The organism is Sporosarcina sp. Y838 (assembly GCF_056786515.1).
This window is the reverse complement of the sequence record NZ_JBXCJD010000004.1, coordinates 1-57,671: the sequence shown is the minus strand read 5'-3', so window position 1 is coordinate 57,671 and position 57,671 is coordinate 1. Positions and strand designations below refer to the sequence as shown.

The window sequence follows — 57,671 nt, the reverse complement described above, 5'->3', positions numbered from 1 at the left end:
ATATCGTTCTGTCATCATTTTAAGATATATCGAAGAATTACCGCTGCAAGAAATTGGTGACATTTTAGGGCTACCTTTAGGGACCGTAAAGACCCGTGTTCATAGAGGGCGGGAAGTACTTCGGAAACAGATGGGTACCATGTAGGAGGGAATAATATGAATACGTGTCCGGAACAAATCGTTCACTTTATGCACGCGTATTTAGATGGCGACATTAGCCGCGATGAAGAGCGGCAGTTGAAAGAACATTTAGATAGCTGCTCAGAATGTAGAGAAATTATGAATGGGTTAACCGAGTCCATTGCTTTTATAGGAAGTGCTGCTCAAATAAAAGCACCAGATAAATTTGTTGACGCTGTCATGGCGCGTCTTCCAAAAGAAAAGTCCCAAGCAGGTGCTCAGCGCTGGTTGCGAAAACATCCACTATTTGCGGCTGCTGCCCTATTTTTCGTCTTGATGAGCGCAACGCTTTTTTCAAGTTATGGGAATGAACAGCAATTTTCAGTGACAAAACAACCGAATCTAATCGTTGAGGGACAAACGGTACTCGTTCCTGCTGGGGAAACCATTGAAGGGGATATTGTTGTTAAAAACGGTACGCTCCGAATTGATGGAAAAGTAGATGGTGATGTAACCGTTATTAGGGGTTCTAAATATATGGCCTCTACGGCGGTTGTAACAGGCAAGAATGAGGAGATTGATAAAGTCTTTGATTGGCTATGGTACAAAATGAAAGAAACAGCCAAGGCAATCATCCCAGCGTCAACTGAAAAGAACCAAGACGGGGAGTAAACAGAGCGACCGATGCTACTGCCGCGAGCAGGGACGGTCGCTCTTTGTGTGTTGTGAGGAAAGACAGTCGAGTACTGTTATGCTATACTGTACGCATAAGAAACTGTTTGTGAAGGTAGGCGGAGCACATGCCCAAATGGCAAGAATTAATTGATTTCAGTCCAGTAGCGGCACTTATTAATATCATAGATGTGCTTCTAGTCTGGTTTGTTTTTTATAAACTGATTACGATTATAAAAGGAACGAAAGCCGTTCAACTTTTAAAAGGGATATTTGTGATTATCATCGTTCGATTTCTGACAGACATTTTCGGTCTTGATACGCTCAGATTTTTAATGGATCAAGTACTCCCGTTCGGATTTTTGGCAATCATCATCATCTTCCAACCTGAGCTCAGGCGTGGACTTGAACAACTGGGACGAGGACGACTATTCGCTCGGACAAATATACAGGAAGAGGAAGAGCGGGAACGTCTCGTTGAAGCAATCATGAAATCGGTTAGCTATATGGCTAAACGTAGAATTGGTGCACTCATTTCCATTGAAAGGGAAACGGGGTTAAGTGAATATATTGAAACCGGTACTCGTATGGATTCCGCGATTAGCTCGGAACTTCTTATCAACCTTTTCATCCCGAATACGCCACTCCATGATGGTGCAGTGATTATACAGCGTAACCGAATTGCGGCGGCAGGCTGTTACTTACCATTGTCAGAGAGCCCGTTCATTTCAAAAGAGCTCGGGACTCGACATAGAGCGGCAATCGGAATTAGTGAAGTAACGGATGCCGTGACAATTATCGTGTCGGAAGAAACGGGCGCGATCAGTTTAACTGCGAATGGAGATATTGATCGGAATCTTGGAATGGAGGAGTTTGAAGAACGACTGAAAAGAGTGTGGTTCGGTTCAACTCCTGAACTGAAAGAATCTTCTATCTGGAAGTGGAGGAGGAGAACTAATGGATAAGTTTATGGATAGACCATGGTTTCTTCGCTCCACAGCCTTAATCCTTGCACTCATCTTTTTCTTCTTCGTGCAAGCGGAAGAGAACTCCAATGGCAAAGCGGTTGGGGATGCGAGAGACAGCATTCGTGACGTGAATGTAGAAGTATATTATGACAACGAAAACCTTGTTGTCACCGGAGTACCGGAAACGGTCAATATGACAATTGAAGGTCCGGCAAATATTGTACAATCAACGAAGTTAGTAAAAGACTTTACACTACGGGTTGACTTGTCGAGTTTGCCAATGGGTAAACATACTGTCAAGATTCAACATGAAAACATTTCCGAAAAGCTGGACGTACAGATTGATCCTGCGGAAATCGACGTTGTTATTGAAGAAAAGATAACACAGTCATTCCGCGTTGACCCTGAAATGAATGAGCGTTTGCTTGCAGAAAACTTCCATGTTGTAAAAATAGATGTTGATCCAGCAACAATCGAAGTGACAGGTGCCAAGAGCGTGATTGAATCCATCAGTTTTGTAAAAGCCTCGATTACGGGGGACAAAGAAATTAACAAGACATTCGAGCAGGAAACCAGGGTCCGTGTGTTGGACAAGGATTTGACGAAGCTGAATGTGACAATTGTACCTGAACAAGTAAATGTCAAAGTCGAGATTGCAGAATACAGTAAAGAAGTGCCAATCGTACTTAAGTTGCAAGGGACTCCCGCTGAAGGTGTAACTGTCGATTCTATTGCGACTGATAACAAATCAATTAGCTTATTCGGGTCACGTAAAGTGCTGGATCAAATCAAAGAATTCGTCGTAGATGTGGATGTATCTAAAGTGAAGAAATCTGAAACGTTGGATCTTGAGTTGAAAAAACCTAAAGGCGTTTCAGGGATGTCGTTGGATAAAATCAAAGTAAAAGTAGCGGCTAATGAAACGAATCCGGATTCAGAATCAGATTTAGAAGAGACCAATCCGGATGACTTGGAAGAAACAGATGATGCCGCTAGCACACCGAAGCCGGACGAGGATGTGAAAGTCTCATCGAAAGATTTACGCGATATTCGCGTTGCGGTACAGGGATTGGACGAGAAATTCACCAGTTCATTTATTAAGCCGGCAGACGGGTTAGTCGTACTGACTGTCACTGCAGAACAAAATGTAATCGATGCATTAAAGAGTTCAGATTTCACTATCTATGTCGACGCGTCGGGAGCGACGGATGAAGGGGAACAGATTCTGCCTATAGTAGTAGAAGGCCCTTCAGATGTACGATGGGAAATTTCCGATAAAGAAGTAACGATGCAAATTGAACTTGCCTGACATTCAGTTGAATGGATAGGATTGAAAAGGAGAATGAAAATGACAAAGTATTTCGGAACCGATGGTGTTCGTGGGATTGCAAATAAAGAATTGACGCCGGAGCTTGCTTTTAGGCTAGGAAGATTTGGAGGGCATGTGTTAACGAAAGAATTCCAAGGGAAGTCACAGGTACTTGTTGGAAGGGACACTCGTATCTCTGGTCACATGCTTGAAAATGCGCTAATTGCGGGTCTTTTATCAACGGGTGTTGAAGTGATGACTCTAGGGGTTATCAGTACACCGGGGGTCGCTTATTTGACACGTGTCATGAACGCCCAGGCCGGAGTTATGATCTCAGCTTCACATAATCCAGTCGAAGACAATGGCATTAAATTCTTTGGTGCTGACGGCTACAAACTGACGGATGAACAAGAAGAAGAAATTGAAAAATTGTTAAATGAACAGGAAGATACATTGCCACGTCCGACGGGAGCAGCAGTTGGTTCGATTACGGAATACTTTGAAGGCGGCCATAAATACATTCAGTATTTGAAACAGACAGTCGATGAAGAATTCGCAGGAATTCACGTTGTACTCGATTGTGCACACGGCGCTACGTCGACACTGGCGACGCATGTGTTTGCTGACCTTGATGCAGACCTCACAACGATGGGCGCTTCGCCGAATGGTTTAAATATTAATGACGGTGTCGGTTCAACACATCCAGAAGTATTGGCAAAACTCGTTGTTGAAAAAGGTGCTAATATCGGCTTGGCGTTTGATGGGGACGGGGATCGCCTTATTGCAGTAGATGAGTACGGAGAGGTTGTTGATGGTGATCAGATCATGTTCATCATTGCCCGCCATCTGAACTCGGAAGGCCGTTTGAAACAAGGCACGATTGTATCGACTATCATGAGCAATCTAGGCTTTTATAAAGCACTTTCAGATCACGGCATGAAAAGTGTGCAAACCGCAGTTGGAGATCGATATGTTGTCGAAGAAATGAGAAAAGGGAATTATAATTTGGGCGGAGAACAATCCGGTCATATTATATTCCATGACTATAATACGACTGGCGATGGTCTCCTCACAGGACTTCAACTTGTGAACATTATGAAGATTACTGGACGGAAGCTATCTGAACTAGCGGCTGAAATGAAAATATATCCACAGAAACTCGTGAACGTACGCGTACTGGATAAGCATGCAGTAACCGACAATGTACGTGTTGCAGGAGTAATAGCGGATGTGGAGAAAGAGCTTGCTGGAAACGGTCGCGTACTTGTACGGCCATCTGGTACTGAGCCACTCGTCCGGGTCATGGTGGAAGCACCTAACGAAGAAGAGTGTGTTCGCCTTGTCGACAGGATTGTTGATGTAGTGCGTGAAGAAATGGGAACGGAATAATTAACGGAAAAATTGATTGGAAACACCTAAATCTAGGGTGTTTCCTTTTTTATTTAAGTATACCGAAAGGGAAGACTAGAAATATCACATCCTATGCGCCGCCTCCTGATGGAGTGCCAAGTAGTCGAGTTATTTAGACTCTATGATTTTGATATCAATTGTTGCGGGCGATTTAATAGACTATAATATTCATAACTGGGTAATATAGATTCAATATTCTACAGGGGGGTACAAAAAAACAATGAGTCAAGAGAGTTCTCGCCAGATGCTTCTCGAATGGATTGAGATGACTTTAGCGAAATGGGGCAAACTGGGTTTTATTGCAGAAGGTCAACTTTATGACTTTTTATACATACTAAAAGGGACAACAGACACACTGGGATTGAAAGCAATCTCTGACTTTTGTGCTTCTCAACTTGAAACTTTATCATATGGAAATGACAGTAAAATTCCTGTACCATCGCTCGGGAATTTTAGTAACAGGATTAAGAGCTTTTTGGATGGTACAGGAGAAGAAGACAACTTCAATTTCCCAGAGGTATACCGTAACCGTTTCGACGAAGAAACATTTGTACTGATTATCGATAGTGAATTGGAGTTCATTGCCTTTGTGAAAGAGCTTCTTGAGACGATGGGCGCACAGGTAATCATTGCTATGAATGGTAAGAGGGGCATAGAGCAGTTTTATTCAATGCGTCCCAATTTTGTACTCATTGACCTAAAGCTGCCGGATATGAGTGGATTTGAAATTCTTGATCAAATAAAAGACACCGCCAATGCGCGGCAAGTGACGATGATGATTACGAGCGTCGATCGATCGCGGAAAAACAAGATGCGGTCATTTGAAAGAGGTGCAATGGACTTTATTGCCAAGCCGATTGACAGCGAGGTCTTCATCCCTTACTTGTTTAACCGGGATGAAATCAGGAAGTCGATTGGAAAGTCGGTTTACACGGATGGACTCACAGGGGTAGGGAATCGCAGGCATTTTGACAACAGAATTCATTTTTTTACGGAAAGGTATAACCAATCGGCTATTCCTTTCTCATGTGTCATGATGGATCTTGACCATTTCAAACAAGTGAATGACATGTATGGTCACTTGACCGGAGATGAAGTACTCCGAAAGTTAGGAGAAGTGTTAAAGGCAGAAAAAAAGGAAACGGATGATGTGTTCAGGTATGGGGGAGAGGAATTCATTATACTATTGTCTGGTGTGGAATCCGTTGACGCCGCTAAATTTGTGGAAAGACTTCGGACAACATTTAATGAAATTGTCTTTCAGGAAGCAGGCAAATCTTTTTCTGTTACATTTTCTGCGGGAGTTGCGACATACGATAATGATGTAGAGAAACTCATATCTTCCGCAGACCAAGCGCTTTACGAAGCAAAACGCACGGGTCGTAACCAAACCGTTATTTTTGATGAAAGAAAGTCTCATGTGAATCGGAAATTACATATAATTATTGTAGACGATGACACGTTAATCCGAATAATGCTTCAAGAGAAGCTAATGGAATGGACGATTCCTGACATAGATATTTCTGTACAAGTTTTCTCGGACGGGCTTACTTTTCTTGAAGCCGATTGGTATAGTCCGGAAGCACATTATATTGTACTTCTAGATGGCGTTATGCCAGGAATGGACGGGCTTGAGGTCCTGAGTCGATTAAAACGTGAAAAGGTTGAAAAAAACATCCTGGTTTCCATGATGACTGCGCGTACAGGCGACTCTGATATTAAGGCGGCCTTGTGGCTAGGGGCCGACGATTACATCATGAAACCATTCAAACCCGCAGATGTACTGTCCCGTATACAGCAATTGACAAACAGGCTATTCAATTAGAAAGCGAATGAAAAAGGTCAACTGTACATTAGTGTAGTAGTCACTAATGTACAGTTGACCTTTTCTATTTTCCCTGCATTATCGGGGGATGCCCTCTTGAAACACCACTTAAATCTCAAACAAAAACAGTGGGGATGAGCCCCACTGATTGCGTATCACTTTATGATTAACCAAATCTACCGTTAATGTAGTCATCCGTACGCTCGTCAGTGGGCGTGCTGAATAGGGTAGAAGTGCGGTCGCATTCTACGATTTCACCGTTTAAGAAAAAGGCAGTACGGTCAGAAATACGCGATGCTTGTTGCATGTTATGTGTGACGATTGTAATGGTCACATCGTTTTTGATATTGCGAATCAATTCTTCTACCTTGTGTGTGGATACTGGATCTAATGCTGACGTCGGTTCATCCATTAAAATAACTTCCGGGTCAATTGCGAGGCAGCGAGCAATACAGAGTCGCTGTTGCTGACCGCCGGAAAGACTGTATGCACTTTTGTTAAGACGGTCTTTTACTTCATCCCACAAAGCCGCTTTACGCAAGCTGTCTTCTACGATAATGTCTAGCATGGCTTTGTTTCGAATACCGTGAATTTTAGGTCCATACGCAACGTTTTCATAGATTGATTTTGGAAAAGGATTTGGCTTTTGGAATACCATACCAACCTTAGAACGGAGCAGTTCAACAGGCATTGATTTACCCAGGATATTATTGCCCATAAATGTAACGTTACCGGAAATCGTAACGTCACCTACATTTTCTACCATCCGATTTAATGTTTTTAAATAAGTTGATTTACCGCAACCAGATGGCCCGATGATTGCTGTTACTTCTTTTTCATTGATGGACAAGTCGACATTTTTAAGTGCGTGCGCCGTACCATACCAAAGATTTAAACCGTTTGTTTCATAAACCGCTTTTGTCCAATTTTCATTCTTCATGACTCGTAACTTGGCATCTGTATTCGTTCGGATGAGTGTTTTTGTCATCATAATCCTCCTATCAATTTTGAAGCTTTTTTTGTGATCTGTTTCTAAAGTAGATGGCAATTCCGTTCATGGTAATAAGCAAGATCATCAGGACGATAATACCTGCTGAAGCGGTATCCGCAAATTCGGGTTGGGGACGTTTTGCCCAATCGTAAATTTGCATGGGTAATGCTGCAAATGTACTGAGTGGACCGGTTGGTAAGAATTGAACAATAACCGGAATCCCAAGAACAATAAGCGGTGCTGTTTCACCGATAGCGCGTGAGAAGGATAAGATACTGCCTGTCAAAATAGAACCGATTGCTGATGGGATAATCACATGGACGATTGTCTGCCATTTCGTTGCACCCATACCGTAGGAAGCTTCTCGAAGTGTATCCGGAACTGACTTTAAAGCCTCCTGAGTAGCAACAATGATAATGGGTAAGATAAGCAGACTCATCGTCAATCCAGCAGCTAAGATGCTATTACCAAGGGATAATGTACGAACAAAAACAGTTAATCCGAGAAGTCCGAAGACGACAGAAGGAACTCCGGCAAGGTTACTGATATTCATTTCAATAAAAGATGTCCATTTATTTTTTTTAGCATACTCTTCAAGGTAAATAGCCGAACACAGACCTAAGAACATGGAGACCGGAATAACAACGGCCATGAGAGCCAGTGTACCGACAAGTGCTGCTTTAATGCCCGCTTTTTCAGGGAAGCGGGAACCGAAATTCGCAAAGAATGAAAGATTTAATCGATCGACACCATCTGCACCAATACCGTAAAATAAGAAGAATGTAATACCTAGCACTGCAGCAGCAATTGCACCAAACAACCATTTCATCGCCGAGTCTTTGGATAGACGGCGATTTGTTTTTGATAGGAGAACGCGGTCCATATTAGTATTCCTCCCTGAATTTCGTCTTGATGTATAAAGCAGTCCGATTCATAATGAACGTGAACAGGAACAGCATGAAACCGACAGCGTAAATGGAATAATAGATTGTAGTACCATAACCTGCGTCGCCAGTTGCGACTTGAACGATATAGGAAGTCATTGTTTGAATGGAACCCGTAAAGTCCATATTAAATACCGGTGTGGAACCGGCAGCAAGAGAAACAATCATTGTTTCGCCGACAGCACGTGAAGCTGCAAGGATAATGGATGCCGCAATCCCAGAAATAGCTGCTGGAAAGACGACTTTGATAGCTGTTTCAAATTTAGTAGATCCAAGTGCATAAGATCCTTCACGGAATGAATTAGGAACAGCAGAAAGTGCATCTTCCGAAAGTGAGATAATCATTGGTAAAATCATAATACCGACAACAATACCGGCGCTTAGTGCGTTAAATAACTTTAATTGTGGAATGAATGACTGAAGCCACGGTGTCACGACTGCTAATGCGAAGAATCCGTAAACAATCGTTGGAATACCAGCCAGTAATTCAATAATTGGTTTGGTAAATTTTTTGACTTTGGGTGATGCATATTCACTGAGGAAAATCGCACATGCAAGACCGAAAGGGACCCCGATGAGAAGTGCGACGGCTGCAATTTTTAATGTACCGAGTACTAAGGGAAGTACCCCGAATGCCTGATCAGCATTGGAGAAAGGTGCCCATTCTGTGCCGAAAAGGAAGTCAGTTATCTTTATTTCTTGAAAGAAGATGAATGTTTCTTTCAGCAGTGTGTAAATGATTCCAAATGTCGCAAGTACAGCAACAGAGGTAACAGCGAGTAAGAGATGGGGAATGATTTTTCCGAAATGCTCTTTCTTCTTGGCAGCAGCAATGACATCGCGTGTCCGCATCTTTTCTGTCGGTTTAAATGAAGTCAATCGATGGACCTCCTACTTGAAAGTGTGATGGCTGCCCCTAGAATGCGGGGCAGCCGAGAATGTTTATAGGTTGAATAGAGTTAGGTTATTATTTAATAGCATCTAATGTTTTACGTGCTTCTTCGTAGTCTGCATCAGGAAGTTGTACATAACCGACGGCTTCTGCCATTGCTGCTGAGTTGTCTATAACGAATTCCATGAAGTTACGAACTTCTTCTTTTTCTTTTACTGCTTCGTTACTAACATAAACGAATAGTGGACGTGAGAACGGTGTGTATTCGCCGGACTCGATTGTTTCAGCGTTCGGTTCAACACCATCGATCAATACTGCATTCAAAGCATCTTTGTTTGATTCATAATACGCATATCCGAAAAATCCGATTGCATTTTTGTCGCCTTTAATGCCTGTTACAAGGACATTGTCGTCTTCAGAAAGTGTTGCGGATTTTACAAGGTCAGTATCTTCTAAGACAACTTCATTGAAGTAGTCATATGTACCAGAATCTGTACCTGGTGAATAGAAGACGATTTCTTCGTCAGGCCAGCTAGGATTGATGTCAGACCATTTTTTTGCTGTTCCATCTTCTGCCCACATTTTCTTAAGGTCTTCAACAGTTAGTGAATCGACCCAAGTGTTTTCTTTATTAACAACGATTGTCAAACCATCGTTTGCAATTTTAAGTTCAGTGTAGTCAACGCCTGCTTCTTCAAGCTTAGTTTTCTCTTCATCTTTAATTGGACGAGATGCATTTGAAAAGTCTGTTGAACCAGCGATGAATTTCTCAAATCCGCCACCAGTACCAGAAACACCTACGGAAACTTTAACGTCTTTTTCAGCTTGTGCATATTCTTCAACAATCGCTTCCATGATTGGTGCAACTGTTGACGATCCGTCACCTGCTACACTACCGCTTAGTGCAGGAGTATCTTTATCGGAAGAACTGCTTCCGTCCGTATCTGTATTTCCTGAATCTGTACCACCACAAGCTGCTAGGAAAATCGAGCTTGCAAGTCCAAGTGTTGCTAGAAATTTAAAGTTCTTCATCTGTTATTGTCCCCCTAAAGTGTGTTTTAACTACAACTCATATGATAGAGGTGAAATGTTGAGGATGTGTGAAGGCATTGTAAAGGTTTTGTAAATGGGGCGTGGGTCTATATGATTGGCGCGCAAGGATATATGATCGGTCTTTTGACATGTATGGTTGGTGTAGAAATCATTCAAAAGAATGTGTATGTAAGTAGATATCCACATCACACAGTCATCCCTGGATGAATCTAGGGACTTCTGAGGATCAGAATTTCTGCCCTGATGAGTGATCCAACAATAGCTAGTTGACGTATACGTTACCGAAAACTGCGGTTTCATGGTCGCATTTTCTTCCTTACAGGTATAGTGTGCCATTGCCAATTATTTATCCACTGTTCGAATGATAAATCATTTTCTTCAAGATGAAATAACTTTTTCGAGCCGAACGTGGCCGTATAATTTCTTGGAGAATAGTCATCTTAATTGTCGAATTATATATTCAGATACCCATTACCCTAGCAGGTTAAACACCATTTCTATTGAATAACTAGATCGGTAATTTGGAATGTCTTCATATGTCTATTTAAAATGGTAACTTCTGTAAACCTTCTTAAACGCAAAAAAAGGCAAGCCCTTGAGAGGGGCAGCCCGTATGAAGGTATAGGTTCATTCGAAAATATAATGCAATGCTTTTACAGCCTGATCGACCGTTTCGACGGTGGCGTTTGCTTTGCGGGATAATTCCTTCAGTGCGTGATGATGTGTTTCATTGCGAATAAGGATAAGTGGTTTGCCAAACGCGACAGCGGCACTCGCGTCCGTGGCGGTGTTCCACTGCTTATATTTCTCCCCGAATAAAGCGATGACAAGATCGGCTTGCTTCATCAATAGCTCAGTGCGCAAATTGTTAAAGCTCGATGCCGCTGCATCTTTGGAAATTGCATCTTGCTGCTTGCCTAGAATATCTTCCCCGATGTTATCAGAACGGTCGTGATCTTCCATGGGACCGACGAAATCGATTGGCAAATTAAGTGCCGCAACTTTCATCTTCACTTCCTCGCGCCATGAACTATGAATTTCCCCTGCCAGGTAAACAGTTAATCTCAACTAAATCCCTCCTAATCATTAGTCTTAATTGTAACATTGATATTCAAAATGTTGCTCACTAATGACCGAAAGTTTAGACTATACCTATAGAGATAGGGGGAATTTGGATGAAAACACTTTGGTATAACGGCACAATGTATACAATGGAACAAGAAGGCGGCCAAGTTGAGGCGCTGCTCACAGAAAACGGTAAGATTAGCGCAGTTGGTGCGTATGAGGATTTAAAAGTACTAGCAGATACTGCAATAGATTTACAAGGTACCGTTCTATATCCAGGATTCGTCGATAGTCATATGCATATGATTGGTCACGGCGAAAAGTTACTAAGTCTGGATCTATCGAAGGCATCATCCGCTGATGAAATGATGGACAGGTTGATGAACGCGTATCCGGATTTGAAATCAAACGAATGGTTTGTCGGTGAAGGTTGGAACGAAAACAACTTCTTAGATAAAAAGATATTTACACGGTATGAATTGGACAAGGTGACGGATTCCCCTATGATTTTAAAGCGGACGTGCCGGCACGCGGCGCTCGCCAATTCGAAAGCGCTTGAGCTAGCAGGTATTTCAAAAGATACAGTAGATCCCGAAGACGGTGTCATTATGCGCGATGAAAGCGGGGAACCAACAGGCTACTTGAAAGAAGGAGCGCAGGAGATTGTACTCGGCCTAATTCCGGAGCCGACGGAAGAATCATTGACACGTGCCTTACAAAAGTCAGTCGATGATTTGCTGTCACTTGGGCTGACAGGGGGCGTGACAGATGACCTTGGGTATTATGGTGACTACAAAAACCCGCTGCAAGCGTTCAAGAACGTCATCGGTGAACAAAAGAAATTCCGTGCACATCTATTGCGGCGGTCAACTGTTTTCGAGCAATTGGTGAAAGAACGAGCCACTTATAATGAACCTTGGATAGATCCTGGCGAGATGAAGTTTTTCATAGATGGGGCGCTTGGTGGTAAAACAGCATTGTTAAGCAAACCGTATGCGGATACGCCGGAAACGTCCGGTATGACAGTCGTGACAGATGAGGAAATCGATGCGTTGGTGGCGCTCGCACGAGAAAATGGGGAAGCAATCGCTACCCATGTCATCGGGGATGCTGCCGTTGAAAAAGCACTCGATGCGATCGAGAAGTACCCAGTACCTACTGGCAAACGCGATCGGCTTATCCACGTCAACGTATTGCGTGAAGATCTTGTCGAACGGATGGAAAAGCTGCCGATTATCTTAGATATTCAACCGGTGTTTGTATCGTCTGATTTTCCTTGGGTCATGGACCGTTTAGGGGAAAATCGTCTTAACTGGGCCTATGCGTGGAAAAAGCTACTCGACCGCGGATTCATTTGCGGAGGTGGTTCGGATGCACCGATTGAAGAGGTTGATCCATTACTTGGCATTTATGCAGCGGTGACGCGGAGGAAACCTGGGGAAACCCACGAAGGCTATTTGCCTGATGAAAAACTAAGCCGCTATGAGGCAGTTGGTCTGTTTACGACTGGGAGTGCGGGCACAATTGGCAAAGCGGATGTCCGCGGTAAGCTTGTGCCTGGATTTGATGCTGATTTCACTGTGCTGGACAGGGATTTATTCCAAGTGGAAGCGGAAAAGATGTTAGAGGCGAACGTTGTGATGACCGTTGTTGCGGGTGAAGTGATGTATATAGGCCCGTCAGCGGCAATCAATCATGATGCTCCCTTAAACCTAGCGAACAATGTGGTAAGCTAGAAGCAACCTAATAAAAGGGGTCTGACGAATGACGAACAGTTGGAACGATCGGTTTTCAGCAAATGAATACATCTTCGGTAAAGAACCGAATGGATTTCTTGTGGAGATGGCACAGCAATTGCCAAAAGGAAAAGTCCTGTGTATCGCAGAAGGTGAAGGGCGCAACTCGGTTTACCTGGCATCACTCGGCTTCAATGTGACGGCTTGGGATTATGCACCGGCAGGACTGGAGAAGACAAAACAGTTGGCGGATGAAAAAGGTGTCGTTGTAAAAACGGAACTGCAAGACTTGGCGGATGTACTGTGGGAAGACGAACAGTGGGATGCCATCGTCCACATTTTTGGTCATTTTCCGAAAATCGTTATGGAGCGCACCTTGGCAGGGATAAAAAAAGCGTTGAAACCAGGCGGCTACTATATAAGTGAATTGTATACGATAGAACAGCTAAGTTACGGAACAGGCGGCCCGCGCAATGTAGAAATGCTTTCTGATCCTGTAAAAATGCTCGAGCACTTCGACGGTTACTTCGTCAAACACTTTCATATTGGAGAAGTCAATCGTGTGGAAGGTCAGCTACATTCTGGAACCGCACACGTCGTACAAAGTATGTTTCAAAAAAGAGAGGAAGAATAATTTATGAATGGACAAAATCGTGCAGATGTAACACCAGGCTTAAAAGTGGCAGTCATATTGAAAAAAGATCAACGGTCGGGCACAAAGACAGAGGGTGTCGTGAAAGATTTACTGACGAACTCAAGCTTTCACCCGCATGGCATTAAAGTACGCTTGGAAGACGGACAAGTCGGACGGGTTTGTGAGATTTTGTCATAAGAAAGGTCAAAAAGGATAACCATGCGCAGTCTATTAATGCGCGTAGTTATCCTTTTTAGGTGAATATTCAGGTTGGGACGAACCATCAAGAGTGGTACAAAACAAACCAATTACGAACGAGTCATACGCTATCACTGCCGACAGTGATAATTTGCATCTTGACGCATTCATTAAACGTCACGATAGTAATAGTTTGTAAGTATACGTAAAGAGAAATTTAACAATTCCTTAAAAGGAGAGGATTCAATTGAAATCGGGAAGTGTAGTTAGAAGAGTCATACTCATAACTGCTGTTGCGTTTCTACTAGCTTTACCATCAGCTTTTATAGCACTAATATTTTTACTTGCGGGCATGAATGTGGCAATTCCTTTTATCATTGCTACGTATGTAGTTGTATTGGTTCTAATCACGTTTAAAACATTCGGTTGGATGAAGCATGCTGCCGGAAAGAAAAAGTTTTACTTAGTGATGGTAATTATCGCAATTGTTACGTTATCCAAGGTAATTCCAGATATGTATAAACAGACACTGGATAGTGTGGACAATGTGGAAGTGGATTTACATGCGTATACGCCTTTTGTAATTGGAACGAATGCGGTGAAATTGGATGTGCCGGCGACTTTGAGGCTAGAAGGTGACTTACCCGTTATGGATGGTGCGACCGCACTCTATCCGATGTATGCGGCATTCGCACAAGCAGTCTATCCTGAAAAAGAATACGACTTATATAGCAGTGAAGTAATGTCGAACATGACTAACGTGGCATACGAAAAATTGATCGACGGAAGCGCGGATATCATTTTTGTAGCAGGTCCTTCTGCCAAACAAATGGAAAATGCGAAACAAGCAGGCAAAGAACTGAAATTGACACCAATCGGTAAAGAAGCTTTTGTCTTTTTTGTCAACGCCAAAAACCCTGTGAAAAGCTTGACGTTGGATGAAGTAAAAGGGATTTATGCCGGAGAAATAACAAGTTGGAAAGAAGTAGGTGGAAGAAGACGAGCAATTCGTGCTTTCCAGCGACCCGAAGATAGTGGTAGTCAGACTGCACTTCAAAACTTGATGGGTGATGTGACAATTATGGATTCTCCTAAGGAAAATACGATAGACCTGATGGGCGGTATCATTGACCAAGTGTCAGCTTATACAAACTACAGCAACGCAATCGGCTTCACATTCCGTTATTATTCTACAGAAATGATCCAAAACGATAAAATTCGTTTGCTACAGGTAGAGGGAATTGAACCGATTGCGGAGACAATCCAATCGGGGGAGTATCCAATTACAGCCGAACTTTATGCAGTGACCGCAGGAAGTGACAACCCGCATCTCGATGAATTCATTCAATGGATTTTGTCTGATCAAGGTCAGGAAATTATTGAGAAGACGGGGTATGTACCGATTCTGTGATGAAAAGAGAAAGCAGCTATAAGTTGAACTAATAATTAAGGTGTCTACTGGGGTAGCCGGTTTACCGTAAGAGGTATCCCCTATCGCCAAGCGTTATTGGTAGGATTCTTTATTTCAACATCTGCCACAGCCTGTGAGGTTGTGGTTTTCATTTGGATATAGCGATAGGACGGACGATGGTCCAATCCGATAAGTTGAATATTACTAGTATAATGAATTTAAACACATTATTAATTCCTCACAAAGAGGGCTTATACTGAACTTAATTAATCTATTTTCAAGTTTTTTAAAACTTAGTATTATCAACTAATATTTTAGGAGGAATCATAGTGAAAAAAATTGTACTCATTACATTTGCCTTCATGTTTGTTCTTACTAACAAAGCTTTGGCACATACAGAGTTAGACACGTCTTCTCCAGAAAATGGAGGGATTGTTACAGAGGAATTGCGTGAAATCGTCTTAACCTTCGAAGGGAAAATAGAGCAGGGCGGTACGTTAGAAGTAAGTGATTCAAATGGTCAGTCTATCCCTGTTGAAGATATATTCATTAAAGAAACGCAAATGACAGGTAGCCTTCCAAACGCCTTAGTAAATGGAGACTATACTGCAGTTTGGAACATTATTGGTGCAGACGGTCATCCGATTCAAGGAGAGTTTTCTTTTAGCGTAATTGTTCCAGGATCTGAAATGCCGGCTGAAAGTGAAGATGATTCACAGGATGCAAGCCAAGATGGAGCACCTCTGGAAGATGTCGAAGATACTAAAACAAATGAACAAAGCCAATTACCTTCGTACCTCGTTCCTGTAATCGTTATTGGACTAGTTGCAATCATTGTAGGGATTTTTGTAGGGTTACGGAGAAAAAATAGTAAATGATAATGGTAGTTGTTAGTGAAACTCTTTTATATCTTTGTGTGTCGCTTCTTTTAGGTAGTTTCCTGATAGCCCTTGTACCGAGTTCTCACAGGCCAGAGGTAAACATACCGAGAGTAGTACAAATCATCGCTACAATCGGCATCGCGGTTTTCTCATTCGCGCCTGTTTTAGTGTTAATCATGTATTTGTATGAGCATATGGGCTTTTCTGGAGCGTTCCAAAGAGTTCTTCTTACGTTTGAAGTGGGCAAGGCGTGGATTTTTATTTTTCTCGTTGTCAATATACTGTTCATATTTATCGTTTGGTTTGATGATCGTCAGAAACCTGTGTACTCATATATAGGAATCGTTTTTGTTGTCATGTTAATTATGGGGATTGGTTGGGCAAGTCACGCTAGCTCCCTAGACCAAGTCAAAGGATTCTTAACGCATATAAGCCATTTTACAGCAGTGAGTATTTGGGTAGGAATTCTGCTGGTGGTTAGCTGGTTTTCAAAAAATCATTCAAACTGGTTGAATTTCTTAAAATGGTTTTCACCTGTTGCTATTAGTTGCTTTCTTATCATTACTGCATCAGGGATCATATTAATGACATTCGGAGTAGGGCTTACTGAATACACAAATGTATGGATGCTGCCGTATGGTCAATTATTATTACTAAAACACCTAACTATTATTCCGTTACTGGTATATGCAGGGATCAACAGCATACTCATTAGAAATAAGTTACTTAAAGATCAGGACTTCAATCCAATCCCGTGGACAAGGATGGAAAGTGCACTCATCCTAGTCATTTTTTCGATAACGGCTGCATTAGGCCAACAATCACCGCCTAGCGGAAACACATTGAAAAGTGAAGGACCTTCAAAATTATTCAGATTCTTTTATCAAGGACAGTTTCAGCAGGGAATGAATGTCGAACTTGTAGCAAATGCCACAGGTCTTTCTCTTCTATTGTTAGCAATTCTTTTCGTCTCTTTAACTGTGTACTCATTTCTCATGAAAGCCCCGCTGATCGTAACATTCATCTTGAGCATTCTTTTCGTCTTTTCAAGTTACTTAGCATTAATTCTAAGTATTCAATAAAAAAGCACGAGGTAGCTGACATAGCTGCCTTTTTTTCGTTAGAATATAGGATATTAGTGGTACTTTCGTTGAAGTAGAAGGACTGGAGGTAAGTCGAATGAATATAACGGAAATGTTAGGAATCAAACACCCGATTATCCAGGCGCCCATGGCGGGAGTAACGACGCCGGAGTTTGTATCAGCGTCAGCGGAGGCGGGGATACTTGGATCGATCGCTGCTGGATATCTGTCTGCGGAGGAGACGCGGAAGTTCATTCGCAAAGTGAAAAGTCTTACCGGGAAGCCATATGCTGTGAATTTGTTTGTTCCGGAAAAGGTGGAGCCTAGTGAAGAGCAATTGCGGCAAGCGTATGAGGCACTCAAACCGATTGGAATTGAACTCGGGTTGTCTTCTTGGAATACACCGTTTTCAAGAACGGAATTTGAAGCACAAGTTCAGGTATTAATAGAAGAAGGTGTGAAGATTTTTTCATTCACTTTCGGTCTACCGAATGAAAAAACTTTGCGATTATTAAAGAAAAACAATATCTTCTTAATCGGGACAGCGACAACAGTGGAAGAAGCAAAACTGTCGGATCAGTTCGGAATGGATGCGGTTGTTGCGCAGGGAAGTGAGGCGGGCGGTCATCGCGGGTCTTTTTTCGGTGAATTTAGAATGACAAAACTAGATGAATTGATTCCCAACGCAGTTAAATCCGTCAAAATTCCAGTCATTGCGGCAGGTGGTGTAGCAAATAAAAAAATGATGGATGATATGCTTTCTGCCGGAGCGCAAGCTGTCCAAATTGGAACTGCCCTCCTTGCCACTGATGAAAGCGGCGCACATCCGCTGTATAAACAGGCCGTTTTAGAAACTCAAGAAGGCAGTACAATTTTAACAAAGGCATTCTCTGGTAAAACAGCACGTGGAATCAGCAACCGGTTTATAATCGAGATGGCAGAAAGCGCGATTGCACCGTACCCATTTCAACATGAGTTGACAAAAGAAATTCGAAAAGTAGCCGCGTTGCAAGGAAAACCTGAATTCATGTCGCTATGGGCAGGTGAAAATGTACATCTCAGCAACGCTGGAAAAATAAATGCAATTATTGAACAATTTCGCTAGCAACTTCGTCCTTTAGCCACTCAGATTTGGTACACTATGTATAAAAGCGGCGGTGGATTACATGCGGAAATATATTGGAGAAATAGGACTTATCATAACAGCAATCATTTGGGGCAGCGGGTTTGTGGCAAGTGCCGTCGCATTGGAACACTACACGCCGTATCAAATTCTGGCGGGACGATTTTTAATAGGTGTACTCATTTTAGCAATCGTCTTTCATAAACGGCTGAGGTCGATAAAAAAAAGCACACTCATAAAAGGATCAATCTTAGGCATTTTCCTATATATCGCTTTCGTTCTTCAAACGGTGGGCCTTCAATTTACCACACCATCGAAAAATGCATTTTTAACCGCAGTCAATGTGGTAATCGTCCCTTTCATAGGGTTTGTCATCTATAAGAAGAAAATAGACATCTTTGAACTCAGCGGAGCAATTTTGGCAATCATTGGAGTTGCGGTATTGTCACTTAAATTTTCTTCTGAAATCAACATTGGGGATATGTTGACGTTATGTTGCGCTGTGGCGTTTGCATTCCATATTTTTTACACTTCGAAGTTTGTAAAAGAGGAGGATCCTGTCCAGCTGACAATTATTCAAATGATGGCAGCGGCAATTATTGGATGCACTGTAATCATTTCTAAAGGAGAAACGACCTTTTCTGTGGAAACGGAGGGGTTACTGCCGCTTCTTTACTTGGCGGTATTCTCCACGACAATTGCATTTTTGTTGCAGACAATGGCTCAGCAATTCATAACAGAAACGAAGGCTGCAATTATCCTATCCACCGAATCATTTTGGGGTATGGCATTTTCTGTAGCCATTTTAAGTGAAGTGATGACTGGTAAAATGATCATCGGTGCAATTCTTATCCTTGCTGCAATTATCATCTCGGAAACAAAGTTCCGTTTTCTGAAAAAGAAGAAGTTGATTGAAGAAAATTAGATAGTTCACTGATTCTACTAACTATGAAACTCCCTCGACTGAAATCACGGGTGTTCTTGGCTTAAACATAAAAGGAGGTTTCATAAATGGAAACAAAGCAAAATGTAGGCGGGCTTAATTTTAAGTGGGATCTTGATAGTGGACGGTTCATGTTTGAGGAGGAGGATTCCATTATTTTTTGGATTTCTTCGGCCATGGAATCATTTTTCGACACGATCGAAGAAATTTCAGGTGAAGAAGCGTCCTGTTTAGTTTTTGAGACTACAGGATATCGACAAGGAGTCGGGCTAGGGGATTATTTTCAGAAAATGAAGGATGTAAGTGTAGAAGAGGCATCGGCTTTAATTACGAATACGTATGCCTCTGCAGGATGGGGTCAAACAATAATTGAAAACTTGAACCGTGAATCAAAAACGCTGACTGCTAAATTTAAAAATAGTTGGGAGCATAAAATAAATATAGCGCAAGGTAGGAAGGTGGGGAGTAACTTTATCCCGGCTCACTTTGCAGGTATCTTTACTACTATGTTTAACACGAATATGTGGTATAAAGTGATACACTACCAATCAGAAGGATATGAATACACGGAAGTAGCGTATTTTGAGTCTGATGTAACTGCGAATAGTAATATTCATCAGCTATCCAGAAAAAAGGAATCCGATGCCATTTTGCAATTGGAGGCTTTAGTAGAAGATAAAACGCGTGATCTGACAGAACTTATAAAAGAAATTTCTTCACCAATTATACCTGTTCATGATGGAGTCGTCGTAGTGCCTCTAATCGGACGATATGATGAAGACCGTGCTGAAGCGTTAGTTGAAAGAGTATTAGCTAATTTACCTTCATATAAGGTGAAATACCTGATATTGGACTTAACGGGACTTCATAAAGAAATTAGTAATTATACGGCAAGCCTTATCGAAAAGATTGTAGCTACTGCTAGACTGATTGGAACAGAAACGGTGCTCGTAGGAATTTCTCCCCAATTAAGTATGGCTATCATCCAATCAGGTGTAGATTTATCTAAAATTGACTGTTTCCAAACGCTTCAACATGGGATTCACTATTCATTAGGGCAACTGGGAAGAAGAATAATCTGAGTTACTTAGTTAAGAAGGTAAGTTCAATTCAAGAATTTCGGTGGGGAGCGTTGAGTATATGGAAACACGTATCGTTGAAGTCGAGGAGTTCGCAGTGACAGGCTACGGGCTGAAAGGGCCGCTTTCTGAAATCCCGGGTAAATGGGATGTGTTGAATGCGGAAATTGCGGAGCAAGGTGTCTTGGCAGAAGAATCATTCGGACTTTGCCTGTCGATGAAAGGTGGAGAAATCCACTATATTGCTGGCGTCAAATCTCATCTTGCTGAAGGTTTTCTGAATACAGAAGTAGCTGTAGTTCCAGCTGGCAAGTTTATTGTTGCCAAGGTGGAGGGTGGAGTTTCCGCGATACCAACCGCGTTTAACAACATAATGAAAACAGACGGTATTCAACTGCGAAATTGTTTCAGCTTTGAACGATATATTCATCCTAAAGGATCGACCGGGTATGACATTGAAGTTTGGCTGCCGATTGAGTGAAAGTGTGGACAGATAAAGAATTATATATAGAAGAGATTTCAGCGTGTGCTGGGAATCTCTTTTTTCTTTTGTAATATTTTGAATTTCAGTTGACAACTGGTAACCCGACCCAGCACTATGAATAGAAGGGGCGGTGACGTACAAAGTGAAAGAGATTTATAGAAGGACATGGATTTCTAGCTTGATCATTGGGATAGGGACCGCTATTTTTTGCATTTTATATTATTTCATCGGTTATACAAGTTTCAGGGAAAATGGAGATGTATTAATCATAACCGGTTTGGCTGCATTGTTTTCAATTGGAGCAGGGTTTCATTTCAAAAGTGTGCATGAGAAATTACTCAAAGAAACAAGCGACATACCAGAAAGTACGTTGAGCTTGGAGGGTTTAAACGAGCTGATTCTTGAGCGAATTCCTTCTTTTTTGCTCAAAATGTATAACGTTGATTCAAATGGCAATCCACTGTTTGTCATTGAACCATCCAAAGGTCAATTGTTAAGATGGCTTACATTCTTCGAACTATTTGAGAAGGGATTAATCATTCCGGTGCACTATGACATCGTAGATATGAACGGACAACTGCTAGCAACAATTACAATCCGAAGTAATATAAAACGTGACGAACTTACCTTAAATGAACCTGATGGTACAGTAATGGCCACTTACATACAGAAACATTGGACAGCAAAACTCAAAAATCAAGGAATTTTGTATCATGCGGATGGTTCGGTTTGGCGAGAGCTTGAAGCAAAAGCAATTGCGGGCGACATCGATGTAAAAGATGAGGAGGGGCGTATGACGGCTAAATACCGCTTTGGTATTTTCCCATATACAATGAGACCAGTTTTTCAAAGCGATGCCCATCATGAGCATGTTCAGTTCGGGTCACACATTTCTTCGGATGAAAAGCTGGCCTATACGATGATATTTTTCTTGTGGCTCAAAGGGTAATTTAATTCTCTTTTATGTGTTGACTCTTACGTTACGTCATACTTTATAGTTAGTTTTGAAGGGGGGCTAGAAGCGATGAAAGTGAAAGAAGTATCGCAGTTGACCGGTGTTAGTGTGCGCACACTTCATCATTATGATGACATCGGTTTGTTAACGTCGGACTGTACAACAGAAGCAGGGTACCGGCTTTACTCGGACGATAACTTGGCGACGTTGCAGCAAATTCTGTTCTTTCGCGAACTTGGCTTCTCTTTGAAGAAGATTAAGGAACTGCTTACGAATCCTACGTTTAGTCGTCAGGAAGCTTTTGAAATGCAGCGTACAATGCTCCTTGAAAAGAGACTTAAGCTTGACGGTATGATTGAAACGATTGAGAAGACAATTCAGCATGAAAGAGGGGAAATAGCAATGACGAATGAAGAGAAGTTTAAAGGGTTTGACTTCGGTGAGAATCCATATGAACAAGAAGCAAGGGGCCGCTGGGGTGACGAGGCGGTTGATGAATCGAATAAGAAAGTTGCACAGTTTGGACCAGAATTAGGGGAGGAAATGAACCGTATTTACTTCAGCTTGGCGAAAATACGTCATATGGATCCATCTTCTGATGAAGCGCAGGCTGGAATTGGTGAATGGTTTACTTTTTTGAATAAGATGGGAAGCTATTCATTGGAAGCATTCCAAGGTCTTGGTGAAATGTATGTTGCGGATGAAAGGTTCACAAAGAATATCGACCAGTTTGGCGAAGGGCTTGCGGTGTTTATGAGGGACGCAATGGTAACGTTTGCTGGAGATAAATAGAAATCGATACAGTAAGTACAGCGGGATCAATTTGTTCTCGCTGCTTTTTTATGTAGTAAATGTGTAATATATAAGTTACCTAATGTCATTTATAATTGACACCCTATATATGTATATCTATAATTAAAGTAATAGGAGCGTGGCCATGTCGAAAAATTTACGAATTAAGGCTGCTCGAGCAGCAATGGATATGTCACAAAAGGATGTAGCAGAAGCAATTGGTATTACTCGACAGACGATGAATGCCATTGAGAGCGGCGAGTATAACCCGTCTCTCAAGCTCTGCTTGGCCATCTGTAAAGTGTTGGGCAAAAAATTGGACGATCTCTTTTGGGAGGAATGAGTATGAAAAATGACAGATATGATGAATATCAGGTGAACAACAGGAATAAAATAGCGTTTGAAACACTAATCATCATAACGCTGTTGGTTTTCATTAATGGATTTGTGAAAATGACCTACATATGGGCAGATCCCCTGATGGAGTCGTTGGTATTGCTTTATATTCCAAGTATTTATTTTGCAATACGATCCATTTGGAAAAATGCGTATTTTAGTAAAAAAGAAAAGAATCCTGGATTTTACATTGCGGTGTTTCTCCTTATTACTTTGGTGAATCTTTATACCGTTGTCACTTCAATTTATCATGGATTCTTCGTTGTCATCGAAGATGGGAAACTTGCAAATGGCGCAGGAGTACTATTCATGTTAGGGTTTACAAGCTCAATCACAATCGCTATGATTGCAAGGAAATTTGCGGACAAACAAGTATTGAGCAGTAATTAATGTTAATTGTTAATTGTTTCGGAAACCGAATGATTAAAATAGATGAAACTCCATCGCTCGTTTCGACGTATAATAGATATAGATATAAAAAAATCCTTAACTGTCTTGAATTCCCGTTACCCCTGTAGGTCCCGGGTCGTAGACAGTTTCCATCCGCAGCCGGTTTTATTTGCTGACCGAAATGCACATAATGGATATAAGAGAACGGCAAGGGGTTGGGTACAGTGAAGAAATTCATCTATATCGTGCTGACTGACACAGGAACCCTGCTGTCAAAAGCGATTGGGATGTACACGGGGAAAGAGTTAAATCATACATCGATTGCATTCGATAATGAGCTGATTGAAATGTACAGTTTTGGGCGCAAACAGCCGCATAATCCTTTCGTCGGAGGGTTTGTGAAAGAAAGCGCATCAGAAGGAATATTTCGGCAAGCAACGTGTGCAGTTTATCGCTGTGAAGTCACAGCGGAGGACTATATACGGATGCTCGATAAAATCCGTTTGATTGAACAGGAAAAAGAACTTTATAAATATAATTTTATCGGATTATTTGGTGTTGCCGTAAATAAAGGAATTCAGCGTGAGCATGCATTTTTCTGTTCGCAATTCGTGGCGATGGTTGTAAATGAAGGCAATTTACAAATGTTCAATATCGCACCAAGTTTAGTACAACCGCATCATTTCTCACAGCTCCCTTGTTTAGAGCGTGTGTTTGAAGGCGATTTACAAACCTATTTGAATCAAACGAGAAATCAGCAGGAGCAGGAGCGCGCTCCTATCCGTATGGGAATGTGGAAAAGTTTGGCGTTCCGATTGCTTGCCTAAATAAGCCTGTATTTAATATGAGAGCACTTCTTTCTAACGGGAGTGGCTCTCTTTTTCTAATTCAATTTTTTCTATGAAACTACTATCCGGGAAAGGAGAGATTGAGTTGGATGAAGAATTGAAGAGAATTCTGAAAAGAGTTTCTGATTTAGAAGGGGAAGTAAACTCGTTAAAACAGCAACTGGCGGACATGAAACCCGCAAATAGTTACGCTAGGGAGAAAGTAAAAAAAGTTCATTTGGCATCCATAATGGAACGCTCGCCTGAGCAACCAATTCAGGATGAAGTTCCGATTCAGCAGAAAGTTAGGAAAGAGTTCAATCTTGAGAAAGCATTAAGCAACTGGCTTCCGCGTGTATTTATGTTTATTTTACTGCTTGGTGTCTTATGGGGACTGAAAGTTGGAATGGATAATGGATTTATCACCAATCCAGTGCGAGTCGGCATGGGTTACACAGGAACGATTTTGCTCTACTTTCTTGGGATGCGCTACTACAATGGTGGGAAAATAGGGTTTGGTCTAACATTGCTTGGCGGTTTTATCGGCCTTGGGATCTTGACCACATTTGCGGCACATCTTTTATATGGTTATCTAAACTTTACGATCGCATTTACAATAGGTGTGGCATATATCATTGCAGGACTGATGTTGTCGAGAAAGATGAAATCAGAAACGCTAACCATTTTTTCGGGAATAGCAGGTTTTTTACTTCCATTTTTATTGGAAGGGGAGGGTGCTACTGCCGTTCAATTCTGTTCATATATCCTAATATTATTTCTATCACTGTTTTATGTATCCCTTAGTCAAAAACAAAAGTATAGCTTCTATATAACATTCTTCTTATTCCATGTAACACTACTGGTTTTCACACTCCTTGATGGTATAAATGCGGAGGCGTCCGTACTAGTTGTGACGGTGCTCATTCAGCATGGTGGGATTCTATTCTTCTATTTTAAAAATCGTATTTCAAGAGATGTTTTTTCAGAAGCACTCCTTTACTCCAATTTTGTCTTTTCGATGGGCTGGATAAAGCTGCTTGACCAAATGCAAGAAGTCGCTGTGTACGGCATGTTGGCAACATTATATATTGCACTTGCAGTGTATTCAATTTGGAAGAAGGACCATGTGTTGCGTGGAATTCTATCCGCAGTTGCGGTACTTGCGGTCACTGTTTTCATCCTATCCTTCAATATGGAAGATGAACGTGTTGTGTTAATGTTGCTGCTATTAAATGGGGCGATTGGAATAGGGGTCGGTTTACGTTATGACACGCTTCGGACAATTGTTACAGGTTCAGTAGTTTACCTATTCACGATACCTGTAGTTCTGACATCGATACAAATATATGGATTTTGGTCTTTGGAACATGCAGTTTGGCTTATTTTTATCGGGACAATCGGTTGGATATTTTATTCGCTATACCGATTTGAACCAACTATTTTAAAAGGGAAAACGATATTGATTGATAAAAGTTTGATCATCGCTCAAGTGTTTGTTCTTCTATATATTTATGAGCTGACAAAGTTAGGGCTAGATAATGTCTATGTATCGTTTGAAACAGGCATTCATATTCAAAGATTTGTGTTGCTTGTGGTGCTAATCGCAATGTATAACGTCTATAAATGGAGTAAGGGCCTGTACTTGACCCATGCAACAGTTATTCTATTTCTAGTAGCAAGTTTAGGAATGCTGCTTCAAGGTTTAGGTTCTTTTTATAACCAAGGCGAGTTTTTGTTTAACTTCTTCGTGCAGCTAGCTTATGGAGCGACCTTAACGGTTTTGATTCGGGCAATTATAAGGGAGCGTTTCTATTTAACTCTAAAAGAGCTGAAGTTTGAGACATCGCAGCTGGCTGTTATTATGCAAGTTATTTATTTTATCTTCCTCAATAAATGGTACTTCGCATTTACGAAAGCCTATGAGTGGGATTTGGACTATGTTTTATTCGCGCATACGTTCTTGCTATTCACATTTGCATTTCTGTCGATAAGTCTAGGGGGGAAATTGAATTGGAAATATGTTAAAGTCCTCGGTGCTTTACTCCTTGTTGTTTGTGTACTCAAGCTTTTCATCGTAGATTTGTCGAGTATTTCAATTTTAGTCCGCGCGATTTTGTTTATCGTCATTGGCGTTGTTGGGCTGCTTTATTCCAGAACGTTATTGAAGGACTAGTAAGCAAAATGGGTTTCGACAATACTTACGATGTATTGCGTTTGTCGCAATTCCTGCTAAAACGTGCGATAATAAGGAAAACAGTGAAGTAAGGATGACAATATGACAAAAACAGTCGATTTACAAGTAAATGCAAGAAATATTGCAGATTTCAAAAAAGGCTATCCGCTAATTCTAAAAGATGCGATTATTAACGCCAACGTTCTTACAACGGAAGGCACTATCGTTCGATTAGTGGATAAAGACCGTCGATTTGTTGCAAAAGGGTATTACGGTTTGCAAAACAAAGGTCTTGGTTGGGTACTGACGAGAAAAGAGGAAGAAGAAATCGATTTCGATTTTTTCGAATCTAGAATCGCAGCAGCACTTGCGAGACGTGAAGCGTTATTCGCGGATGCCTATACGACAGCTTTCCGCGTATTCAATGGAGAAGGCGACGGTATCGGCGGCCTGACAATCGATTATTTCGATGGCTACTTTATGGTGAGTTGGTATAGCGAAGGAATTTATTCGCTCAAGCATCATGTTTACAGCGTGTTCGATAAAATCATTGATTACAAAGGGATTTATGAGAAGAAGCGCTATGATACCAAAGGCGGATACATCGAACAGGATGATTTCGTTAAAGGAGAGCAAGGCGATTTTCCGATTATCGTCAAAGAAAATGGTATGAATTTCGCGGTCAACTTGAATGACGGTGCAATGACTGGAATTTTCCTTGATCAGCGTGATATGCGTAAAGCGATTCGTGACAAGTATTCTGAGGGTAGAAATGTCTTAAATACGTTCTCGTATACAGGTGCATTCTCTGTTGCGGCAGTCCTTGGTGGCGCGATGAAGACGACAAACGTCGACTTGGCGAAGCGCAGCAATGCAAAAACGATTGAGCAGTTCAGTGTAAACGGGATCGATTATGAACAACAGGATATTAAAATAATGGACGTCTTCGATTATTTCCGTTATGCAAAACGAAATGATATGAAGTTCGATCTAGTTATTCTAGATCCGCCAAGCTTTGCCCGTACTAAAAAATATACGTTCAGTACTGCGCAAGACTATCCAGCATTGCTAATGGAAGCAATTGCGGTTACCGAGAAAAACGGCATCATTGTTGCGTCAACGAACAACGCGAGTTTCGGTATGAAGAAATTCAAAACGTTCATCGAACAGGCATTCAATGAAGCAGGGTCTAGGTACAAAATTCTTGAGGAATCGACATTGCCAAAAGATTTCCGGACCAACCGTGATTACCCAGAATTCAATTATTTGAAAGTTGTTATTATACAGAAAACGAAATAAGTTAAGAATAGAGAAGCCGTGCCGAGGTTAACTTGGTACGGCTTTTCGCATGCGAAAAAAGAGGATAAAGCCTGTCAATCGAGAATAGATAATGGTAGAGATTGAATGGGGTGGGAATGTGACTGAGGCGATTTTACACGGAATCATTCTGGCATTCGGCTTGATTGTTCCGTTAGGCGTCCAAAATGTGTTCGTATTCAATCAGGGAGCGTTGCAACCTACATTTATGAGGGCCATGCCGGTTGTCGTCACAGCGGGGATTTGTGACACGCTCTTGATTGTGGCGGCGGTATCAGGCGTTTCACTTCTAGTATTGACGTTCGCCTGGTTGGAAAATGTTGTTTTTAGTATTGGAATTCTTTTTTTACTCTATATAGGTTTTGTTTTATGGAGAAGTGACGCGATGTCGATGAAGGTAGGTGGAGAGCGGTTTTCAACTAAGAAACAAATCATCTTTGCAGCGTCGGTCTCTTTAATGAATCCTCATGCAATCCTCGACACGATTGGAGTTATCGGGTCAAGTTCACTGAATTACGCGGGGAATGTACGAATGGCATTCACGCTGACGACAATCATCGTTTCGTGGCTTTGGTTTTTCGGGCTTGCAACGGCCGGGCGCTATTTCGGGAAGTTGGATTCGACAGGCAAGTTGATGGCGTTGTTGAATAAAATCTCTGCTTTAGTCGTCTGGGGAATCGCTGTGTATATGGCAATCAGATTGGTCGGAAATATGATGTGAAAAGCCGTACTGGTCATGACCAGATACGGCTTTTCACGTGGAATCAAAGCTCATTGAGTTCCGCATTTAACTTCTTCGCCTGGCTTCTGAAATACAGATAGAAAGAAGTCCAAAATACTGAGTAGGATACAATGAATAATCCCAATGCGAGTAAAAAGCTTTTTAATGTAAATGGAACCCAACCGATTCCAAATGCAAGAACGAAATACAGAATTACCACTGTCACAAAATGCAGCGCGGTTTGTTGGGACAATCGTAAATGGACATTTTCAAAAAAGAGTGGCGTAACTGTGAAAAACCAGCCGCAGAAAATGGAGCCGAGCGAGTTTTTCAAGAATAATTGTCCGTCCAGCATATCTATATCACTGAATAACACAACTGAATTGGTCAGAATCACAGCGATGAATGCACCGAAGAAAACACCGATGATGCTTCTGTATAAGAAGGTTTTCATTCGCTTTTCCTCCTGTTCATTTTCAAGGAATCTTTAATGGAATTGACGTATGTCCTAGAAACATATTCCTTTGCCCCCGACTTGAAATACAGACATAATGTTCCGTTAAATGAAGCTTCAAAACGGCTCATTTCATGGAGATTGGCAATAACTGATTTGGATAGCCGTACGAATTTAGTCGAAGGAAGTATAGCATCTAGTTCATATAACTTTTCTTTTAATTTAAAGGAACCGGCAGTAGTTACGGCGACAACACTGTCTTTTTCAGTATGGAAATAATGGATATCACCCGGCTTTAAAATGTGCTGCATATCGCCGTCTCTACCAACAAGAAAATCCGTATCCTGACCTTTGATAAAATCAAGAATTTCTTGCACGGAATCGTCCAGTTCCGGGCATTCAATCGTCACTTTGGTTTCTTCGTAATGACGATCAATGTTCAATGATACTTTCATTGCGAGACACCCCTCTCGACAATAGTTTATCTGTTTACGCAAGTCTGTCAAATGCGTCTTTTTGTTGAAAAACGGACAACGAACAAAGCGGTAATGGCAAGACAACAAATATAGGCGAAGGAAATGAGCGTGCCGCTGTCAAAAATAAGTCGGTCATTCCAAATGGCAATGAACAACGTATTCATATGATAGAGCGGATTGAAATCGGCAATGACTTGGATGAATTTCGGCATCATACTGATTGGAAGCGTAAATCCTCCAGTGAAGATGACAACTTGGAAAATGACAATGGAGAATACCAAAGCACTTTTCACCTCGTTGAAAAAAGCGTAAATGGCAGATACAATTAGGAGAAGAGCGGCATTGAGTACGATGAAAAATCCATAGGCTGTGATGAAATTCAATACATGGAACTGCAAATCATACACAAGCAAACCGATTGCATAAATGAATAGGTAACCGAAACTTGTAATTATGATGGAGCGAACGATACTTGATAGCAAAAGTGTAATTTTAGAAACAGGTGAGAGTCTGATTCGCTTTTCGACACCCGTTGCACGATGCGTCACTTGGTCGAACCCGAAAGCAAAAAATACGGTGGTGAATGTTATTAGTAAAATAAACGATGGTGTATACGTTTGTGCATAACTCAAGTTACCTGCGTATGTCTGATCTCCATACAATTGCCCCAGGAAAATGTACGTTACTGGCGGCACGATAATCGTGAAAACCAAATAAAACAATTCTCTTGAAAACATGAGTAAGTCGTACTTTAACTGTGTCGCTAACATATTTTCTCCCCCCTTATATGGATACTTTATCAAGATAAAATGCATTGACGGATGTATAGCCTGTTGCTAAAATACCTTCTGTTGTATCGAAAATTTCATTGACTCCATTATCAATAAGCATCACCTTATCGCAATATAATTCAATTTCATCCATATTATGTGTCGTTAAAATGACCGTCCCGCCCGTACGATTGTTATAATCGGTAATGTACGTCCATAAAATATTGCGCATATGTGGATCAAGCCCTGTCGTTGGTTCATCCAAAATTAGGAGCTTGGGTTGCGATAAAAAAGCGATGGCCAAGCTCACAATCTGTTTCCAACCGCCGGAAAGTTTATCGAAATACTTTTTACAATGTGGTTGTAACTTGAAATCGGCAATGATTGTTTCAATGTCGATGGGCGATTTGTAATACGCTTTAAATAACCGCAGCAGCTCTTGTACCTTCAGTGTCTGATAGAACTGTGTCGGCTGCAGTACAACGGATATTTGTTTTCGAACTCGTTCCAGCTTGTTGGTTGAGAGTGCCTTTATATCTTCATTGAAAACGTACACTGTTCCGGCGTCATATTGTTTAATCGTCATAATGATTTCAAGGAATGTAGATTTACCGGCCCCGTTCTTTCCGATAACCCCGATGATTTCACCTTCTTGAGCTTGAAAATCCAAACCTTTTAAAACAGCATTTGCTCCGTAAGCTTTTTTCAAATTGCTAACCTTGATAATTGTCATTGCAATCCCTCCGTCTGAAAATTCTTTGTAATCAAAGTGTATGATGAAAGGGCCTTATTGTCTGCGGGATTTCGGTGACTGGCAACAAATTGAAGGTGACTTGCAGTAAAATAAGGATGAAATGCATTCGGTTTTTGAGAAAATCCAAAGGACATAGCTATTTAAATAGAGAATAAGTAAGAAGAGGGGATGAAGTGGATGAATTCATTGAAGCCGAAAAAGCGCAGTAAGATACGTATATTTTTCGGGAAGAAAGTGTATCGATTGAAACGGTATTCAGAGTGGTACATGGACGGGAAAAAGTATGCAATGAAGCGGTCAGTGGAGAAATTGAACCATGTTGTTTTCCAACACCGAACGCCGCTACTTCGTCAACTGAAAGATGTCGAGATGGAATTACAAACCAATAAAATTAAGAATTTGAAGATAGCAGCAAAACGATTGAACGGAATTATACTCCAGCCAGGACAAACATTTTCCTATTGGCGCTTGATAGGAAATACGACGAAGCGCAAAGGGTACGTCGAAGGAATGATATTGCATTACGGGCAAGTGACGACTGGTGTTGGTGGGGGTCTATGTCAGTTGTCAAATTTGATATATTGGATGACGCTTCACACACCGCTTACGCTTACTGAACGCTACCGCCACAGTTACGACGTCTTCCCCGATTCGAAACGAAATCAGCCGTTCGGCAGTGGTGCTACATGTGCCTATAACTATCTTGATTTACAACTCAAGAACGAAACGAGTGAATCATATCAACTGATCATCTATCTGACGGACACTTCCCTCGTCGGTGAATGGCGTGCGTCCACGGTGGCGAATCGTACCTACAAAGTGTACGAAAAAGACCACAGTTTCACGCGTGAATCATGGGGTGGCTATGTGCGCCATAATACGATATACAGGAAGGCGTACAACCTGAACGGAGAACTCATCGATGACGAATTCATTACAGAAAACCATGCGATTACGATGTATGAACCATTTTTGTCAAATGAGGAGTGTTGAAAATGTTAGGACTGAACAAAGGTGAAGTCAGATTAGTAGCGCATGCTACTGACTGGGAAGAAAAGTTCATTGAGGAAAAAGAATTATTAAGCGAGGCCATTGGTATGCAAGTGGTGGATATCGAACATATGGGAAGTACTGCCATAAAAGGAATTGCCGCGAAACCGATTCTAGATATACTTGTCGGTGTTCGATCAATGGATGATGTAGCGAAATTTGATAAAAGGAGATTGAAAGAAGCCGGTTATTACCATCTTGGTCGTGTGGAATTAGAGGGGAAAGTTGTTTACGCTAAGTTTACAAACCTAGAAGATCTGACAAAAACGCATGTCCTTCATATTGTAGAATATGGCGGTGATTGGTGGCAGAAACATACATTCTTCAGGGACTATTTAAATGAACATCCCTACGTTGCGAAACAATATGAAACGTTGAAGAAAGAATTGGCCGCAACGTATCCGGATAATGAAAGTTTGTATACTGAAGGGAAATTATGCTTTGTCGAAGATGTGATAGGCAGGAAAAAAACCAGGCCATTCATTATTAATGAGGGAAATTTGCAAGTTCGAGAATTGGAAAGAGTTGACAAGGTGCTTCTCTCGAAATGGCTTTCAGATCCAGAAATCCTACAGTACTATGAAGGACGCGACAATCCATTTAATCTTGAAAAAGTGGAACAGCAATTTTTTGAAACTGAAGAGAATGTGACTAGATGCCTGATTGAACTTAGCGGAATTCCAATCGGTTATGTCCAGTTTTACATAGTTGACGGAGATGAGAGAGAAGTCTATGGCTTTGGCGATTCGGCGGAGCTGATCTATGGCATGGATCAGTTCATAGGAGAGTCAGCCTATTGGAACAAAGGCATCGGAACGGAGCTCGTCCAAGCGATGGTGAAGTACTTACTTGAAGAAAAAGGTGCGGACCGGATTGTAATGGACCCGCAAATATGGAACGTACGGGCAATACATTGTTATGAAAAATGTGGTTTTGAAAAGGTGAAATTACTGCCAGCAAATGAGCTACACGAAGGGGAATTTAGGGATAGTTGGCTGATGGGAAAACGTAAAGTCGATAAATTTGATGGTGGTCCAAGGATGAAATTTAGAAAATTGAGTAAGCATGAGGCGCCACCGATGGATCTTCTTCTCTTTGCCGATCCATCGTGGGAACTGATAGAAAGATATATTGCCAATGGTGAGTGCTGTGTTGCTGAAGAAGAGAATAAAATCATCGGTGTCTATGTGCTAGTCAAGTTGAGTGATACAACGATGGAAATTATCAATATCGCAGTAGATGAACAAAAGCGGGGTCAAGGGGTTGGGCAGAAGCTAATCCGTGATGCAATCCTGACTGCAAAGATGCTAGGCTGTGAAACGCTTGAAGTGGGAACGGGTAATTCCAGCATCGATCAATTGGCATTTTACCAGAAATGCGGATTTCGTATGGAGGCTATTATCAAAGACTTTTTCACGGACAACTACGAGGATGAAATTTTCGAAAATGGTATTCAGTGCCGAGATATGATTAGGTTTTCGATGACTCTTTTATGATTTAACCAAATACACCCGTGAGATCAGTCGTGGGGAATTAACAGAATAGACGTACTTGTCATAAATACGTCCCGTGACAAGTCTCTGCCCCTTTAGTAAAATGGTTATAATATATGGTGGATTTTTTGTAGAGGAGATGACGCTGTGAAACGGATAATCATGCTTCTTTTCATTGTTGGTGTGATAGCGGGCTGTTCGAATGTGTATAGCGCAGAAGAAGGCTATCGCATGGCGGTCATTAACCAGGGTTTTCCGGTTCCTAAAAATGCAAGTGAGCTGAAACCTGAAGCGTGCACAACGGAAATTGCGAAATCGGCAAAGTACAAGTTGAACGCTATCGGCGGGGAACAGGGAGAACCTCCGAGACATTACTTGGAGGAAATTAAAAAGTGGGGTTGGACCGAGCTTGAAGATGAGCGAAAAGGAAATATCCACTTCTATGAAAAAGAAGGAAAAGTCATTTCACTCGTCTTTACCAAAAATGTCTTTGATGTGTTTGAAATGAGCAGCGGAGTGGAAATCTAAGGGAATCCAAGAAACTAATTATATGACCGACCGTCCTACTAGTAGGAGAGGATTGAGTTCGCTCGATGTTAACTATTCTCCTTTCACGGTTCACAGACGAAGAAAATCCTTATAAATAGCCGTTGTTTTGGTAGTCCAGTGTCAGATGTAGTAAAATGAATAATGAAGTTGTTACAGCATAATAATGGGGATTTCCATTAAACGAAGGAGTGATTAATTTGGCGATTATCTTACAAAAAGGACAAAAAATTGATTTGACAAAAGGTCATCCTGGCCTTGAGAAGATTGTTGTTGGACTTGGTTGGGATCCGATTCAGAAAAAATCCGGGGGATTACTTGGCGGACTTTTCGGCGGCGGTAATAGCGGCGGTTCTAATATGGATATTGACGCTTCTGTCATAATGCTTCAAGACGACAAGTTTCTAGGTAAAGAAAACTTGGTGTACTTTGGTAATATGAAAAGTAACTGTGGTAGCGTAGTACATACAGGCGATAATACTACAGGAGCAGGCGATGGAGACGATGAGCAAGTGATTGTTGACTTGAAAAAGGTTCCCGCGAATGTTAATAAGCTTGTGTTTGTCGTCAACATTTACGATTGTGTAAAACGTAAGCAAGACTTTGGTCAAGTAGAAAATGCATTTATCCGCGTCCTGAATTCGTCGAATAACGAGGAATTATTAAAATTCAACTTGTCCGAAAATTATGCAGGATCTACAAGCTTAACTGTAGGGGAAATTTACCGCAGTGGCAGTGAATGGAAGTTTGGCGCGGTTGGTTCAGGATCTTCAGACGCAGGACTGGCAGATATGGTTAAAAGATATTCATAAAATATAAAAAATAGAAAAGAGGATGACTTAAATGGCTATTTCATTAAGCAAAGGGCAAAAAATCGATTTAACGAAAAGTAATCCAGGACTAACAAACATAACAATCGGCTTAGGCTGGGACACGAATAAATATGACGGCGGGAAAGATTTTGACCTCGATTCGTCTATATTCTTATTAAACGCAACGGGCAAATGTGGAGACGAAAAGGATTTCATCTTTTTCAATAATCTTGAAGGTGGAAACGGTTCCGTGGTTCATGCGGGCGATAACTTAACTGGTGAAGGTGATGGAGACGATGAACAAGTCAATATTAATCTTGCAAATGTACCAGCTACAGTTGAAAAAATTGCATTCACGATTACGATTCATGATTCAGAGACGCGCAATCAGAACTTCGGACAGGTTTCAAATAGCTATGTACGAATCGTCAACGATGCAAACCGTGAAGAGTTGATCCGCTATGATCTTGGAGAGGATTTCTCTATTGAAACAGCTGTTGTTGTTGGTGAATTGTATAGACATGGTAGTGAATGGAAGTTCAGTGCAATTGGCAGTGGCTATCAGGGTGGTCTAGCTTCACTTGTTAAGGATTATGGACTTCAGGCTTAATCATAATGGATGACGTTTGTTATAGGGCTTCTTCGTTCAATTATGATGGACAGGAGTGAATCAAATGGCGATTAGTTTATCAAAGGGACAAAAAATTGATTTAACAAAGTCGAACCCGGGTCTTGTAAGAGGGGTAATAGGGCTTGGTTGGGACACAAATAAATATACTGGCGGCAAGGAGTTTGATTTGGATACTTCTGCGTTTCTTGTGGATGTAAACAATCGTTGCCAGAATGATCATGATTTCATCTTCTACAATAACCTTAAGCATCCAAGTGGCGCCATTATTCATACAGGCGACAACCGGACGGGCGAAGGGGATGGCGATGACGAGCAGGTAATTGTTGATTTTTCAAAAATCCCTGCTTATGTTGACCGCATAGGTATTACGGTTACAGTTCATGATGCAGACGCGCGAAACCAGAACTTTGGGCAGGTGACGAATGCTTTTGTTCGTCTAGCGGATGAAGCTACGGGAGAAGAATTGCTTCGTTTTGATTTGGGAGAAGATTTCTCGATAGAGACAGCAGTTGTTTTTTGTGAGCTTTATAGGCATCAGAATGAATGGAAGTTCAATGCGGTCGCCAGTGGATTCTCCGGAGGTCTGGGAGCGCTTTGTCGGAACTATGGTCTAGACGTATAATTTCATGGTCACGACTATGAACCAGCGTAGGATGACTTAATATAAAAAGAGGAAGAAGGCTTGTACCTTCTTTTTTCTTTACCCTAAATAAATAAGGTTGGTGCTCTAATTGAAGTATTTTAATGACTTAGCCGCTGTAAGCGTGGACGATTTATTCTATCGTCAGCCGGCGACGGTTACGAAGCATACCGATAAGCAACGGCTGTCATACAGTCTCGGTGCAATGTTGTATATGCCTGCAACAAGGTTGGATATTGCTGACCTCATTATTACGAACAAATATAAAGAACTTGTCACAATAGCCATCTGTCTTGAAGATGCGATAGGAGATCATGAAGTCGAAGAGGCTGAGAATAAGCTGATCCTTCATATGCAAAAGATTAGTGCTGCAATTCAGGAAGGTCGACTTACGGAAGAAACAACTCCGCTAATTTTTGTGCGGGTGAGAAGTGCAAAACAGATGATAGACATAGCGGGACGGCTTGGTGATTCACTTGAAGACCTTGTTGGCTTTGTATTACCTAAGTTTTCTTCAGAAAATGCGGAAGACTTCTTATCTGCGCTTCGTTTGCTGAATGAGCAAGCAAATACGGTTCTATATGGTATGCCAATTCTTGAGTCACCGAGTGTCCTTTACAAGGAGCGTCGATTGGACGAGTTGTTAAAGTTGAAAGAGATAGTCGATCGATATGCTGATTTCATTCTGAATATCCGTATCGGGGCAACCGATTTATGTGGGCTTTATGGTTTGAGGAGGGATAGTGAGACGACTGTCTATGAGATTTCCATTGTCAATGAACTGATTACAGATATTGTTAACTTGTTTTCCAGACAACATGATGGATTCGTCGTATCAGGCCCTGTCTGGGAACACTTTTCTTCAAATGGTCGCATCTTGAAACCGCAGTTACGTGCGACACCGTTTCAAGCCAACTTTGGTTCGGAAGGGCTTTTGCTCAGAAAAGAACTGATTCGAAAGGACTTTGACGGATTAATTCAAGAAACCCTATTGGATAAAGCAAATGGTTTAGTTGGAAAAACCATCATACATCCTACGCATCTCTTGCCTGTCCAAGCATTGTATGTCGTGACAAAGGAAGAGTATACAGATGCGCTTAGTATCTTTCAGCAGGCGACTGGCGAAAAAGGTGTTTTTAAAAGTGAATTTATGAACAAAATGAATGAGATTAAGCCCCATTTATACTGGGCACAAAAAATATTGATTAAGTCTGATATATACGGGGTGTATAATGAAAACATCACATTCATCGATTTATTATCCGAATAAATACACGCATGAAGTGTGCGATTCCATGAAGGTACATGTACAAATCGAACAAAATCCATTCGGACTCTCGGCGGAAACGTTATATGAGATGGCCGCGCGAATTAATAAAAAGCGATCTTTTTTGTTCGTCAGCAAAATACTTGGAAAGCACATCCCTATCCCTCCTCAAGTGCCATTGATTGCATCGGCATTGCTGGCATCCATTTATTATGAAGGTAAGACAGCTAAGCAAATGCCTGGAAAAGAACAGTTAATCGAAGCGATGAAGGATGGCTCTCCTGAAAATTTACAAACTGCCTATGAGGTTGTTCGAAAATTGCGCTGCAAACTAGATGAGCCAGTTATTTTTATCGGTTTTGCGGAAACGGCGACGGCCCTCGGTCATGGCGTTTTTGACTGTTTTTCAGACGCGGTCTACATTCATTCGACAAGGGAAATGCTTGTCGATCAAGACGTGACCCTCTACTTTGAAGAAGAACATTCACACGCTACAGACCAGCGTTGCTATGCCCCAGAGCAGTCTTTGAAAAATGATCAACCAATTTGTCTCGTGGACGATGAGATTACAACAGGTAATACAGCTTTGAATATCATTGCATCCATTCAAAAGCGTTTTCCACGTAAGGAATATACGATATTATCCCTTCTGGACTGGCGGAGTGAAGAAGATCAGCAGCGTTTGAAGGATTTTGAGAAGTTGCATGGCATTCGCATCACGACGTATGCGTTAATGACGGGAACGATTCAAGTCGAAGGAACACCCGATTTAAATGAGAGTACCGATGTTGTTGGTGAATCGCTTAGTGGAACACCCAATTTTGAGCGAATCAGTCTGCAGACATTGTCCGTTCCTCTTCCTCACATTATGCATTCATCAATGGATTCCTCTGGATTTAAAATCGGACCCTATTATTCAGCTCTGACTGGAAGGTTCGGTATTTCATCCAGCAACAAACAGGAAGTTGAGGACTATTGTCAAAGTGCAGGAGAGTATTTGAGAAAACACAGAACAGGAAAAAGGACGCTATGTCTAGGTACAGGTGAATTCATGCATATTCCTATGAAAACCGCTGTTTACATGGGCGAGGGTGTTACTTATCATTCAACGACGAGGAGCCCGATTTACCCGATAGACCGGGAAGGCTATCCGATAAAAAAACGGATGGCTTTCGAAAGTCCCGAAGATCCAGCAGTTATGAACTATGCGTATAATGTGTCCGACATGGAATACGATGAAGTGTTCTTGTTTTTTGAACGTCCGATGGATGACAAAAGACTTGAACCGATGTTGCGCCAGTTCGAAGGAATACCTGCAATCCATGTCGTAGACTTCACTTGAAAGGTGTGAGTAGAAGATGCAGATACTGACGGGGAGTTATTCATCTGAAGATGTCGTTTTTCTATTAAAAGACCTTTCAGATGTAAATTTAGAAAGAAGTCTGGATGAACGAGAAAAAGCTATTCAAGGTGGAGTTCATTATTCAGAAATGTTACCGGTTGAATATGAACCGACAGCAGCTTATTTAGATCTGTTTTACGAGTCACTTCAAGCTACAAAAAGGCAAGTGGCTTCAGAAGTCGGTACAATTTCGGAACTACTTGTTGAGAAAAAGGGTAAGGAACTTGTTCTCGTTTCCCTAGCAAGGGCCGGGACGCCAATCGGTATTCTGATGAAGCGTTATATACAGATGAAATACAAAGTGGATTTACCTCATTATTGCGTGTCAATCATCCGTGGGCGCGGCATCGATGAAAATGCGTTGCTCTCTATTACGAATCGCCATCCGGATAAACAAATTGTCTTTGTCGACGGATGGACCGGTAAAGGCGCTATTTCCAAAGAGTTGACACGGTCTGTGGAAGCGTTTAAAGAAAAACATGGCGTCACGCTTGATGATGAACTTGTCGTCTTGGCGGATCCGGGTCACTGTTCCTCTCTATACGGAACGCGGGAGGATTATCTAATCCCAAGTGCTTGTTTGAATTCTACGGTGTCTGGTTTAATTAGTAGAACGGTACTGAACAGTCATTGGATTGGTGAGACGGATTTTCATGGAGCGAAAGTCTATTCGGAACTTCGTGATAAAGATGTATCGAATTATTACATTGATGAGATCACAGCGGAATTTGCAACAGTAGGGAAGTTAATCGAAGCGACGAAAGCAGCTTTGCAGAACACAGACATGACCCCGACGTGGCTAGGGCTAGAAACGGTCACATCGATACAAAAGCACTTTGGAATTGAAGATATGAACCTTATCAAACCTGGCGTTGGAGAGACGACACGTGTCCTTTTACGGCGCTTGCCGTGGAAGATATTAGTGAAGGATTTGAACGACTCTCGGCTCAAACACATTTTCCAGTTAGCAAAAGAAAGGGATGTTCCCGTGGAGGTTTATGAACAGATGACTTATACTTGTTGTGGACTTATCAAACCCTTGGAGAAAAAATTATGATGTTTGCAAGTGATTTAGACGGGACGCTTATTTATTCGAACCGGCGCCTCGACAGGCATCCTGTGAGTGTACCTGTTCGATGTGTCGAAGTATATAATGGAAAAGAAGTTTCGTTTATGACGGAAAAGGCGATTACACTCCTACGCGAACTGTCTGAGGAAATGATGTTTGTTCCTGTAACGACAAGAACTGCTGAGCAGTATAATCGAATCTCGCTATTTCGTGAAGAAATCCGTCCTACATATGCGATTACAAGTAATGGCGCAGTAGTGCTAAAGGATGGAAATATAGATTTGAAATGGCAGGACTATGTCCGTGCTAAAATAGATGGAAGTATGGCTTCTGTGGAAGATGTAAAGCGGAGGATAGAAGAGACTCCGGGTGCTTCACAGACGGAAATGATTCACGTGGTAGATCGTTTTTTTGTATACATGATTATCAAACCGCCGCTCTCTCCTGAACGCATCAAGAATTTATCACAGTGGGCAGCAGAGTATGGTTGGATCTTTTCTGTTCAAGGCAGAAAGGTTTACTTCATTCCATCATTTATCAATAAATGGGATGCGGTAAACTATGTTGCGGAGAAAGAAGGAAAGAAGACGGTCTTTACAGCGGGCGATTCCAATCTTGACGTCTGCTTGATTGAACAGGCTAAATTCGGTCTGATACCACGGCACGGGGAAGCGGCAGTTAATTTTGGTCATCTTGGACTGACACAAAAATCAGGAGTTTTGGCATCGGAGGAAATCATTGAAACAATTCTTTCGAAGCGTTTCCAATCTATCCCTGACATCCGTTGACGACATCTAACTTAGCCCCTTCCGACGCATAAAAATAGGTGATTGGGGGGAGTGGAGATGATTAGGAAACTGGTACTTGAGAAGGTGGAGTATTCGAATTGGGCGACCGAACTGAGTAAGTCGATACCCGACCGCCCTAATTATAAAGTTGAAGAAGACAGTGTACAATACAGTCAAATAGCTGCGCGTATTGTCGGATCAGGGTTCGATGAAACAGAGTATATGATTGAATTATACACAGCGAGTCAAGCAAATGGCGTGTATGTATTATCTGAAACACTCGATAAAACAATGCCGTCGGAACGCTTTCAAGCAATCCAACGCATTTACGATCTAATCCAGGAAAAACCGAATCTATCGATCAACCGGTTTGTCGCCTTTTTGGATGGTGCGCAACTGCTCCCGAAATACGGGAAAGATCATGATTTCAACAGGTTAATCCGCTCAGCGCTTATTGACGTTTTCGAACGATTTAAAGAAAATCATTCAGGTGCATTTCAGCATCCTGAATTTCGACGCGTTTTCCTCGATATTATCAAGTGGACGTGGAACCACATCGATCCATGGGTGAAGAGAACCCCGATTGAAAAGGATGTCCCACATATTATCTGGTACGGGGATATGAGCAAAAGTCAGATGTATTTTCTGTTTTATATAATTTTATTGGGGATGGATGTTGTCATACTTCATCCTGAAGGAAAAGACGATTTTAAAGAGATTGATCCGGAAAACAAATGGTCTGTTTTTACAGCATACCCGACAACGATGACGATCCAGCCTTTCCCACAAGAAGAGCCGAAACGGCAAGGGACTGTCGCATATCGTGCTTCAAAAGAAATTGATCATGTGCTTCACCACGAAGGGTCCGCCTATTATAAGCCGTGGCAGTTCCGCAATTATCTCCCCATGTCAGTCACATTGAAAACAACATACGATGAGATTTTCCTATTGGCGAAGGAAAAGGCCTTTATAAGACCTAACTTCTCAGCCAGCGGGAACGAAGTAAAGATTCCATCGCTATTCGCGAAGATTTCGGGCGTTTCCACAAATCGCAAAGAGTATTGGGATAAAATGCATAACCTCACAAGTCAACCCAATTGCATAATCGTGAAAAAGTTCCCTTTTATGCAGGACAAAAAAGCGAATAACCAATATCATTACCAGCATGCACTTGGCAAAGACGGTCGTTTAAGTCCGGAACTAATGATGAAGAGCAACTGGTGGCAATATGGTTATCTTCATGATGGCGTTCAACTGGGCCTGGCAGCAGCAATTGCGCGTATGTGTGCCAATCCTAAATTGAAGGCACTTGCAGGGGAAAGTCAGGAACAAGTTTCTCTCTACTTATTCACCCAGGCCATAAACCTTTCGGAAGAACTGCCCAATCTATTGCAAACGTTTGATTATGCGCAGGAAATCCCGAAAATAGTTTTATATAATAATGAAATTAACGGTGTATTATCAAGAGCGGATGCAGCATTATTAATACTAGTAAATGAATTTGGACTTGATATTATATTATACAATCCTCCTGGTCACAATGATCTAGAGCACTTTATCGAGAAAGAGTATTTTGACCATCATTTGCTGGAAGATATGGTATTCGATTTACACTATCAGGAGAGTAAAAAGGATTTTTCAATTGTAAGCGGTTTTTTAAATCGATTTTTTAAATGAAGGGGTTGATTGTCATCGAAGAAACAAAAAATTATGAAGTAGAAGTATTGACGGAAAACAAAGCAGAAATGATGCGCCTGGAGTTAAGGCAGGATCCAGAAGTGCAGAATTTAGTCAGGTCAATCGATACGAGAAATCAGAATGCATTATTAGAATTCGGAAAAGAACCGGCTGTTGAAATCTCTACCTTTGCTGACCGTATATTGGCTTCTATGCGTTCGTCAAGTGTAACTGATTCAGGCGAAATGTTAAGAAAACTTGGAAAAACGATGGATAAATTCGATAAAAATGACTTTGACGAGCCAAAAGGTTTTATGGGGAAGTTTTTCAAACGTGGGGATAAGTTAATTGAAAAGGTGTTTGGCAAATACCAATCGCTCGGTAAGGAAATTGAAGGAATAAACATCGAAATTTCAAAGTATAAGGACGAGATGATTCGTTCAACTACAAATATGGATGAGATGTATGACCAAAACTTTAACTACTACATGGCACTTGAAAAGTATGTGGTAGCTGGACAGATTAAATCCGAAGAGTTGCGGGCGCTCGTACCGGCCCTTGAACAAAGATCAGCTGGCGGTGATCAGTTAGCGCGGATGGAATTGGATACTATGAATAATGCGATTCAGGCACTTGAAGAGCGAGTGTATGATCTTGAAATGGCGAGAATGGTTGCACTACAGACAGCTCCTCAACTCCGAGTCCTGCAACGCGGTAATACGAAACTTATCGGGAAGATCAATTCGGCATTCATTACAACGATTCCAATATTCAAAAATGGTATCATTCAGGCAGTTTCTGCAAAACGACAAAAGCTAGTAGCAGATTCCATGGCTGAACTCGATAAAAGGACAAATGAAATGTTACTAAAAAACTCACAGAATATTGCTAGACAAAGTGTGGATATCGCCCGTACTGCAGGGGGGCCTAGTATAAAAATCGAAACGATTGAAGAAAGCTGGAGCACAATCGTAAAAGGGCTTGAGGAAACGAGAGCCATTGAAGATGAAAACAAACGTACAAGGGAAGACGGCATGAAACGGATAGCTCAATTGCAGGATAGCATGAAAAATTTTGGTAAGTGAACAAAGGAGAATCCACATACTATGGATTCTCCCCTTTTTTGTATAGAGAACAATTAACCGAGCAATCCTGCAGCAATCTTCTTCGCTATTACAACGTCTTTCGTTCCGTGGACGAGCATGCGGCCATCACGGAACAGAACGATGCGGTGCCCGTTGTATTCACAGGCAACGAGATGCGGATTGTGGATTAATTTCGTGACGGTTCCTTGGATAGAACCGGCAAAAGATACGAGCTCAAACTTTCTGCTTTCTGGCCAAGTTAGCTGGACAGTATCACGTCCGCATAATACTGCGGTTTTCATTGATTCACGGGCGGAAAGGAAGGGATACACGGCATTTTCTGAACAGCTTGGACAGCCTGCTTTCTTCATACTCGCAACCCCCATTGAAGCGCGATCACCGGTCCATAAGTCAGCAGATTCGAGCTTCGGCTCAAACGGTGTTCCCGTTATATACTTCAATAAGTCTGCAACTTGCCGGGCCGCGGTTGTTACGACAATCGGGCTGATTACGCCGACCGTATCGCACGTCAATGTCTGGGAAGGCAATGTTTCCAGTAGACAATGCAAACAAGGCTGATGTTCTTTTACCCCAATTGGGAACGTCAGTCCATAACTGCCGACACATGCGCCCATGAAAAAAGGAATCCCGAGTTTCAGCGCTGCATCGTTTGCCAGCAATCTAGTCTCAATATTGTCTGTCGCGTCCAAAATGACATCATGTCCGTCCATCAAGTCAAGGACGTTTTCAGGGGTCACATCGGCAACGATTCCCGTCACGAAGACATCGCTATTAATCGCCTTCAATCGCTTCTCCGCTGCAATGGCTTTCGGCAATTGTTCAACGACGTCCTGCTCGGTATACAGTTGTTGACGGTGAAGATTCGTCCATTCGATGATATCCCGGTCGACGATTGTTATTCGCCCGACGCCAGCACGGACGAGCATCTCGGCTCCGGACGAACCAAGTGCACCCGCACCTAATATGAAGATACTTGCAGCTCGGATCCGTTTTTGCCCCTCTGCACCAATCGGAGCGAACAACTCCTGGCGCGAATATCTTTCACTCAATTGGTTACAAGTCCTTCCGTGGGACTGCTTGCAACCGCGTAATCCCGCTCTGGCATACGTCCAGCTTCATAGCCAAGCCTTCCCGCTTCTATCGCCAGTTTCATCGCAAGGGCCATTTTGACAGGGTCCCCAGCTTCAGAAACCGCGGTGTTCAATAAAACCCCATCCGCGCCCAGCTCCATTGCATATGCCGCATCTTTTGGTGAACCGATTCCCGCATCGATAATAACGGGTACGTTGGATTGTTCAATGATGAAGGATAAGTTGAGTGGGTTTAAAATCCCGCGACCTGATCCAATCGGCGAAGCGCCTGGCATAATTGCATGGACGCCCATTTCACATAATCTGCGGGCAAGCACAACATCATCAGACGTGTATGGCAGAACGATGAAGCCTTCATCCAACAGCATTTCCGTCGCGCGTAGCGTTTCAACAGGATCGGGTAGCAAAGACCGGTCACAGCCGATAATTTCAACTTTCACCATATCGCAAAGTCCCGACGCTTTCGCTAACTTCGCGATGCGTACAGCTTCTTCTGCTGTTTTAGCCCCGGCCGTGTTTGGCAACAATGTATATTTCGACAAGTCGAGTTGCTCCAAGAAATTCGGCTGTGACGGTTCAAATATATTCATGCGCCTCACTGCAAACGTCAGAATTTCCGATTCCGACACACGCACTGCTTCTTTTTGTACATCAAATGACGGATATTTTCCTGTCCCTAAAAGTAGTCTTGAGTTAAACGTTTTATTACCGATTGTCAGCATAATTATCCTCCTCCTACAAAGTGAATGATTTCAATTTGATCCCGGTCGTTGATAGGCAAGTCATAGGCATCTTTCGCGAGAATATCCCTGTTCAGTTCGACGATGACAATGCGTTCCGCAAGTTCTAGGTGACGTAGCAGTTCCTCTATATTTCTAACCTCTGCCGGAATCTCATACCGGTTGCCGTTGAGTTCGATTGTTCGTTCCATGAAAAATCCCCCTTTTCGGATTGAATGCATCCATTCGCTCCGTGTTTATTTCATTTCCGACGATCATATCGCAAATCATACTGGCCGTAGCGGGTGCCAATAAAATACCATTTCTGAAATGACCTGCCGCGATATACATATTTTCTTTCCCGGGAACCTGTCCGATATATGGCAAATCATCAACTGTTTTCGGACGCATGCCTGCCCATCTAGCCAGGACAGGAAGTCGGGAAAGGCCGGGTATAAAACCTTCGGCAATGTCTTTTAGTGCCAGGTTTCCGGCATACGTCGTCTGCAAATCAAATTCATCTTGTTCCATCGTCGCCCCGACGACAAGTGTTCCATCCGGGCGGGGCACAATGTAACAGCCTTTATGGAAAAGTGTATAAGGCAATTGCATACCCATCGCATCGAGTTGCATGCATTGTCCTTTCACTGTAGTTATTTGAAGTGCGGGAATGAGCATTGCACTCGCTGCTCCGCCTGCAATGACTACGTGTTTTGCTGTAATCATGGATGAACCATTTCTTATCTGATAGCCGTTATGCAAATCTTTGATGCTATCTACATGGAAATGCTCTGAAACAACTACGCCCAATTTTTTAGCTGCTTCATAAAATGCGAGACAAGTTTTTTCAGGATGAACATGGACATCATCTTCAAATAGGTAAGCACCGAAAGCGGGAGATGCGACATATGGAATCCGTTCGCAAACTTGCGCGGCTGAAAGATAGGCGGCATCATTCCAGCGAGATAAGGCAATCCGTTCTTCATCCGAACGGGCAAGTTGGATAATACCTCCGGTCGTATAACCGATGTCACCGCCAAAATTACTAAGGAATTTCTTATACAGTGCTTGGCTATCACGCGCGAATGAATAAAACATATCATTCAGGTATTCAGAGTGTGCACCGAGCATACCTCCCGCCGCTCGGGTAGTACCTTGCGCAATTTCATTCTGTTCGAGAAGGTGTACGGACAAGCCTTCTTTCACTAAGTAATAAGCGATGCTACAACCGATAATACCGCCACCAATAATTGCTACATCAATGTTTTGAGACATAGCTTGCCTCCTGGTAAGCAATTGCTGCAACTGCGGGATTATCACTTCCGAAAATCGACGACATTACCGCAACGCCTGAAACTCCGCCTTGGTTCAATTGTGAGAGATGGTGCGGTTGTATACCGCCGATTGCATAGACCGGAATCGGAAGTGAAGCAGTCATTTGAAAAAGTTCGATCGTTCCGCGCGGTATCAAACCTTCTTTTGAACCCGTTTTGAACAAATGACCATATAATAGCCAATCAGCACCGGCTTCATATGCGGCTTTTGCTTCCGCCAGTGAATGGACGGATTTGCCGAATGAAAGGTCAGGGAAGTCAGTTTTGGCGGCTGTTAGTGGCATGTGTCCGGTGAGCTGCACTTTTTTCAGCCCCATATTCGAAGCGATTTCCATCGAACTGTGGACGATGATTTTAGTGCCGTCGAATCCATTGAATGTTAATTGTTGAATCAAATCAATCACTTTCGAATCCGATTTTGACTTTTCACGTAAGATGACAGCGTCGATAACCGATTCGATTTTTAATAGTGTATTGACCAATTGCGTATTTTCCATCCGATCATCTGTTACGGCAATCACTTTCACCAAATTCCTCCTTTTCGAAAGATATATAAGTACAATATAGAATCCCTTTGCATCCGCTACTACGCTCGGGTGTTCATTAGCGGCAGAGTTATGATTAGGAGTATACATTTTAGACCGCTTGGCGCTTTGGGGATGCCTCTCGCCCTGAGCGAGGGCACAGAAAAAGTCCGATTTCCTTCAATTCCGTTGATTTCCGTTCCGAGCGGACGCTTTCCGCGGGCACGGCTTCAGCCTCCTCGTCACTGCGTTCCTGCGGGGTCTTTCGCTCGCGCTGTTCCCGCTGGAGTCGCCGCTCTCCACTACAATCAACTAGTTCTTATTATAATAACGAACTTTTTCAATGGCCTCTCGCCCTGAGCCTGGATTAGCGCTTCGCATCCAGTCTCAGGGCTTCGGCTACCCCTTTGAAGCGCCTTCGCTAGGGTGTTCACTATCGAAAGGGTAATGATTTGGAGATATATAGACTGAGATTATAATTTGATTACTATGTGATACTAACTTTATTCAAGAAAGACGCACTACAGTTTGCAGGTTTAATCCCTCGATAATGGAATGTACTTTCTTACATAGACCATCCAGCGCAGGCGCGTCTTCGTGGTAGCCAGAGCGATAAGACTGAAAGTGTTCTTCTTTCTGGCTTATCGCGGGAGGCATCCACAAAGCGCTGAAGTGGTATTAGCAGGAATTCTGATTCATTGCGCCTTGCGCTTTTCTGAATACAAAAAAACCACTTTCCTGGTATGGAAAGTGGTCTGTCATCGGCATTTGAATGCACTGAAAAGAAGACACGCCACTTCCCTACGCAGGTACAAACCCGTTCAGGTAATAAGGGTAGCGGAGTGGAACTCGTTTCTCAGTCCTTTAAAAGGATTCCCCTAATGGTCGAATATGTTATGAAATTGTCAATCTAAGAGTAGCATAGCATGACACTTGAAGGAATGAAAGAGCGAATAATTAAAATTAGTCGTCTAAGTGGACGTTGTGATGTACTTGTTGAACATCTTCTAAATCATCCAATGTATCAATCATTTTTTCGAATTGTACTAGTGCTTCTGGTGAAAGTGTCAAATCATTTTGTGCAAGCATTGTTATTTCCGCAACGGTAAACTCTGTAATACCGGCACTTTTAAGAGCTTCCTGAACAGCATGGAATTGGTCGGGAGCTGCATATATAATGACGGATTCATCCTCATCCAAGATATCACGCACTTCGACATCGGCATCCATTAACAGTTCGAGAATGTCATCCGCCGATTTACCTTCAAGTCCGATAACGGCTGTCGCTTCGAACATATAGGCAACTGACCCGCTAACGCCCATGTTTCCGCCATTTTTACCGAAAGCAGCACGCACTTCCGATGCGGTGCGATTGACGTTGTTTGTCAGTGTATCAACAATGACCATCGAGCCGTTTGGTCCAAAACCTTCATAGCGGAGTTCATCGAAGTTTTCTTCTGAACCGCCTTTAGCTTTTTCAATCGCGCGGTCAATAATCGCTTTTGGGACACTATATGTTTTCGCGCGTTCTACTACAAATTTAAGCGCTTGATTCAATTCAGGGTCAGGCTCGCCTTGCTTAGCCACTACATAGATTTCACGCCCGAACTTCGCGTAAATACGGCTTGTATCTGCATCTCTTGACGCTTTCTTCTCTTTGATATTATTCCATTTACGACCCATAAAGTTCCACTCACTTTCGAATGTGCATTGATTTACTAGAATAAGTATACAACAAATAGGGATATATAGACGAGTGGGAATTTTAAAAAGTGGGCTGTATGGGGAGGAAACTTTGCAGGCAGTCGATCAGTTACCATAAACCGTCGAACAGTATCCACGATCAGGCCAGCAAAAGTGCATCCAAGTCTATAGCACGAGGCGTTTGGTGGGATGAAACCATGACCTATCTCACGATAATAAAAAAATTATTGTTTCTTATTGTAAAAGTGACTTATACTAATGATGGAACTACATTTTCTTATGGAAGGAAACGTGGACATGAAACTTATTTATAAAGGGAAAACCAAAGATGTATACGAATTGGATGGCAGCAATGTCCTGCTGAAATTTAAAGATGATGTTACTGGAGAAGACGGAGTTTTTGATCCGGGTGCTAACACAGTTGGGTTGACGATTGAAGGTGCGGGTCAATCCGGGCTGCGCATGACGAAATTCTTTTTTGAGAAAATGGCTGAGAAAGACATTCCGACACATTACGTCGATGCCGATATCGATGAAGTGACTCTGACGGTTAGATCCGCCAAAGTTTTCGGAAAAGGTCTTGAAGTCATTTGTAGATACCGTGCAGTCGGAAGTTTCTTACGCAGATACGGCGCGTATTGCGAAGAAGGACAGCCTTTGGACGCATTCGTTGAAGTAACGCTCAAAGATGATGATCGTAACGATCCGCCGATTAACAAAGATGCACTCGCGCAACTTGGATTATTGACAGCGGAGGAATATATTACACTTGAGGCATTGACGAAAGAAATTTCAGACGTAGTCAAAGCTGAGCTCGCAGTGAAAGGTCTGGATCTGTACGACATTAAACTTGAATTCGGGCGCGACAGTGAAACAGGCAACATCATGCTGATCGACGAAATTTCAGGCGGCAATATGCGTGTCTACAAGGATGGTATTTATATCACACCGATGGATCTAGAAAAACTAATACTCGCGTAAATGAAAATCGCTGACAACTCCATGGAAATGGGCTGTCAGCGGTTTTTTTGTGAAATCAAATAAGTGTACTTTATGAGTACTGTAAGATAAAGTTTGATAAAGAGGACAATAGATATCTACATTAGATAATAAAAGAGGCGAACTTTATGCAAATGAAAACTGGCGTTGAGCAATCTGTTTATGCGATTCTGATGTTAAATATGCTGCCGGATAGGGCAGTCCTACCAGGAGAAGCGATTAGTCAGCAACTGGGAACCTCACCAACGTATTTTCAAAAAATGTTGAGAAAACTGGTCAGTGCAGACTTGATTACCTCCGTGCCGGGTGTAAAAGGCGGTTTCAAATTAAAGAAAAAGCCTGAAGAGATTCGAGTATATGATATTTATCTAGCTATTGAAGGGCAGCAATCCTTGTATTCTGCGAGCGGTATCCTTGACGACATGCTTGATTTGGAAAAAGAAGATAGATGCTGTTTGTTAACGGATTTAATGGAAGAGGCTGAATCGGTTTGGAAATCTGTACTGAAGCGTGAAACAATCGCATCCCTGTCAGAGGGAATTCAGACAGAGCGCTTTCAACAGAACGTGGATTCACTACAAGAATTGATTCGCGGAAAAATGGTCTTGTAAGAGCGAGGGAAAGAGGGAGATAAAATGATTAAAGGTTTAGAGCGCATTAATGAGCTAGCTAAAAAACAACGTGAAGAAGGTTTGACAAACGCTGAAATGGTCGAACAAATAGTATTGCAACAAGACTATTTACGAGAAATTCGTGGTCAAGTTCTCAACACCGTTTCGGGCATTACTGTAATCGATCCACTTGGAGAGGACGTTACACCTGAAAAGATTCGTCAACAAAGAAAAAGAGATGGAGAAGGGACGATAAAGATATGAGATTAAGCATACTCGATCAAGCTCCTATAACGAGCGGTAATACTGCACCTGGTGCTTTGAAAAATGCAGAAGAGCTGGCAATCTTGGGAGATGAATTAGGCTATCACCGCATGTGGATGGCAGAACACCACGGCACAAAAGCATTTGCAAGCTCAGCACCTGAAGTAACGGCAGCTCATTTGGCCGCTAAAACGAAAAAAATTCGTATCGGTACAGGCGGTGTGATGATGATGCATTACTCACCGTTGAAACTCGCTGAAGTATATAAAACACTAAGTGCTCTTTCACCAGGAAGGATTGACTTTGGTGTCGGTCGTGCGGCTGGAGGCGATAACCATTCTATCTATGCGTTATCCGAAGGGCGCCAGCCGATGGTCAACGATATGTATGAAAAGTTTGAGACAGCACTGCAATTGATCAACGATGAAGTGCCTGAAAATAACTTATACAATAAAACAATTGCAACGCCCTCTCATGTTGTTTTACCGGAAGCTTGGCTACTTGGTTCGAGTGGCAATAGTGCCGTTCAGGCAGGACGAATGGGTGTAGGGTATTCATTTGCACAATTTTTCAATGGCGGCATGACGAAAGAAATTTTGGATGCTTATAAAAATAACTTTGAACCATCGGTATTTCTGGAGAAACCAGAAATCAATGTATCCTATATGGTAACGGTAGCTGAAACGAAAGAAGAAGCGGAGTTCGAAGCAGTCCCTCAGGACATTTCACGCTTATTGCTGAGGAGGGGGCACTTGGGGCAGGCATTAACGCCTGAAGCAGCTCAAAATTATCCGTTAACAGAAATGGACCGCATGACGATTAAAGAGAATCGCAGTATTCATTTAGTGGGAACCGCAAAAGAAGTAGCACTGCGATTGCAGGAAGAGCAAAAAACTTACGGATTTGATGAAGCGATGATTTGTAGCATTCCCCACTCGCAAGAGAAGCGTTTAAATGTGTATCGTTTATTGGCGAAAGAACTAATTTAAGTTTGATGAGCGCTGTTGATTCCATTGATTGGAGTTAGCAGCGTTTTGATATGTATAGAATTTCACCTGGAAGCCATCCTCCTAAAGAAGAGATAATAGGGAGGAATCGTATTGAAACGAAAATTAGGAATATCTTTAATGCTGTGTGCTTTAGTAGTTGTTGGTGGGTGTGGGGGAGGTGGTTCAAAATTGCAGGTCAGTGGAGAGATCGTCCAATCGGTGAAAGCACCGATTGTGAATACACAAGGTAAAGAAATTGGTGAAGCCACCTTTGTTGAAGGGGATGGCGGTGTGACGATCAATATTCAGGCAGAGGGGCTGTCTCCCGGAATGCATGGTATCCATATACATGAAACAGCGGTATGTACTACGCCTGATTTTAAATCGGCTGGAGCTCACTTTAATCCAGAAGATAAAGAACACGGATTTGATAATCCAAAAGGGTTTCATCTAGGTGATTTACCAAACCTTGAAGTTGATGCGCAAGGTAAAGCGGTCGCCGAAGTGACATCAGCCTTTGTAACATTAAAGCCTGATTTAGATAATACCCTTCTAGATAGCGATGGCAGTGCGCTTGTCATCCATGAAAAAGCAGATGACTATAAAACGGATCCAGCGGGTAATTCAGGTGACCGAATTGCTTGTGCTGCCATTGGGAAGAAATAAGGTGAGGTGTGAGGGGCGTTGAATTCAAGGCGATACAACAAAACAATCATGTAACTTCTCGCGCCTGTTGATTAACTAAAAATAACCAGAAAAAACATGGTCAAACATTGAGGAATACGTTTAGTGTTGTCTTTAGAGCGCTTTGAATGGAACAACTTCTATACCATTATCGAGACGTTTTGATTAGTAGGGATGCGACTTCGTCGCATCCCTACTAATCTTTTCGGTAATCTTATGGTGGTTTTCCATCCGTCGCTCTCCAAAGACACAATTACAAGAAGTTCCGAAGCTTTTTGGGACGAAAGAATAGCTTGCTTCTGACCTGGAGAGAAGCGGCTAAAGATATAATTCTAGCCACACTTGCCCCCGGTAAAACTTTCGTGATTAATTCGCCGAAAGCGGGCCGGAAATAGTCCAGTGAAAATACCAGTTTTCATGCTTTTCTCGCTAGCGTTTTTAATATTAAGGTTTCAATATAACTTTTATGCACTCATCTTCGTGGTCGTGGAAATGTTGATAAGCGATGGGGGCTTCTTTAAGCGGAACCACATGGGAAATAATTTCTGTTGGATCGAATTCACCTTTTGTGATTTTATCAAACAGCATTGGCATGTAATGAATGACGGGGGCTTGTCCCATTTTTAGCGTGATGTTGCGCTCAAAGAGCTTGCCTAGGGGAAACATGTTATAAAGAGAACCGTAAACGCCTGTCAGTTGGATGGTCCCGAATTTACGGACAGCGCTCTGTGCTATATTGACCGCACTTAATGTGCCACCTTGAAGCTTCAGTTTCTGCCCGGCTTTTTCGAACATATTCTTTTTACCATCCATTCCTACGCAGTCTATGACAATATCGACTCCGCCGCGAGTGATTTCTTTAATATGACCGCCAATGGAATCGTAGTCCTCGAAATTTAACGCCTCGACCTTATTCATTTTAACCGCATGATTCAGACGGTACGGCACGTGGTCGATTGCCAGCACACGTTTGGCGCCTTTCATCCATGCAAATTTCTGGACCATGAGGCCGACTGGACCGCACCCAAGGACGGCGACAGTATCTCCTTTTTTAACCCCCGCATTTTCTACACTCCAATAAGCGGTTGGCAAGACATCCGACATGAAAAGAAGTGCCTCGTCGGGCAGTTCACACGTTTTTGGAATGACGAAAGGGGTGAAGTTGCCGTACGGAACACGTAAATACTCGGCCTGTCCCCCGGGGTAGTTGCCGTAACGTTCTGTAAATCCGAGATATCCGCCCGTGTCTACATGTGGATTGGCGTTCGAATTGTCACACTGGCTTTCCATTTCATGATCACAATAAAAACATTGACCACATGCCAAGTTGAACGGAATAACGACTCGGTCTCCTTTTTTTACTTTAGTCACATTTGGACCGACCTCCTCAACGATGCCCATTGGTTCATGACCGATCACATAATCCTTATGCGTTGGCATTGCGCCCAAATAGATGTGCAGGTCTGAACCGCAAATTGCTGTGGAAGTCACTTTGACAATAATATCATCGGGTTTTTCGATATTAGGGTCATCTACTTTTTTCACTTTAATGTCTTTTGGACCTTGGTAAGTAACGGCTTTCATTGGATTTCCCCTCCCAGTTGTTACTAGTCTATCCAATTCCCTAAATTTGACTCGCAAATTCTAATAGGTGTTTATTTAAGCAAGAAGTTTTCTGTGTAATAAGGTTGCAGTTTATCATTGAACGAAACACCCGTACCAAGATGGCTGTAGGTGTCGAGCAGAATGTTTTCACGATGACCGGCAGAATTCATGAGACCTTCATGTGCAAAGATGCTGCTGGATTGACCGTAAGCAAGGTTTTCACCTGCTCCACGGAATTTGACGCCGTCGTCTTCCATCCTGTCAAACGGGGACTTGCCTTGTTTGTTATCGTGACTGAAATAATTATTAACTGCCATATCGGCACTATGTTTGCGTGCTGTTATCGCTACGCTAGGCTCCCATTCTAGAATGCTCAGGCCATGACGGACGCGCGCTGCATTTGTCAAATCAAATAGCTGTTGCTCAAAACCATCACGCAAATCTGAATCACCTCTGGCATAGATTGCGCTTTTTTTATCTTCCAATGAATCAGCGATTAGCTGGATGGCTGTTACTTTTGAATTCTGATGCAGGTCATAAAAAACATATGTGTAGATATCACCTGATTTAAAGACATCAAACCCATCGCTTTCCTGGAGAACGTAAATAGATAAGCCTTTACGAATTTCTTTGATAGGCTCACCAAGTGTTTCGCGAACGGTGGATTTAAGGGAACCGTATTTAATGCCGGCGACTGATGAAATTAAATCATCATTCGTATAAATGGCATTCACTTTACGCTTTTCATCAAATGAAACCATAACGAAATTTTGATAGTTGTCGTGATAAGTAAACCATTCGGTGCCGTATTCATTCGTGGATTGACTTTTTGGCTGACCGAGTTCATCCGCAACGATCTTCTCTGTGCTCCCGAGTTCAATATTATGGATGGATAGGCGTGTTTTCTCCGGTTTAGCCAGGATAGGTTTTTTAACTGCAACAGCAGTTTCTTCTACTTGGGCAGTTTTAGATGTTACAAGACTGACAGCTTTATTTATCGTTTCGCTAATTTGCTGAACTGCAGTATCCAGTGATTCTTTCGTTAAAAGGGTTCCAATCTTTTCGTCAACAGGATCCAGAAAAGAGATATCAACATATTGTGAGACTGGTTCTTCCCAGTAAGGTTTTGTGAAGTATAGTGCACTCAAGAAAAGAATGAAAAGGAATAATCGTTTCATGGAATCGCCTCCTATCTGCTATTGTAACCCCCAACAGTGGGTTGAATACAGCGATAACCTATTTGAATAATGAACGATTTGGTAGCGATAGGCAAAATTCACTCCATTTCCAGTCCCCGCAAAATAGCGGTATACTGTTAGTGTTAGTACAACAGATGATCGGAGTTTTAATCGTATGACTATATCGACAAAAATGATAAATGCACAAGTAATGGAAGCCAATTCACAGTTGTTCAGATGCCCCATCTGCTCATCTGGTATGAGTATGTCGGACAATGCGCGGCTTGTCTGCACAGATAGCCATTCATTTGACCTGTCAAAAAACGGCTATGTCAATCTGGCTCCGCAAGCCCATATAACAAAGTATGACAAATCGCTATTTGAAGCAAGAAAAACGGTAATGAGCAGCGGGTTTTTTAAGCCAGTTCTTGATTTTATGATAAATACAGTAATTACACATATCGAGGGACGGAATCGACCTAACATTCTTGATGCAGGGTGCGGTGAAGGTACGCACTTATCGACGATACTATCGCAATTGCCAAACCATACAACTGGCGTGGGCATTGATCTTGCAAAAGAGGGAATCGCGGCTGCAGCCAAAGAGTATCCGGGAGCTGTCTGGAGTGTTGCGGATCTTGCAAATTGTCCTTTTAACGACGAGCGATTCGACGTTATTTTGAATATTTTATCACCAGCGAATTACGCGGAGTTTACGCGTCTGTTGACGCCTGATGGACTATTTATAAAGGCGGTACCCGAAAGTGGTTATTTACAAGAACTGAGATCTGTTTTTTATGAGAATGAAGAACGCAAAGAAGAAACAGATGCAGTCGCTCGCTTCGCGGAACATTTCGAATCGGTCACTACCGAGCGGATTACCTATTTATTTCCGCTAGAGTCTGGCTTATTGGCGCCACTCATTCGCATGACGCCACTTACATGGGGTGCAAGTGTTGCTAAAGTCGAGGAAGCACTTAAAATGGATATAAAGAGCATTACAATCGATTTCACTGTCATTACAGGCGTGAAAAGGGCTAAGTAAAGAAAGGGACGAAAAACATGTTTGGTGGAATTAGCAGTGTTCCAAGCTGGTTTTATATACTTGCGATCGCGGTCATCATTTTAATTATTTTATTTACAGAATGGAAGACTCGCTAAAGGGGGATCTATGTTGACTAAAAAGAAAGCAAGTAAACGACAGAAACCGAAAATGTCAGTAACCCACAAGGCGATGCAAGTGGAAGAGATTCTGGACAATGAAGGATATGTTGAAAAAGTTCGAATTGATGGCGGCTTCATGACTGGTGCGGAAGGGGAGCGATTGACTTTCGATGACGTTGTCTTCAAAGATGTATCGTTTGCAGGAAGCGACCTATCAGGTGCGGAATTCGTTGACGTTGTATTTGACACATGTGATTTTTCCAATATCAATTTTCAAAGTGCCGTGTTTCACAGATGTGAAGTGGTCAAATCGAAATTGACGGGTGCAGATTTTGCGAATGCCAAAGTGGGTCATACGTTATTTAAGGAATGCGATGGCCGCTACATTAACTTCAGTTTCTCTGGCATGAAGGAAGTCGAGTTTGTGGAATGTAATTTAACGGATGGCGATATTTATGAAAGTTCATTTAACAATGTACAATTTAAGGTATGCAAGTTGGATAATATCAATTTCACTGAAACAGATTTGAATGGTGTTGATTTGTCAGACAGTACATATGACCGTATTGAAGTTACATTGCCGAAAATTGCCGGCTGTATTGTCTCAAAAGATCAGGCAATCGGTTTTGCACGTGTGCTTGGGTTATCCGTGAAAGAAGAATAATGGTATACTAAACGAAATCAGAGTGGAAAAGAGTGAACAAATATGCTGACATTTGAAGAGAAACAACAGATTATCGAAACAATTCCCGAACTAACACGCAAAGACGTGTCAATGAAACGGGTCAACTATCATTATGAGGAAAGCTTGTACGAAAAAACAGTCGTTGTTCAACATCTTCATCCGAACGGCAACGGTTTTGTCTACGTAGCTGGAATTCCAGGTTATGATGCGGATGAACGCGGCCTCGTCAATATACGTGAAGCATCAGAAGCGGAATTGCGCAAAATAATTGCAGATTCGATTAAAGCATTATCCGAAGGAGCACCTGAACCGCAAGCTATTGTACAAAAGTTTGTCAACGATGAGGGCGAAGAGCTAATCCTTATGGAAGAGCAAGGTTTCTGGAATTTATATCACGGCTTGAATCTGGAAGAAAGTTTCGGTGATTATAACGAAGCGGACGTTTATTTGATTGAAGAGGAATTCACAAGAGTCGAAGACGAGGATGATGCTCGATGAAAGGCAAAACCCTCGTCATCGGCCTTGTGCTATTCATCATAATTGGCATTGCGTTAATTTATATCACAATGACAATAACTATGAACAACATTGAAAATGGGATGGCGCCGATTGTGAATATCGTTGAGTCATTAACTGAATCTGGAAAAGTATAATTGGAAAAGCGCATCAGGAATTATGATCCTGATGCGCTTTTTGCGTGCGCCCAGCATGGGCGTAGTCTATAGGGTGCAAGTCCCGAACTGTGAAGGCAGAAGTAACAGTTAGCTTAACGCAAGGGTGTCCATGGCGACGTG

Annotated in this window: 62 protein-coding genes and 1 riboswitch (1 of these 63 running past the window's edge); of the genes, 45 read left to right on the top strand and 17 right to left on the bottom strand. The window is 42.2% G+C overall.

The window, feature by feature from the left end:
- The 6 genes from sigW to AC1TO4_RS06745 form a co-directional block, all read left to right on the top strand.
- Positions 1 to 145 carry the final stretch of an RNA polymerase sigma factor SigW gene (gene sigW / locus AC1TO4_RS06770; RefSeq protein ID WP_482101559.1) on the top strand. It extends 419 nt beyond the left edge of the window, so only the last 145 of its 564 coding nucleotides appear in the window; its start codon lies beyond the left edge, outside the window; it ends in the stop codon at positions 143 to 145.
- Positions 146 to 156: 11 nt separating this feature from the next.
- A complete protein-coding gene (locus AC1TO4_RS06765) occupies positions 157 to 792 on the top strand; it encodes an anti-sigma factor family protein (RefSeq protein WP_482104713.1) in 636 nt (211 codons plus the stop codon).
- 128 nt (positions 793 to 920) lie between these two features.
- Positions 921 to 1,757 carry a diadenylate cyclase CdaA gene (cdaA, locus tag AC1TO4_RS06760; protein ID WP_482104712.1) on the top strand — a complete coding sequence of 279 codons (837 nt, stop codon included), beginning with the start codon at positions 921 to 923 and terminating at the stop codon, positions 1,755 to 1,757.
- Positions 1,750 to 3,069 carry a CdaR family protein gene (locus AC1TO4_RS06755; RefSeq protein ID WP_482104711.1) on the top strand — a complete coding sequence of 440 codons (1,320 nt, stop codon included), beginning with the start codon at positions 1,750 to 1,752 and terminating at the stop codon, positions 3,067 to 3,069. The genes cdaA and AC1TO4_RS06755 overlap by 8 nt, the downstream gene beginning before the upstream one ends.
- A 39-nt stretch (positions 3,070 to 3,108) precedes the next feature.
- A complete protein-coding gene (gene glmM, locus AC1TO4_RS06750) occupies positions 3,109 to 4,458 on the top strand; it encodes a phosphoglucosamine mutase (RefSeq protein WP_482104710.1) in 1,350 nt (449 codons plus the stop codon).
- A gap of 241 nt (positions 4,459 to 4,699) precedes the next feature.
- Positions 4,700 to 6,304, top strand: coding sequence for a GGDEF domain-containing response regulator (locus AC1TO4_RS06745; RefSeq protein ID WP_482104709.1), 1,605 nt, complete (start codon positions 4,700 to 4,702; stop codon positions 6,302 to 6,304).
- A 166-nt stretch (positions 6,305 to 6,470) separates the two neighbouring features.
- Here AC1TO4_RS06745 and pstB read toward each other — a convergent pair whose 3' ends face one another.
- The 5 genes from pstB to AC1TO4_RS06720 form a co-directional block, all read right to left on the bottom strand.
- Positions 6,471 to 7,244 carry a phosphate ABC transporter ATP-binding protein PstB gene (pstB, locus tag AC1TO4_RS06740; RefSeq protein WP_482104926.1) on the bottom strand — a complete coding sequence of 258 codons (774 nt, stop codon included), beginning with the start codon at positions 7,242 to 7,244 and terminating at the stop codon, positions 6,471 to 6,473.
- A 61-nt stretch (positions 7,245 to 7,305) separates the two neighbouring features.
- Entirely contained in the window at positions 7,306 to 8,178 is an 873-nt protein-coding gene (gene pstA / locus AC1TO4_RS06735; RefSeq protein WP_482104708.1) for a phosphate ABC transporter permease PstA, read from the bottom strand.
- Position 8,179: 1 nt separating this feature from the next.
- Entirely contained in the window at positions 8,180 to 9,118 is a 939-nt protein-coding gene (gene pstC / locus AC1TO4_RS06730) for a phosphate ABC transporter permease subunit PstC (RefSeq protein ID WP_482104707.1), read from the bottom strand.
- A gap of 88 nt (positions 9,119 to 9,206) precedes the next feature.
- Positions 9,207 to 10,163, bottom strand: a complete 957-nt coding sequence (locus AC1TO4_RS06725) for a PstS family phosphate ABC transporter substrate-binding protein (protein ID WP_482104706.1) — start codon at positions 10,161 to 10,163, stop codon at positions 9,207 to 9,209.
- 648 nt (positions 10,164 to 10,811) lie between these two features.
- Positions 10,812 to 11,252 carry a YtoQ family protein gene (locus tag AC1TO4_RS06720; RefSeq protein WP_482104705.1) on the bottom strand — a complete coding sequence of 147 codons (441 nt, stop codon included), beginning with the start codon at positions 11,250 to 11,252 and terminating at the stop codon, positions 10,812 to 10,814.
- A gap of 107 nt (positions 11,253 to 11,359) precedes the next feature.
- Here AC1TO4_RS06720 and AC1TO4_RS06715 point away from each other — a divergent pair, with 107 nt between their 5' ends.
- The 18 genes from AC1TO4_RS06715 to AC1TO4_RS06630 all read left to right on the top strand — a co-directional run bounded on the left by AC1TO4_RS06715 (position 11,360) and on the right by AC1TO4_RS06630 (position 28,391).
- Positions 11,360 to 12,985, top strand: a complete 1,626-nt coding sequence (locus AC1TO4_RS06715) for an amidohydrolase (protein ID WP_482104704.1) — start codon at positions 11,360 to 11,362, stop codon at positions 12,983 to 12,985.
- A 28-nt stretch (positions 12,986 to 13,013) separates the two neighbouring features.
- Positions 13,014 to 13,619 carry a class I SAM-dependent methyltransferase gene (locus AC1TO4_RS06710; RefSeq protein ID WP_482101548.1) on the top strand — a complete coding sequence of 202 codons (606 nt, stop codon included), beginning with the start codon at positions 13,014 to 13,016 and terminating at the stop codon, positions 13,617 to 13,619.
- 3 nt (positions 13,620 to 13,622) lie between these two features.
- Entirely contained in the window at positions 13,623 to 13,817 is a 195-nt protein-coding gene (locus AC1TO4_RS06705) for a YwbE family protein (protein WP_482101547.1), read from the top strand.
- Positions 13,818 to 14,064: 247 nt separating this feature from the next.
- Positions 14,065 to 15,228 (top strand): PstS family phosphate ABC transporter substrate-binding protein, encoded by a 1,164-nt coding sequence (locus AC1TO4_RS06700; RefSeq protein WP_482104703.1) that lies wholly within the window; start codon positions 14,065 to 14,067, stop codon positions 15,226 to 15,228.
- A gap of 329 nt (positions 15,229 to 15,557) precedes the next feature.
- Positions 15,558 to 16,106, top strand: coding sequence for a copper resistance CopC family protein (locus AC1TO4_RS06695; RefSeq protein WP_482104702.1), 549 nt, complete (start codon positions 15,558 to 15,560; stop codon positions 16,104 to 16,106).
- Positions 16,103 to 17,191 (top strand): copper resistance D family protein, encoded by a 1,089-nt coding sequence (locus AC1TO4_RS06690; protein ID WP_482104701.1) that lies wholly within the window; start codon positions 16,103 to 16,105, stop codon positions 17,189 to 17,191. The genes AC1TO4_RS06695 and AC1TO4_RS06690 overlap by 4 nt, the downstream gene beginning before the upstream one ends.
- Positions 17,192 to 17,288: 97 nt before the next feature.
- Entirely contained in the window at positions 17,289 to 18,296 is a 1,008-nt protein-coding gene (locus AC1TO4_RS06685) for an NAD(P)H-dependent flavin oxidoreductase (RefSeq protein ID WP_482104700.1), read from the top strand.
- 61 nt (positions 18,297 to 18,357) lie between these two features.
- A complete protein-coding gene (locus tag AC1TO4_RS06680; protein ID WP_482104699.1) occupies positions 18,358 to 19,239 on the top strand; it encodes a DMT family transporter in 882 nt (293 codons plus the stop codon).
- An 86-nt stretch (positions 19,240 to 19,325) separates the two neighbouring features.
- Entirely contained in the window at positions 19,326 to 20,339 is a 1,014-nt protein-coding gene (locus AC1TO4_RS06675; RefSeq protein WP_482104698.1) for an STAS domain-containing protein, read from the top strand.
- Between the two features lie 58 nt (positions 20,340 to 20,397).
- Positions 20,398 to 20,817 (top strand): GyrI-like domain-containing protein, encoded by a 420-nt coding sequence (locus AC1TO4_RS06670; RefSeq protein ID WP_482104697.1) that lies wholly within the window; start codon positions 20,398 to 20,400, stop codon positions 20,815 to 20,817.
- Positions 20,818 to 20,962: 145 nt separating this feature from the next.
- Positions 20,963 to 21,769: a hypothetical protein gene (locus AC1TO4_RS06665; RefSeq protein ID WP_482104696.1), complete on the top strand. Its 807-nt coding sequence runs from the start codon at positions 20,963 to 20,965 to the stop codon at positions 21,767 to 21,769.
- A 75-nt stretch (positions 21,770 to 21,844) separates the two neighbouring features.
- On the top strand, positions 21,845 to 22,567 hold the full coding sequence (locus AC1TO4_RS06660) for a MerR family transcriptional regulator (protein ID WP_482104695.1): 723 nt from the start codon (positions 21,845 to 21,847) through the stop codon (positions 22,565 to 22,567).
- Between the two features lie 145 nt (positions 22,568 to 22,712).
- Positions 22,713 to 22,910, top strand: a complete 198-nt coding sequence (locus AC1TO4_RS06655; RefSeq protein ID WP_482104694.1) for a helix-turn-helix transcriptional regulator — start codon at positions 22,713 to 22,715, stop codon at positions 22,908 to 22,910.
- Between the two features lie 2 nt (positions 22,911 to 22,912).
- The gene (locus tag AC1TO4_RS06650; RefSeq protein WP_482104693.1) at positions 22,913 to 23,353 is read left to right on the top strand and encodes a hypothetical protein; all 441 of its coding nucleotides are present in this window, start codon (positions 22,913 to 22,915) and stop codon (positions 23,351 to 23,353) included.
- A 224-nt stretch (positions 23,354 to 23,577) separates the two neighbouring features.
- Entirely contained in the window at positions 23,578 to 24,180 is a 603-nt protein-coding gene (locus AC1TO4_RS06645) for a hypothetical protein (RefSeq protein ID WP_482104692.1), read from the top strand.
- 106 nt (positions 24,181 to 24,286) lie between these two features.
- On the top strand, positions 24,287 to 26,353 hold the full coding sequence (locus AC1TO4_RS06640; RefSeq protein WP_482104691.1) for a DUF2339 domain-containing protein: 2,067 nt from the start codon (positions 24,287 to 24,289) through the stop codon (positions 26,351 to 26,353).
- Positions 26,354 to 26,455: 102 nt separating this feature from the next.
- Positions 26,456 to 27,652 (top strand): class I SAM-dependent rRNA methyltransferase, encoded by a 1,197-nt coding sequence (locus AC1TO4_RS06635; protein ID WP_482104690.1) that lies wholly within the window; start codon positions 26,456 to 26,458, stop codon positions 27,650 to 27,652.
- Positions 27,653 to 27,770: 118 nt separating this feature from the next.
- Positions 27,771 to 28,391 (top strand): LysE/ArgO family amino acid transporter, encoded by a 621-nt coding sequence (locus AC1TO4_RS06630; RefSeq protein ID WP_482104925.1) that lies wholly within the window; start codon positions 27,771 to 27,773, stop codon positions 28,389 to 28,391.
- 43 nt (positions 28,392 to 28,434) lie between these two features.
- Here AC1TO4_RS06630 and AC1TO4_RS06625 read toward each other — a convergent pair whose 3' ends face one another.
- The 4 genes from AC1TO4_RS06625 to AC1TO4_RS06610 are packed head-to-tail and all read right to left on the bottom strand — an operon-like array spanning position 28,435 to position 30,824.
- Positions 28,435 to 28,845 (bottom strand): DUF3021 domain-containing protein, encoded by a 411-nt coding sequence (locus AC1TO4_RS06625; RefSeq protein ID WP_482104689.1) that lies wholly within the window; start codon positions 28,843 to 28,845, stop codon positions 28,435 to 28,437.
- A complete protein-coding gene (locus AC1TO4_RS06620; RefSeq protein ID WP_482104688.1) occupies positions 28,842 to 29,300 on the bottom strand; it encodes a LytTR family DNA-binding domain-containing protein in 459 nt (152 codons plus the stop codon). The genes AC1TO4_RS06625 and AC1TO4_RS06620 overlap by 4 nt, the downstream gene beginning before the upstream one ends.
- Positions 29,301 to 29,347: 47 nt before the next feature.
- Positions 29,348 to 30,091, bottom strand: a complete 744-nt coding sequence (locus AC1TO4_RS06615) for an ABC transporter permease (protein ID WP_482104687.1) — start codon at positions 30,089 to 30,091, stop codon at positions 29,348 to 29,350.
- Positions 30,092 to 30,104: 13 nt separating this feature from the next.
- Positions 30,105 to 30,824 (bottom strand): ABC transporter ATP-binding protein, encoded by a 720-nt coding sequence (locus AC1TO4_RS06610; RefSeq protein ID WP_482104686.1) that lies wholly within the window; start codon positions 30,822 to 30,824, stop codon positions 30,105 to 30,107.
- Positions 30,825 to 31,022: 198 nt separating this feature from the next.
- Between AC1TO4_RS06610 and AC1TO4_RS06605 the strand changes: the two genes are divergently transcribed.
- From AC1TO4_RS06605 to AC1TO4_RS06550, 12 genes are all read left to right on the top strand, one after another.
- Positions 31,023 to 31,838, top strand: a complete 816-nt coding sequence (locus AC1TO4_RS06605) for a VanW family protein (RefSeq protein WP_482104685.1) — start codon at positions 31,023 to 31,025, stop codon at positions 31,836 to 31,838.
- A 2-nt stretch (positions 31,839 to 31,840) separates the two neighbouring features.
- Complete coding sequence (locus AC1TO4_RS06600; protein WP_482104684.1) at positions 31,841 to 33,391, top strand: GNAT family N-acetyltransferase; 1,551 nt, start codon at positions 31,841 to 31,843, stop codon at positions 33,389 to 33,391.
- 144 nt (positions 33,392 to 33,535) lie between these two features.
- Positions 33,536 to 33,916, top strand: coding sequence for a hypothetical protein (locus tag AC1TO4_RS06595; RefSeq protein WP_482104683.1), 381 nt, complete (start codon positions 33,536 to 33,538; stop codon positions 33,914 to 33,916).
- Between the two features lie 218 nt (positions 33,917 to 34,134).
- On the top strand, positions 34,135 to 34,746 hold the full coding sequence (locus AC1TO4_RS06590; protein WP_482104682.1) for a TerD family protein: 612 nt from the start codon (positions 34,135 to 34,137) through the stop codon (positions 34,744 to 34,746).
- 31 nt (positions 34,747 to 34,777) lie between these two features.
- Entirely contained in the window at positions 34,778 to 35,356 is a 579-nt protein-coding gene (locus AC1TO4_RS06585; protein WP_482101524.1) for a TerD family protein, read from the top strand.
- 64 nt (positions 35,357 to 35,420) lie between these two features.
- A complete protein-coding gene (locus AC1TO4_RS06580; protein WP_482104681.1) occupies positions 35,421 to 35,999 on the top strand; it encodes a TerD family protein in 579 nt (192 codons plus the stop codon).
- A gap of 109 nt (positions 36,000 to 36,108) precedes the next feature.
- A complete protein-coding gene (locus tag AC1TO4_RS06575; RefSeq protein WP_482104680.1) occupies positions 36,109 to 37,287 on the top strand; it encodes an HpcH/HpaI aldolase/citrate lyase family protein in 1,179 nt (392 codons plus the stop codon).
- Entirely contained in the window at positions 37,250 to 38,626 is a 1,377-nt protein-coding gene (locus tag AC1TO4_RS06570) for a phosphoribosyltransferase family protein (RefSeq protein ID WP_482104679.1), read from the top strand. The genes AC1TO4_RS06575 and AC1TO4_RS06570 overlap by 38 nt, the downstream gene beginning before the upstream one ends.
- A 16-nt stretch (positions 38,627 to 38,642) precedes the next feature.
- Positions 38,643 to 39,743, top strand: coding sequence for a cysteine protease StiP family protein (locus AC1TO4_RS06565; protein ID WP_482104678.1), 1,101 nt, complete (start codon positions 38,643 to 38,645; stop codon positions 39,741 to 39,743).
- On the top strand, positions 39,740 to 40,543 hold the full coding sequence (locus AC1TO4_RS06560; RefSeq protein ID WP_482104677.1) for an HAD family hydrolase: 804 nt from the start codon (positions 39,740 to 39,742) through the stop codon (positions 40,541 to 40,543). Before AC1TO4_RS06565 ends, AC1TO4_RS06560 begins: the two co-directional genes overlap by 4 nt.
- Before the next feature lie 57 nt (positions 40,544 to 40,600).
- Positions 40,601 to 42,220 (top strand): YceG family protein, encoded by a 1,620-nt coding sequence (locus tag AC1TO4_RS06555; RefSeq protein WP_482104676.1) that lies wholly within the window; start codon positions 40,601 to 40,603, stop codon positions 42,218 to 42,220.
- 68 nt (positions 42,221 to 42,288) lie between these two features.
- Positions 42,289 to 43,305, top strand: coding sequence for a toxic anion resistance protein (locus AC1TO4_RS06550; RefSeq protein ID WP_482104924.1), 1,017 nt, complete (start codon positions 42,289 to 42,291; stop codon positions 43,303 to 43,305).
- A gap of 53 nt (positions 43,306 to 43,358) precedes the next feature.
- On the opposite strand, the gene AC1TO4_RS06545 is transcribed toward AC1TO4_RS06550, so the two are convergent.
- From AC1TO4_RS06545 to AC1TO4_RS06520, 6 genes are all read right to left on the bottom strand, one after another.
- The gene (locus tag AC1TO4_RS06545) at positions 43,359 to 44,375 is read right to left on the bottom strand and encodes a ThiF family adenylyltransferase (RefSeq protein WP_482104675.1); all 1,017 of its coding nucleotides are present in this window, start codon (positions 44,373 to 44,375) and stop codon (positions 43,359 to 43,361) included.
- Entirely contained in the window at positions 44,372 to 45,145 is a 774-nt protein-coding gene (locus tag AC1TO4_RS06540; protein WP_482101768.1) for a thiazole synthase, read from the bottom strand. The genes AC1TO4_RS06545 and AC1TO4_RS06540 overlap by 4 nt, the downstream gene beginning before the upstream one ends.
- Positions 45,142 to 45,348: a sulfur carrier protein ThiS gene (gene thiS / locus AC1TO4_RS06535; protein WP_482101516.1), complete on the bottom strand. Its 207-nt coding sequence runs from the start codon at positions 45,346 to 45,348 to the stop codon at positions 45,142 to 45,144. Before thiS ends, AC1TO4_RS06540 begins: the two co-directional genes overlap by 4 nt.
- Positions 45,311 to 46,411, bottom strand: a complete 1,101-nt coding sequence (gene thiO, locus AC1TO4_RS06530) for a glycine oxidase ThiO (protein WP_482104674.1) — start codon at positions 46,409 to 46,411, stop codon at positions 45,311 to 45,313. Before thiO ends, thiS begins: the two co-directional genes overlap by 38 nt.
- Entirely contained in the window at positions 46,395 to 46,997 is a 603-nt protein-coding gene (locus AC1TO4_RS06525; protein WP_482104673.1) for a thiamine phosphate synthase, read from the bottom strand. The genes thiO and AC1TO4_RS06525 overlap by 17 nt, the downstream gene beginning before the upstream one ends.
- 778 nt (positions 46,998 to 47,775) lie before the next feature.
- Positions 47,776 to 47,884: riboswitch (TPP riboswitch) on the bottom strand.
- A gap of 73 nt (positions 47,885 to 47,957) precedes the next feature.
- Positions 47,958 to 48,677, bottom strand: a complete 720-nt coding sequence (locus tag AC1TO4_RS06520; RefSeq protein ID WP_482101513.1) for a YebC/PmpR family DNA-binding transcriptional regulator — start codon at positions 48,675 to 48,677, stop codon at positions 47,958 to 47,960.
- 318 nt (positions 48,678 to 48,995) lie between these two features.
- Here AC1TO4_RS06520 and AC1TO4_RS06515 point away from each other — a divergent pair, with 318 nt between their 5' ends.
- From AC1TO4_RS06515 to AC1TO4_RS06495, 5 genes are all read left to right on the top strand, one after another.
- Complete coding sequence (locus AC1TO4_RS06515; RefSeq protein WP_482104672.1) at positions 48,996 to 49,679, top strand: phosphoribosylaminoimidazolesuccinocarboxamide synthase; 684 nt, start codon at positions 48,996 to 48,998, stop codon at positions 49,677 to 49,679.
- Positions 49,680 to 49,825: 146 nt separating this feature from the next.
- Entirely contained in the window at positions 49,826 to 50,308 is a 483-nt protein-coding gene (locus AC1TO4_RS06510) for an RrF2 family transcriptional regulator (RefSeq protein WP_482104671.1), read from the top strand.
- 24 nt (positions 50,309 to 50,332) lie between these two features.
- Positions 50,333 to 50,572, top strand: coding sequence for a DUF896 domain-containing protein (locus AC1TO4_RS06505; protein ID WP_482104670.1), 240 nt, complete (start codon positions 50,333 to 50,335; stop codon positions 50,570 to 50,572).
- Complete coding sequence (locus AC1TO4_RS06500) at positions 50,569 to 51,561, top strand: LLM class flavin-dependent oxidoreductase (protein WP_482104669.1); 993 nt, start codon at positions 50,569 to 50,571, stop codon at positions 51,559 to 51,561. Before AC1TO4_RS06505 ends, AC1TO4_RS06500 begins: the two co-directional genes overlap by 4 nt.
- A gap of 111 nt (positions 51,562 to 51,672) precedes the next feature.
- A complete protein-coding gene (locus AC1TO4_RS06495) occupies positions 51,673 to 52,227 on the top strand; it encodes a superoxide dismutase family protein (protein WP_482104668.1) in 555 nt (184 codons plus the stop codon).
- Positions 52,228 to 52,689: 462 nt separating this feature from the next.
- Here the strand turns inward: AC1TO4_RS06495 and AC1TO4_RS06490 are convergent, their stop codons facing one another.
- Together AC1TO4_RS06490 and AC1TO4_RS06485 are read right to left on the bottom strand one after the other, a co-directional pair.
- The gene (locus tag AC1TO4_RS06490; RefSeq protein WP_482104667.1) at positions 52,690 to 53,829 is read right to left on the bottom strand and encodes a zinc-dependent alcohol dehydrogenase; all 1,140 of its coding nucleotides are present in this window, start codon (positions 53,827 to 53,829) and stop codon (positions 52,690 to 52,692) included.
- A gap of 71 nt (positions 53,830 to 53,900) precedes the next feature.
- Positions 53,901 to 55,028 (bottom strand): CAP domain-containing protein, encoded by a 1,128-nt coding sequence (locus AC1TO4_RS06485; protein WP_482104666.1) that lies wholly within the window; start codon positions 55,026 to 55,028, stop codon positions 53,901 to 53,903.
- A 175-nt stretch (positions 55,029 to 55,203) separates the two neighbouring features.
- Here AC1TO4_RS06485 and AC1TO4_RS06480 point away from each other — a divergent pair, with 175 nt between their 5' ends.
- From AC1TO4_RS06480 to AC1TO4_RS06465, 4 genes are all read left to right on the top strand, one after another.
- Positions 55,204 to 56,073 carry a putative RNA methyltransferase gene (locus AC1TO4_RS06480; RefSeq protein WP_482104665.1) on the top strand — a complete coding sequence of 290 codons (870 nt, stop codon included), beginning with the start codon at positions 55,204 to 55,206 and terminating at the stop codon, positions 56,071 to 56,073.
- 129 nt (positions 56,074 to 56,202) lie between these two features.
- Positions 56,203 to 56,856: a pentapeptide repeat-containing protein gene (locus AC1TO4_RS06475; RefSeq protein ID WP_482104664.1), complete on the top strand. Its 654-nt coding sequence runs from the start codon at positions 56,203 to 56,205 to the stop codon at positions 56,854 to 56,856.
- 42 nt (positions 56,857 to 56,898) lie between these two features.
- On the top strand, positions 56,899 to 57,375 hold the full coding sequence (locus AC1TO4_RS06470; protein ID WP_482101504.1) for a hypothetical protein: 477 nt from the start codon (positions 56,899 to 56,901) through the stop codon (positions 57,373 to 57,375).
- Positions 57,372 to 57,530, top strand: a complete 159-nt coding sequence (locus tag AC1TO4_RS06465; protein WP_482104663.1) for a hypothetical protein — start codon at positions 57,372 to 57,374, stop codon at positions 57,528 to 57,530. The genes AC1TO4_RS06470 and AC1TO4_RS06465 overlap by 4 nt, the downstream gene beginning before the upstream one ends.
- Positions 57,531 to 57,671 lie beyond the last annotated feature (141 nt).

What these genes read in the sequence shown, in the direction of transcription:
- AC1TO4_RS06585 (WP_482101524.1), top strand. Translation starts at nt 34,778, where the DNA reads ATGGCTATTTCATTAAGCAAAGGGCAAAAAATCGATTTAACGAAAAGT.
- AC1TO4_RS06690 (WP_482104701.1), top strand. Translation starts at nt 16,103, where the DNA reads ATGATAATGGTAGTTGTTAGTGAAACTCTTTTATATCTTTGTGTGTCG.
- AC1TO4_RS06550 (WP_482104924.1), top strand. Translation starts at nt 42,289, where the DNA reads ATGATGCGCCTGGAGTTAAGGCAGGATCCAGAAGTGCAGAATTTAGTC.
- AC1TO4_RS06685 (WP_482104700.1), top strand. Translation starts at nt 17,289, where the DNA reads ATGAATATAACGGAAATGTTAGGAATCAAACACCCGATTATCCAGGCG.
- AC1TO4_RS06565 (WP_482104678.1), top strand. Translation starts at nt 38,643, where the DNA reads ATGCAGATACTGACGGGGAGTTATTCATCTGAAGATGTCGTTTTTCTA.
- AC1TO4_RS06660 (WP_482104695.1), top strand. Translation starts at nt 21,845, where the DNA reads ATGAAAGTGAAAGAAGTATCGCAGTTGACCGGTGTTAGTGTGCGCACA.
- AC1TO4_RS06620 (WP_482104688.1), bottom strand. Translation starts at nt 29,300, where the DNA reads ATGAAAGTATCATTGAACATTGATCGTCATTACGAAGAAACCAAAGTG.
- AC1TO4_RS06505 (WP_482104670.1), top strand. Translation starts at nt 50,333, where the DNA reads ATGATTAAAGGTTTAGAGCGCATTAATGAGCTAGCTAAAAAACAACGT.
- AC1TO4_RS06635 (WP_482104690.1), top strand. Translation starts at nt 26,456, where the DNA reads ATGACAAAAACAGTCGATTTACAAGTAAATGCAAGAAATATTGCAGAT.
- AC1TO4_RS06755 (WP_482104711.1), top strand. Translation starts at nt 1,750, where the DNA reads ATGGATAAGTTTATGGATAGACCATGGTTTCTTCGCTCCACAGCCTTA.
- glmM (WP_482104710.1), top strand. Translation starts at nt 3,109, where the DNA reads ATGACAAAGTATTTCGGAACCGATGGTGTTCGTGGGATTGCAAATAAA.
- AC1TO4_RS06605 (WP_482104685.1), top strand. Translation starts at nt 31,023, where the DNA reads ATGAATTCATTGAAGCCGAAAAAGCGCAGTAAGATACGTATATTTTTC.
- AC1TO4_RS06710 (WP_482101548.1), top strand. Translation starts at nt 13,014, where the DNA reads ATGACGAACAGTTGGAACGATCGGTTTTCAGCAAATGAATACATCTTC.
- AC1TO4_RS06675 (WP_482104698.1), top strand. Translation starts at nt 19,326, where the DNA reads ATGGAAACAAAGCAAAATGTAGGCGGGCTTAATTTTAAGTGGGATCTT.
- AC1TO4_RS06570 (WP_482104679.1), top strand. Translation starts at nt 37,250, where the DNA reads ATGAAAACATCACATTCATCGATTTATTATCCGAATAAATACACGCAT.
- thiS (WP_482101516.1), bottom strand. Translation starts at nt 45,348, where the DNA reads ATGGAACGAACAATCGAACTCAACGGCAACCGGTATGAGATTCCGGCA.
- AC1TO4_RS06725 (WP_482104706.1), bottom strand. Translation starts at nt 10,163, where the DNA reads ATGAAGAACTTTAAATTTCTAGCAACACTTGGACTTGCAAGCTCGATT.
- AC1TO4_RS06480 (WP_482104665.1), top strand. Translation starts at nt 55,204, where the DNA reads ATGACTATATCGACAAAAATGATAAATGCACAAGTAATGGAAGCCAAT.
- AC1TO4_RS06520 (WP_482101513.1), bottom strand. Translation starts at nt 48,677, where the DNA reads ATGGGTCGTAAATGGAATAATATCAAAGAGAAGAAAGCGTCAAGAGAT.
- AC1TO4_RS06485 (WP_482104666.1), bottom strand. Translation starts at nt 55,028, where the DNA reads ATGAAACGATTATTCCTTTTCATTCTTTTCTTGAGTGCACTATACTTC.
- AC1TO4_RS06680 (WP_482104699.1), top strand. Translation starts at nt 18,358, where the DNA reads ATGCGGAAATATATTGGAGAAATAGGACTTATCATAACAGCAATCATT.
- pstB (WP_482104926.1), bottom strand. Translation starts at nt 7,244, where the DNA reads ATGAAGAATGAAAATTGGACAAAAGCGGTTTATGAAACAAACGGTTTA.
- AC1TO4_RS06715 (WP_482104704.1), top strand. Translation starts at nt 11,360, where the DNA reads ATGAAAACACTTTGGTATAACGGCACAATGTATACAATGGAACAAGAA.
- pstA (WP_482104708.1), bottom strand. Translation starts at nt 8,178, where the DNA reads ATGGACCGCGTTCTCCTATCAAAAACAAATCGCCGTCTATCCAAAGAC.
- AC1TO4_RS06580 (WP_482104681.1), top strand. Translation starts at nt 35,421, where the DNA reads ATGGCGATTAGTTTATCAAAGGGACAAAAAATTGATTTAACAAAGTCG.
- AC1TO4_RS06560 (WP_482104677.1), top strand. Translation starts at nt 39,740, where the DNA reads ATGATGTTTGCAAGTGATTTAGACGGGACGCTTATTTATTCGAACCGG.
- AC1TO4_RS06615 (WP_482104687.1), bottom strand. Translation starts at nt 30,091, where the DNA reads ATGTTAGCGACACAGTTAAAGTACGACTTACTCATGTTTTCAAGAGAA.
- AC1TO4_RS06610 (WP_482104686.1), bottom strand. Translation starts at nt 30,824, where the DNA reads ATGACAATTATCAAGGTTAGCAATTTGAAAAAAGCTTACGGAGCAAAT.
- AC1TO4_RS06670 (WP_482104697.1), top strand. Translation starts at nt 20,398, where the DNA reads ATGGAAACACGTATCGTTGAAGTCGAGGAGTTCGCAGTGACAGGCTAC.
- AC1TO4_RS06465 (WP_482104663.1), top strand. Translation starts at nt 57,372, where the DNA reads ATGAAAGGCAAAACCCTCGTCATCGGCCTTGTGCTATTCATCATAATT.
- AC1TO4_RS06650 (WP_482104693.1), top strand. Translation starts at nt 22,913, where the DNA reads ATGAAAAATGACAGATATGATGAATATCAGGTGAACAACAGGAATAAA.
- AC1TO4_RS06510 (WP_482104671.1), top strand. Translation starts at nt 49,826, where the DNA reads ATGCAAATGAAAACTGGCGTTGAGCAATCTGTTTATGCGATTCTGATG.
- AC1TO4_RS06745 (WP_482104709.1), top strand. Translation starts at nt 4,700, where the DNA reads ATGAGTCAAGAGAGTTCTCGCCAGATGCTTCTCGAATGGATTGAGATG.
- AC1TO4_RS06625 (WP_482104689.1), bottom strand. Translation starts at nt 28,845, where the DNA reads ATGAAAACCTTCTTATACAGAAGCATCATCGGTGTTTTCTTCGGTGCA.
- AC1TO4_RS06515 (WP_482104672.1), top strand. Translation starts at nt 48,996, where the DNA reads ATGAAACTTATTTATAAAGGGAAAACCAAAGATGTATACGAATTGGAT.
- AC1TO4_RS06490 (WP_482104667.1), bottom strand. Translation starts at nt 53,829, where the DNA reads ATGAAAGCCGTTACTTACCAAGGTCCAAAAGACATTAAAGTGAAAAAA.
- AC1TO4_RS06500 (WP_482104669.1), top strand. Translation starts at nt 50,569, where the DNA reads ATGAGATTAAGCATACTCGATCAAGCTCCTATAACGAGCGGTAATACT.
- AC1TO4_RS06765 (WP_482104713.1), top strand. Translation starts at nt 157, where the DNA reads ATGAATACGTGTCCGGAACAAATCGTTCACTTTATGCACGCGTATTTA.
- AC1TO4_RS06600 (WP_482104684.1), top strand. Translation starts at nt 31,841, where the DNA reads ATGTTAGGACTGAACAAAGGTGAAGTCAGATTAGTAGCGCATGCTACT.
- AC1TO4_RS06555 (WP_482104676.1), top strand. Translation starts at nt 40,601, where the DNA reads ATGATTAGGAAACTGGTACTTGAGAAGGTGGAGTATTCGAATTGGGCG.
- cdaA (WP_482104712.1), top strand. Translation starts at nt 921, where the DNA reads ATGCCCAAATGGCAAGAATTAATTGATTTCAGTCCAGTAGCGGCACTT.
- AC1TO4_RS06705 (WP_482101547.1), top strand. Translation starts at nt 13,623, where the DNA reads ATGAATGGACAAAATCGTGCAGATGTAACACCAGGCTTAAAAGTGGCA.
- thiO (WP_482104674.1), bottom strand. Translation starts at nt 46,411, where the DNA reads ATGTCTCAAAACATTGATGTAGCAATTATTGGTGGCGGTATTATCGGT.
- AC1TO4_RS06655 (WP_482104694.1), top strand. Translation starts at nt 22,713, where the DNA reads ATGTCGAAAAATTTACGAATTAAGGCTGCTCGAGCAGCAATGGATATG.
- AC1TO4_RS06470 (WP_482101504.1), top strand. Translation starts at nt 56,899, where the DNA reads ATGCTGACATTTGAAGAGAAACAACAGATTATCGAAACAATTCCCGAA.